This window comes from Marinobacter sp. (genome assembly GCF_048259445.1).
In the GTDB taxonomy this organism is placed as follows: domain Bacteria; phylum Pseudomonadota; class Gammaproteobacteria; order Pseudomonadales; family Oleiphilaceae; genus Marinobacter.
Genome location: NZ_JBLXHQ010000008.1, coordinates 56,160 through 113,830, shown reverse-complemented (window position 1 = coordinate 113,830; position 57,671 = coordinate 56,160). Strand labels below are relative to the sequence as shown.

52 protein-coding genes (2 of these 52 cut by a window edge) are annotated in these 57,671 nt (G+C 56.3%); 37 read left to right on the top strand and 15 right to left on the bottom strand.

Annotated features, from left to right (window positions below):
* The 5 genes from ACN0RL_RS08030 to ACN0RL_RS08010 all read left to right on the top strand — a co-directional run.
* On the top strand, positions 1-150 hold the 3' end of the coding sequence (locus tag ACN0RL_RS08030) for a hypothetical protein (RefSeq protein ID WP_417515488.1). Its footprint begins 183 nt before the window's first position; only the last 150 of its 333 coding nucleotides appear in the window; its start codon lies off the left edge, out of view; its stop codon occupies positions 148-150.
* Between the two features lie 105 nt (positions 151-255).
* Positions 256-945: a GMP/IMP nucleotidase gene (gene yrfG / locus ACN0RL_RS08025; RefSeq protein ID WP_417515486.1), complete on the top strand. Its 690-nt coding sequence runs from the start codon at positions 256-258 to the stop codon at positions 943-945.
* A 49-nt stretch (positions 946-994) separates the two neighbouring features.
* Positions 995-1,402 (top strand): ribosome-associated heat shock protein Hsp15, encoded by a 408-nt coding sequence (hslR, locus tag ACN0RL_RS08020; RefSeq protein ID WP_417515484.1) that lies wholly within the window; start codon positions 995-997, stop codon positions 1,400-1,402.
* A 57-nt stretch (positions 1,403-1,459) separates the two neighbouring features.
* Entirely contained in the window at positions 1,460-2,314 is an 855-nt protein-coding gene (gene hslO / locus ACN0RL_RS08015) for an Hsp33 family molecular chaperone HslO (RefSeq protein WP_417515482.1), read from the top strand.
* Positions 2,315-2,488: 174 nt separating this feature from the next.
* Positions 2,489-4,021, top strand: a complete 1,533-nt coding sequence (locus tag ACN0RL_RS08010) for a phosphoenolpyruvate carboxykinase (protein ID WP_417515480.1) — start codon at positions 2,489-2,491, stop codon at positions 4,019-4,021.
* Positions 4,022-4,152: 131 nt separating this feature from the next.
* Here the strand turns inward: ACN0RL_RS08010 and ACN0RL_RS08005 are convergent, their stop codons facing one another.
* Positions 4,153-6,216, bottom strand: coding sequence for a TRAP transporter large permease subunit (locus ACN0RL_RS08005; protein ID WP_417515478.1), 2,064 nt, complete (start codon positions 6,214-6,216; stop codon positions 4,153-4,155).
* Between the two features lie 40 nt (positions 6,217-6,256).
* Positions 6,257-7,204, bottom strand: coding sequence for a hypothetical protein (locus ACN0RL_RS08000; RefSeq protein WP_417515581.1), 948 nt, complete (start codon positions 7,202-7,204; stop codon positions 6,257-6,259).
* A 471-nt stretch (positions 7,205-7,675) separates the two neighbouring features.
* On the opposite strand from ACN0RL_RS08000, the gene ACN0RL_RS07995 reads away from it, so the two are divergent.
* Positions 7,676-7,948: an HU family DNA-binding protein gene (locus ACN0RL_RS07995; protein ID WP_417515476.1), complete on the top strand. Its 273-nt coding sequence runs from the start codon at positions 7,676-7,678 to the stop codon at positions 7,946-7,948.
* A gap of 54 nt (positions 7,949-8,002) precedes the next feature.
* Here the strand turns inward: ACN0RL_RS07995 and ACN0RL_RS07990 are convergent, their stop codons facing one another.
* The 8 genes from ACN0RL_RS07990 to gshB form a co-directional block, all read right to left on the bottom strand.
* Entirely contained in the window at positions 8,003-9,052 is a 1,050-nt protein-coding gene (locus ACN0RL_RS07990) for a putative solute-binding protein (protein ID WP_417515474.1), read from the bottom strand.
* 213 nt (positions 9,053-9,265) lie between these two features.
* Entirely contained in the window at positions 9,266-10,567 is a 1,302-nt protein-coding gene (locus ACN0RL_RS07985) for a dihydroorotase (protein ID WP_417515472.1), read from the bottom strand.
* Positions 10,564-11,586, bottom strand: coding sequence for an aspartate carbamoyltransferase catalytic subunit (locus ACN0RL_RS07980; protein ID WP_417515470.1), 1,023 nt, complete (start codon positions 11,584-11,586; stop codon positions 10,564-10,566). The genes ACN0RL_RS07985 and ACN0RL_RS07980 overlap by 4 nt, the downstream gene beginning before the upstream one ends.
* A 27-nt stretch (positions 11,587-11,613) precedes the next feature.
* A complete protein-coding gene (pyrR, locus tag ACN0RL_RS07975) occupies positions 11,614-12,123 on the bottom strand; it encodes a bifunctional pyr operon transcriptional regulator/uracil phosphoribosyltransferase PyrR (protein WP_417515468.1) in 510 nt (169 codons plus the stop codon).
* A 15-nt stretch (positions 12,124-12,138) separates the two neighbouring features.
* On the bottom strand, positions 12,139-12,570 hold the full coding sequence (ruvX, locus tag ACN0RL_RS07970) for a Holliday junction resolvase RuvX (protein ID WP_417515466.1): 432 nt from the start codon (positions 12,568-12,570) through the stop codon (positions 12,139-12,141).
* The gene (locus ACN0RL_RS07965) at positions 12,563-13,129 is read right to left on the bottom strand and encodes a YqgE/AlgH family protein (RefSeq protein WP_417515464.1); all 567 of its coding nucleotides are present in this window, start codon (positions 13,127-13,129) and stop codon (positions 12,563-12,565) included. The genes ruvX and ACN0RL_RS07965 overlap by 8 nt, the downstream gene beginning before the upstream one ends.
* A complete protein-coding gene (locus ACN0RL_RS07960) occupies positions 13,126-13,992 on the bottom strand; it encodes an energy transducer TonB (protein WP_417515462.1) in 867 nt (288 codons plus the stop codon). The genes ACN0RL_RS07965 and ACN0RL_RS07960 overlap by 4 nt, the downstream gene beginning before the upstream one ends.
* Before the next feature lie 45 nt (positions 13,993-14,037).
* A complete protein-coding gene (gene gshB / locus ACN0RL_RS07955; RefSeq protein ID WP_417515460.1) occupies positions 14,038-14,997 on the bottom strand; it encodes a glutathione synthase in 960 nt (319 codons plus the stop codon).
* A 299-nt stretch (positions 14,998-15,296) separates the two neighbouring features.
* Here gshB and pilG point away from each other — a divergent pair, with 299 nt between their 5' ends.
* The 11 genes from pilG (at position 15,297) to znuB (ending at position 30,974) form a co-directional block, all read left to right on the top strand.
* Positions 15,297-15,689 carry a twitching motility response regulator PilG gene (gene pilG / locus ACN0RL_RS07950; RefSeq protein ID WP_071268417.1) on the top strand — a complete coding sequence of 131 codons (393 nt, stop codon included), beginning with the start codon at positions 15,297-15,299 and terminating at the stop codon, positions 15,687-15,689.
* A gap of 32 nt (positions 15,690-15,721) precedes the next feature.
* Positions 15,722-16,084 carry a twitching motility response regulator PilH gene (gene pilH / locus ACN0RL_RS07945; protein WP_072795640.1) on the top strand — a complete coding sequence of 121 codons (363 nt, stop codon included), beginning with the start codon at positions 15,722-15,724 and terminating at the stop codon, positions 16,082-16,084.
* A gap of 20 nt (positions 16,085-16,104) precedes the next feature.
* Positions 16,105-16,650 carry a chemotaxis protein CheW gene (locus tag ACN0RL_RS07940; RefSeq protein ID WP_417515458.1) on the top strand — a complete coding sequence of 182 codons (546 nt, stop codon included), beginning with the start codon at positions 16,105-16,107 and terminating at the stop codon, positions 16,648-16,650.
* Between the two features lie 91 nt (positions 16,651-16,741).
* A complete protein-coding gene (locus ACN0RL_RS07935) occupies positions 16,742-18,817 on the top strand; it encodes a methyl-accepting chemotaxis protein (RefSeq protein WP_417515456.1) in 2,076 nt (691 codons plus the stop codon).
* Positions 18,818-18,844: 27 nt separating this feature from the next.
* Positions 18,845-19,744, top strand: coding sequence for a CheR family methyltransferase (locus ACN0RL_RS07930; protein ID WP_417515454.1), 900 nt, complete (start codon positions 18,845-18,847; stop codon positions 19,742-19,744).
* Positions 19,745-19,755: 11 nt separating this feature from the next.
* Positions 19,756-27,225: an Hpt domain-containing protein gene (locus ACN0RL_RS07925; protein WP_417515452.1), complete on the top strand. Its 7,470-nt coding sequence runs from the start codon at positions 19,756-19,758 to the stop codon at positions 27,223-27,225.
* Positions 27,225-28,277 carry a chemotaxis protein CheB gene (locus ACN0RL_RS07920; protein WP_417515450.1) on the top strand — a complete coding sequence of 351 codons (1,053 nt, stop codon included), beginning with the start codon at positions 27,225-27,227 and terminating at the stop codon, positions 28,275-28,277. The genes ACN0RL_RS07925 and ACN0RL_RS07920 overlap by 1 nt, the downstream gene beginning before the upstream one ends.
* Positions 28,278-28,288: 11 nt before the next feature.
* Positions 28,289-28,750: a chemotaxis protein CheW gene (locus ACN0RL_RS07915; RefSeq protein WP_417515448.1), complete on the top strand. Its 462-nt coding sequence runs from the start codon at positions 28,289-28,291 to the stop codon at positions 28,748-28,750.
* Positions 28,751-28,866: 116 nt separating this feature from the next.
* Positions 28,867-29,358: a Fur family transcriptional regulator gene (locus ACN0RL_RS07910; protein ID WP_417515446.1), complete on the top strand. Its 492-nt coding sequence runs from the start codon at positions 28,867-28,869 to the stop codon at positions 29,356-29,358.
* Positions 29,351-30,163, top strand: coding sequence for a zinc ABC transporter ATP-binding protein ZnuC (gene znuC / locus ACN0RL_RS07905; protein WP_417515444.1), 813 nt, complete (start codon positions 29,351-29,353; stop codon positions 30,161-30,163). Before ACN0RL_RS07910 ends, znuC begins: the two co-directional genes overlap by 8 nt.
* The gene (znuB, locus tag ACN0RL_RS07900; RefSeq protein ID WP_417515442.1) at positions 30,150-30,974 is read left to right on the top strand and encodes a zinc ABC transporter permease subunit ZnuB; all 825 of its coding nucleotides are present in this window, start codon (positions 30,150-30,152) and stop codon (positions 30,972-30,974) included. The genes znuC and znuB overlap by 14 nt, the downstream gene beginning before the upstream one ends.
* 20 nt (positions 30,975-30,994) lie before the next feature.
* On the opposite strand, the gene ACN0RL_RS07895 is transcribed toward znuB, so the two are convergent.
* On the bottom strand, positions 30,995-32,077 hold the full coding sequence (locus tag ACN0RL_RS07895) for a patatin-like phospholipase family protein (RefSeq protein WP_417515440.1): 1,083 nt from the start codon (positions 32,075-32,077) through the stop codon (positions 30,995-30,997).
* A gap of 212 nt (positions 32,078-32,289) precedes the next feature.
* Here ACN0RL_RS07895 and ACN0RL_RS07890 point away from each other — a divergent pair, with 212 nt between their 5' ends.
* Positions 32,290-33,357, top strand: coding sequence for a diguanylate cyclase (locus tag ACN0RL_RS07890; protein ID WP_417515438.1), 1,068 nt, complete (start codon positions 32,290-32,292; stop codon positions 33,355-33,357).
* 16 nt (positions 33,358-33,373) lie between these two features.
* On the opposite strand, the gene ACN0RL_RS07885 is transcribed toward ACN0RL_RS07890, so the two are convergent.
* Complete coding sequence (locus ACN0RL_RS07885; RefSeq protein WP_417515436.1) at positions 33,374-34,288, bottom strand: alpha/beta fold hydrolase; 915 nt, start codon at positions 34,286-34,288, stop codon at positions 33,374-33,376.
* A gap of 233 nt (positions 34,289-34,521) precedes the next feature.
* Between ACN0RL_RS07885 and folE the strand changes: the two genes are divergently transcribed.
* The 11 genes from folE to ACN0RL_RS07830 all read left to right on the top strand — a co-directional run bounded on the left by folE (position 34,522) and on the right by ACN0RL_RS07830 (position 46,716).
* Positions 34,522-35,091 carry a GTP cyclohydrolase I FolE gene (gene folE / locus ACN0RL_RS07880; RefSeq protein WP_417515434.1) on the top strand — a complete coding sequence of 190 codons (570 nt, stop codon included), beginning with the start codon at positions 34,522-34,524 and terminating at the stop codon, positions 35,089-35,091.
* 25 nt (positions 35,092-35,116) lie between these two features.
* Complete coding sequence (folX, locus tag ACN0RL_RS07875; RefSeq protein ID WP_417515432.1) at positions 35,117-35,491, top strand: dihydroneopterin triphosphate 2'-epimerase; 375 nt, start codon at positions 35,117-35,119, stop codon at positions 35,489-35,491.
* A gap of 24 nt (positions 35,492-35,515) precedes the next feature.
* Positions 35,516-35,953, top strand: a complete 438-nt coding sequence (locus ACN0RL_RS07870) for a CoA-binding protein (RefSeq protein WP_417515430.1) — start codon at positions 35,516-35,518, stop codon at positions 35,951-35,953.
* Positions 35,954-36,130: 177 nt separating this feature from the next.
* Entirely contained in the window at positions 36,131-38,302 is a 2,172-nt protein-coding gene (locus ACN0RL_RS07865) for an EAL domain-containing protein (protein WP_417515579.1), read from the top strand.
* Positions 38,303-38,373: 71 nt separating this feature from the next.
* On the top strand, positions 38,374-38,694 hold the full coding sequence (locus ACN0RL_RS07860) for a hypothetical protein (RefSeq protein WP_417515428.1): 321 nt from the start codon (positions 38,374-38,376) through the stop codon (positions 38,692-38,694).
* 223 nt (positions 38,695-38,917) lie between these two features.
* On the top strand, positions 38,918-39,349 hold the full coding sequence (locus ACN0RL_RS07855; RefSeq protein ID WP_417515426.1) for a MerR family transcriptional regulator: 432 nt from the start codon (positions 38,918-38,920) through the stop codon (positions 39,347-39,349).
* 6 nt (positions 39,350-39,355) lie between these two features.
* Positions 39,356-41,971, top strand: a complete 2,616-nt coding sequence (locus ACN0RL_RS07850; protein WP_417515424.1) for a heavy metal translocating P-type ATPase — start codon at positions 39,356-39,358, stop codon at positions 41,969-41,971.
* Positions 41,972-42,112: 141 nt separating this feature from the next.
* The gene (locus tag ACN0RL_RS07845; protein WP_417515422.1) at positions 42,113-42,562 is read left to right on the top strand and encodes a DUF411 domain-containing protein; all 450 of its coding nucleotides are present in this window, start codon (positions 42,113-42,115) and stop codon (positions 42,560-42,562) included.
* A gap of 94 nt (positions 42,563-42,656) precedes the next feature.
* Positions 42,657-44,375 carry a diguanylate cyclase domain-containing protein gene (locus ACN0RL_RS07840; protein ID WP_417515420.1) on the top strand — a complete coding sequence of 573 codons (1,719 nt, stop codon included), beginning with the start codon at positions 42,657-42,659 and terminating at the stop codon, positions 44,373-44,375.
* 70 nt (positions 44,376-44,445) lie between these two features.
* Positions 44,446-46,422 carry a ribonuclease R family protein gene (locus ACN0RL_RS07835; protein ID WP_417515417.1) on the top strand — a complete coding sequence of 659 codons (1,977 nt, stop codon included), beginning with the start codon at positions 44,446-44,448 and terminating at the stop codon, positions 46,420-46,422.
* A gap of 72 nt (positions 46,423-46,494) precedes the next feature.
* A complete protein-coding gene (locus tag ACN0RL_RS07830; protein WP_417515415.1) occupies positions 46,495-46,716 on the top strand; it encodes a hypothetical protein in 222 nt (73 codons plus the stop codon).
* 34 nt (positions 46,717-46,750) lie between these two features.
* On the opposite strand, the gene ACN0RL_RS07825 is transcribed toward ACN0RL_RS07830, so the two are convergent.
* Positions 46,751-47,644, bottom strand: a complete 894-nt coding sequence (locus tag ACN0RL_RS07825) for an acyltransferase (RefSeq protein WP_417515413.1) — start codon at positions 47,642-47,644, stop codon at positions 46,751-46,753.
* 167 nt (positions 47,645-47,811) lie between these two features.
* On the opposite strand from ACN0RL_RS07825, the gene ACN0RL_RS07820 reads away from it, so the two are divergent.
* The 5 genes from ACN0RL_RS07820 to ACN0RL_RS07800 all read left to right on the top strand — a co-directional run bounded on the left by ACN0RL_RS07820 (position 47,812) and on the right by ACN0RL_RS07800 (position 53,505).
* A complete protein-coding gene (locus tag ACN0RL_RS07820; protein WP_417515411.1) occupies positions 47,812-48,963 on the top strand; it encodes an alpha/beta fold hydrolase in 1,152 nt (383 codons plus the stop codon).
* Positions 48,964-49,015: 52 nt separating this feature from the next.
* On the top strand, positions 49,016-49,927 hold the full coding sequence (locus ACN0RL_RS07815; RefSeq protein WP_417515409.1) for a LysR family transcriptional regulator: 912 nt from the start codon (positions 49,016-49,018) through the stop codon (positions 49,925-49,927).
* A 211-nt stretch (positions 49,928-50,138) separates the two neighbouring features.
* Positions 50,139-51,350, top strand: a complete 1,212-nt coding sequence (locus tag ACN0RL_RS07810) for a Bcr/CflA family multidrug efflux MFS transporter (protein WP_417515407.1) — start codon at positions 50,139-50,141, stop codon at positions 51,348-51,350.
* An 85-nt stretch (positions 51,351-51,435) separates the two neighbouring features.
* Positions 51,436-51,933: a thiol peroxidase gene (tpx, locus tag ACN0RL_RS07805; RefSeq protein ID WP_417515405.1), complete on the top strand. Its 498-nt coding sequence runs from the start codon at positions 51,436-51,438 to the stop codon at positions 51,931-51,933.
* A gap of 279 nt (positions 51,934-52,212) precedes the next feature.
* On the top strand, positions 52,213-53,505 hold the full coding sequence (locus ACN0RL_RS07800) for an MATE family efflux transporter (protein WP_417515577.1): 1,293 nt from the start codon (positions 52,213-52,215) through the stop codon (positions 53,503-53,505).
* Here the strand turns inward: ACN0RL_RS07800 and ACN0RL_RS07795 are convergent.
* On the bottom strand, positions 53,491-53,916 hold the full coding sequence (locus ACN0RL_RS07795; RefSeq protein WP_417515575.1) for a thioesterase family protein: 426 nt from the start codon (positions 53,914-53,916) through the stop codon (positions 53,491-53,493). The genes ACN0RL_RS07800 and ACN0RL_RS07795 overlap by 15 nt on opposite strands.
* A 231-nt stretch (positions 53,917-54,147) precedes the next feature.
* Here ACN0RL_RS07795 and ACN0RL_RS07790 point away from each other — a divergent pair, with 231 nt between their 5' ends.
* The gene (locus ACN0RL_RS07790; protein ID WP_417515403.1) at positions 54,148-55,785 is read left to right on the top strand and encodes an MBL fold metallo-hydrolase; all 1,638 of its coding nucleotides are present in this window, start codon (positions 54,148-54,150) and stop codon (positions 55,783-55,785) included.
* A gap of 36 nt (positions 55,786-55,821) precedes the next feature.
* Here the strand turns inward: ACN0RL_RS07790 and ACN0RL_RS07785 are convergent, their stop codons facing one another.
* A complete protein-coding gene (locus ACN0RL_RS07785; RefSeq protein ID WP_048496762.1) occupies positions 55,822-55,980 on the bottom strand; it encodes a YqaE/Pmp3 family membrane protein in 159 nt (52 codons plus the stop codon).
* Between the two features lie 202 nt (positions 55,981-56,182).
* Between ACN0RL_RS07785 and ACN0RL_RS07780 the strand changes: the two genes are divergently transcribed.
* Positions 56,183-57,619, top strand: a complete 1,437-nt coding sequence (locus ACN0RL_RS07780) for a succinylglutamate desuccinylase/aspartoacylase domain-containing protein (protein WP_417515400.1) — start codon at positions 56,183-56,185, stop codon at positions 57,617-57,619.
* A gap of 46 nt (positions 57,620-57,665) precedes the next feature.
* On the top strand, positions 57,666-57,671 hold the start of the coding sequence (locus tag ACN0RL_RS07775; RefSeq protein WP_417515398.1) for a DMT family transporter. The gene runs 933 nt beyond the window's last position; the window shows 6 of its 939 coding nt (coding positions 1-6); the start codon lies at positions 57,666-57,668; its stop codon lies beyond the right edge, outside the window.

Here is a 57,671-nt window from a genome sequence, read left to right as displayed (position 1 = left end):
GTGTCGCTGCCGTTTTCACTGCTCGGCGGCAATGCGGAAGAAGCGGGCGACGTTCTGGTCGTCGGCCCGGCGAAAGCCACCTTCGTTCGTTGCCTGGGCTGCACCAAGTCCGGCCGGAAAGCAGAGCCCGTCGAACAGACTGGCAACTGATCCCCGCCTGCAACACCGCCTTTGCATAACATCGGTACGATTCCGGCTTGCCTCAGGCCGGAATCTGCGGCAGCCTGACGAAAATTCTTCAGGCTGTTTTTGTTTATGATCAACTGGACCTGCCTCGAAACTGTGTTCCTGGATATGGATGGAACACTGCTTGACCTGCATTTCGACAATCACTTCTGGCTTGAGCATCTGCCCAGGCGCTATGCCGAGCAATACGACCTGCACCCGGGTGAGGCAAAGGACCTGCTGATCAGCATGATCATGGCCGAGAGAGGCACTCTCAACTGGTATTGCACCGACTACTGGAGTGAACGGCTCGACATGGACATCACCGACCTGAAATCAGAGGTCGGCGACCGCATAGGCTATAGGCCTCATGTAGCAAGCTTTCTTCAGGCCCTTAAGAAAACCGGTCTACAGTCGGTAATCGTAACCAACTGCCACCCAGACCCACTGAAACTGAAGCTTCGGCATACCGGCCTGGAGAAATTCGTGGATGGCATTGTTTCCAGCCATCAGCTGGGCAGACCCAAGGAAGACATAGCTTTCTGGAAGGATCTGCAGAGATTGGCGCCGTACAGGGCCGCCACCACACTGATGGTGGATGACAGCTTCCCGGTACTGGAAAGTGCCCGATCTGCCGGAATTGCACAGTGCCTTGGCATTCTTGCCCCCGACAGCAAGCAGGCTGCCCGGGAAACACATCCCGAGATACCCTGTGTCCATCACTTTGATGAAATACTGACAGCTATTCACCAGCAACGGCCCCTGCCATCTATCGGCTGAGAGCGCTATAATTCAGCAATTCAGGCATATGCCAACCAGGTGAGGAGACATGGCGGCATCTACTTCGGACGATCAACGGGTAAGGCTCGACAAATGGCTATGGGCTGCGCGCTTCTACAAAACGCGCTCGCTTGCCAAAGAGGCGGTTGAAGGTGGCAAAGTCCATTACAACAGCCAGCGCTGCAAGCCGGGCCGTCTGGTGGAGCCTGGCGCAACGCTGACTTTACGCCTCGGCCTGCTGGAAAAAGTCGTGATTGTAGACGATGTAAGCGAGCGCAGACGCGGTGCGCCTGAAGCCCAGAAGCTTTACCACGAAACCGAAGACAGCGTGAAAAAACGGGAAGACCTCTCGTGGCAGCGCAAGACCATGCAGGCCGCCCAGTTGCCGCCAGCCCGGCGACCTTCCAAGAAAGATCGCAGGGACATTCAACGATTCCGTGACCATAACGGCATCTGACCTAGACCGCTCAGCCGTCACCATCGATTTAAGCACCCAGTTTTCAGGAGAACCAGCATGGCATCCCGCGATCAGTTCCAGCGTTTTATATTTGAGCATAGCCAGGTGCGCGGAGCCTGGGTACAACTTGGCAAAAGTTACAATGAGATCACCAGCCAGGCGCCCTACCCGGAATCTATCCGGGGCCTGCTTGGCGAAGCTCTTGTGGCCAGCATCGTTATGAGTAGCAGCCTTAAATTTGAAGGCACCCTGTCCATCCAGGCCCAGGGGGATGGTCCACTGAGAACCCTGATGGCGGAATGCAGCCATGACCGGAAAATCCGCGGCCTGGCCCGCTTTGACGAGCACGCGATAAGCGAGGAAAGCTTCCACAATCTGCTGGGCGACGGGCGCATGGCCATTACCATCACACCACAGCAGGGCAATCGCTATCAGGGCGTCGTTCCCCGGGAGCGCGACAGTCTCGCAGGGTGTCTGGAAGAGTATTTTGAGCGCTCAGAGCAGATTCCCACCAGCCTGTTCCTGTTTTCCAGCGAGAATGGCGCCGCCGGCCTGATGCTTCAGCGCCTTCCCGGGGCCACCGAGGAAGACGATACACTCTGGGAGCGGGTCAACCATCTCGCTCGCACTGTGGAGGCCAGCGAACTGCTGGAACTGGACAGCGAAACGCTTCTGCACCGTTTATTCCATGAAGAAACCGTGCGCCTTTTTGATCCGGAAACAGTCGCGTTTCACTGTAGCTGCTCCAGAGAACGAACCCTCGGAGCACTGGAAGGCATTGGTAAAGACGAATGCTACAGCATACTCGATGAGCAGGGAGCCATCGAGATGGATTGTCAGTTTTGCCACGCACACTATCGGTTCGATAGGAATGATATTGACCACCTTTTCTCTGGCCATACGCTACACTAGAGTTGGTTACAGATTCGCTTGGAAGCCAGCAAACGCGCGGCTTCCGGAGCATTCGTTTTTTACCGGCGCCTCTGGCATAATAGCGCGCCTGAATTGACCCGATTGTTCAGTTTTCCGTCAATTTCCGGGGGGCGGCCTGAGCAGTCACTAAGACATCCCGAGGGCGAGGTCGAAGTGAGCAACACTTATAATGATCTGAGTACAGCACAGCTGGTCGAGCAGGCACTGGCGCGTAACGAGGGCCAGCTGGCTTCCAACGGTTCACTGGTTGTAAAAACCGGTGAGCGTACCGGACGATCCCCTATGGATCGCTATATCGTTGAAGAGCCGAGCACCTCCGACGACATCCAATGGGGGCCGATCAACCGCCCGTTCGACGCTGATAAATTCGATGCTCTGTGGGATCGTGTAGAAGCCTACATTGCAGAAAAAGACAGCTTCGTGTCTTTGGTTCATGTGGGCTCTGACCCCGAGCATTACCTTCCGGTGAAGATGACCACCGAGACCGCCTGGCAAAACCTGTTTGGCCGCAACCTGTTCATTCGCCCGGACACATTCAACCAGGCCGACAAGCAGGAATGGCAGATTCTGAACGCCGCCAATTTTGAGTGCGTGCCCGCTCGCGACGGCACCAACAGCAATGGCTGTGTGATTATTAACTTTGCGCGCCGCAAAGTACTTCTGGCCGGCATGCATTACGCCGGTGAAATGAAAAAAGCGATGTTTTCTGTGCAGAATTTCCTGCTGCCGGAAAAGGACGTGCTTCCAATGCACTGCTCAGCCAACGTAGGGGAAGATGGCGAAACCTGCCTGTTCTTCGGCCTCTCTGGCACTGGTAAAACCACGCTTTCCGCAGACCCGCACCGCTTCCTGATTGGTGACGACGAGCACGGCTGGGGCCCGGGCACAGTCTTCAACATTGAAGGCGGCTGCTACGCAAAGTGCATCGATCTGAGCAAAAAGAACGAGCCGATCATCTGGGATGCCATCCGTTTTGGCGCCATTGTTGAAAACGTCACCATTGATCCGGAAACCCGCGAGCCGGACTACAACGACGTTTCACTGACTGAAAACTCCCGCTGCGCCTACCCACTTGAGCACGTAGAAAAGCGCGTACTTGAGAATCGCGCCGGTGAGCCGTCCCACATCGTATTCCTGACCTGCGATATGACAGGCGTGTTGCCACCGGTGTCCATACTGAGCCGTGAAGGCGCCGCCTATCACTTCCTGAGTGGCTACACAGCGCTGGTCGGCTCCACCGAGATGGGTTCATCCTCCAAGCTGAAGTCCACGTTCTCCACCTGCTTTGGTGCGCCCTTCTTCCCGCGTCCGGCAGGCGTATACGCCGAGCTGCTGATGAAGCGCATCGACGAGTACGGCAGCAAGGTCTTCCTGGTCAACACCGGCTGGACCGGCGGTCCGCACGGCGAAGGCACCCGTTTCAGTATCCCGACGACTCGCGCCATCATCAGTGCGATCCAGAACGGCGATCTGGATGATGTGGAAACCGAGCATCTGCCTGCCCTGAACGTCGACGTTCCCAAGCATATACCGGGCGTAGATACAGGCCTGCTGAACCCGCGTAATACCTGGACCAGCGCAGACTACTACGATGGTAAAGCTCAGGAGCTGATCGGGCAGTTTGTAGAGAACTTCAAGAAATTTGATGTTTCCGATGCAATTGTGGAGGCTGGACCCAAGCTCTGATTCTGCATCTCATGAAAAGCGCCCTGCGGAAGCACGGCGCTTTTTTTTGTGCCTCAATCCGTGCTTTTACCTCTCGACCGAGGCCGGGTAGGCCAATGATATCGACTTCCCGAAGGCCACATTAATTACGCTCAGGCGTAGAACAACAGCGGCACAAATGCCACCAGTACCAGCGAAATACCCATAGCAATCAGCGGCATAATGATGCGCTCATGGCGCTGATAAAAATTACCTGTTTCCTGCTGGGCGGCCAACACTTCAGCCTCTCCTACTACCTGCCTTGTCAGCAGGTGATTCAGGGCAACAGGCGGGCTCAGGTAGCCCAATTCAAAGGCCACCAGGGTTACCATCCAGAAATGGATGGGGTGAATACCGCTGGAATATGCAATCGTTGCCACTGTCGCTGTAACCAGAATAACAGCGCCAAAAGCATCCATGATCATCCCCAGAATGACCAGTATGACTACCATCAAGACCATGGCAGACCAGACACTGTCGAAGGACTGGGGGAAGCTCTGCATGATATGGGAGCGCTCAATCACACCGCCAATGCTCACCGACAGACCAAGTAGCAATAGCAGAGCACCAATCTCTGCCGTAGTGTCATTGGTAGCTCCGCGCAAGCTACGCTCCAGGCCTTGATGGTTTATCTCACCAGACGCCCTGCCTTTTCGGTTTTTCAGGCTTACATGCTCATACAGCAAGATGGCCAGCATGATGACCGGCAACAAACGAGGCGCCGAGAACTCGTCCATGCGCACGTCCAGCGCATAGCGGTAAAGGAGCACAACGGCAACAATTACCAATACATAAGGGACCAACGGCCTGAAGGCCTGAATCATGGCCGGCATAGCCTCGGAAGCCGGCGCCAGATCAAACTTGCTCTGGCGGTTTACGGCGAGCGCAACCAGGGTAAACATTGCGGCAGTCAACACGAACACCCAGATGCCCCATCCGAAAAGATCGTCGGTGGTGACTTCCCGGTTGAGGTAGGCAATAACGACAACCAAAAGGCAGGGCCGCAACACCACGCCGAGAGAGCCAGACATGGCAGTGGCCGCAAGCGCCAGTTGCCGGCGCGCTCCGGCCGCCCGCAGTTCGCTATAGATAACAGCACCGGCAGCAATTACGAAAATCCCTGAGGCTCCGGTATAGGCTGTTGGAATTGCCGCGACCAGTACCGCAACCACAGCCAGCATTTCCGGTGGCATGCGCCAGGGCCGGAACAGATTGAACACGAGTGTCGCCAGTCGGGTCTGCTTCAACATCATGCCAACCCAGACATACAGCCCCACATTCAGGAACATGTCTGCCAGCTCCATCATCTTGCCCAGATAAATGCCGATACCGGAGGCATGGCCGATCAGTGCAAAATAAGTACCGGAAATCAGACACATCACTGTATATAAGGGCACCGCCAGAAACGCTTTGTTCAGGCTCCCACCGGGAATCAGGTCTGATGGAGCCCGAATCAACCGATAGAGGCTGGCCAGGATAAGGCAGGCAAATCCGATTACCCAGAAGTTGTGAAGCAGGAGCTCTTCAGAGGAAATCGTTGTTTCAGTACCCAGGCTGGACTGCCGAAAAATCAGGCTTGAACCCAGCAACATGGCGTTGGCAAGGGTCTGCAATGTGTGGGAAACGGTGTAATCCAGACGGGTCTCCATGGCTCGCATGGCAATATGGTGGCGGGTAAGGGTTGCCGTTCCGGCACACAGCATAACCAGCAGCACCAGAGTATAACGCTGGGATTCGAGGCCAAAGGCAATCAGATCAGCAACAAATAACTCCACCGCGCGATAGGCTCTCACTCCCGGCGTAAGCTGTTCTCTCTGGCTGTCATAACTATGGTGCGCGGTTTTGCAGTCGGCTACCGAGCGCTCAATCGCCAACCGTACATCGGCGGGATCTTTCTCCTGAACACCCAGCAGTGCTGCCATGGGATCATCTTCAGCAGGCCCCCGGGCGAGCTCCTGCGCCACTGCTGCCTCAATATCCTGTTCGGGATTGCAGGTTGGTGCGACCGGGTCCATGCGAAGCTTGTAATAACCGCTCCAGAGCTGCTCTCCGCCGCGCAGCATCTGGTTATGGATATCGCTGCTTGTGGAGAAAAGAACCACAGACAACAACAACAGACAGACAGGCAGCGATGAAAACCACTCCAGACCGCTACGACGAAAACCACCCTTGAACATAACTGAATACTCTAATTAGATGCTCTGAAACCCTGACGTGTTAAAGCAGGTCGTCCAGATCCATGGTCTCGACTTCTTTCTGCCGGTCATCCCAGAAAATTCCCAGCTGACCCAAAGGTGTGCGGTGGCCGGTATTTTCCACCCACAGACGATCAGAGAGAGCAACCACCATGTTGGTCGCCATAGCATCTACAAAGGCCCAGTCTTCGTTTGCAGGTTGCGCGTCAAGAGACTCCGCGTGCTGACGGATCACCGCCTTCACTCCCGCTTCATCGCCTTTATTGGTGGCTGCAATGGCGTGAAAGACATGACTAAGACGAACACCCGCCTCCTCGCCCTTTCGGTCAGCCATAGCCAGTCGTTCAAAGGCGTTTTCACCTTCGGGCAGCGCACCCGGCATCATTGACCATACCGTTGCTTTGAGAGCCATAGGAGCGCCCCACCACTTGTCGTTTTCCAGGCAGTTTGTGGCTCGCGCCACAACTGAGCCCACGTTCTTGGGAACGCCGATAGACGAGGTAGACTGAATCTCCGAGTTGAGCGCCTGCAAGCCTGAGAGCAGGCCGGCCAGATATACGAACTCATCCATATCGTCGTCAAAATCCGGGCACTCGCCTGTGCCTGGCTCACCGTAAAAAGCGTTGTGGTGCTGCCAGGATTTCAGGTAGCGCCTTGATGCCAGAGCGTAGGCACGCTTCTGGCGGATCATCGCATCTTCAGCCGCATTGCCATTTCTTTCATACAAGGCTGTCAGGGCCGCCAACTCATGCTCACGCGCCTGCTCTTCGGCACACCCGCCGGCAGAAAGATAAAGCATTACGGCAAGTTGATCCGGCTCGCTGGTTACACGACCAAAGGACATCAGCAGCGGCGCAGTGGCCTCGCTCATGGCGCAACCCATGGCCAGATCACCGCTGGCCATCAGGTAAGGTATGGTGTGCTCACGAGAAAACCCCTGCATGACATCACCGGTGGTTTTGTAGACCATGTTGTTGACTGCGCCACACCCGGATAAAAATGAGCCGAGGGCAAGAACGACAAAAAAGCGCCTGAGCCGGAATACCGGTCGCAAAAACCCTTGCACAACAGACTGCGAGCGGCGGTGATCCCGGAGAGAACTCTCCGGAGGTGAATTCACGGAAGGCATCATGGTTTTTGCACCTTTTGAACGTTTTGTATTGTTGTTCTGACAGCGCTGTTATCGCGCCTGTATTCTCGGCTCAGGATTTACATCTGTGCGTTTTTATTTCGGCGCCCGACTTGTTACAGACTGTAACTAGAGCGGCATTATGGCCTACAGAGCCCGCGCTTTTTGAGACAGGCACCGCAAATGACGCCTGTGCACACAGTTTTTAACCTTTCCAGGGTTTGCACAAAGCGCTCCAAACCAGTATAGATTCAGACAGCCGCACGCCACTCAGGCTGCAGCACCCACAGACAAAAACAAAAAGGAATACCGATGCGCAAACCTGAACTTGCGGCGTCTATCGCCGAACACACTGGCCTTACCCGCGAAAAAGCCAGCGAGGTGATTAACGCCTTTACAGATCAGATCTCAGCGGCTGCTGCGAGGGGTGAGGATACTACCCTGATAGGATTCGGCACTTTCAACATTCGCGCACGAGAGGCGCGGGATGGCAGAAACCCTCAAACCGGAGCGTCTATCCGTATTCCGGCCAGCAAAACCGTGGGCTTCAAAGCCGGCAAGGCGTTCAAAGACGCGTTCCGCTGAGCAAACCCCCACCCGACCTTACGGGTGGGGGTTTTTGAACAGCATCACCGGGTATCAGTTGCCAGCCACAGAAGCGCACTCGGAACGAGCTGCGTCCACACGACAGCGAATAGCCTTCATAAGCTTGATCGCCCGTTCGTCGTAAATCCCGTCGTCGAGCAGTGACAAGCGCACCTTACGGAGCATCTTGTCGTACTCGGCCGTATCTTCCTGTGGCAATTTCATCCACACGGCTTCCGGTATCCCGGCTTCTGCCTGGGCAATAATGTCGTAGGCTTCGTCGAGACGCTTGATGGATTCATCACGCACCATCTGGCCCGCAGATTCCGGGAAACGGTCGCGGTGAATAATGACCTGGAAATTCATATACCCGAGCGCGTACTTCACAACAGCACCATCAGGCTGAACACCCTTGTAGAGCTCCAGAGGGGTGTAGGCAACGGCCGGCGCGTATGCGAGATCGACACTGCCGTTGTTGAACTTGCCGGCAAAGTTGGCGGAATTGGAACCAACCACCGATGCGCCCACATGGCGCACCATGCGCACCGAAGCCTGGTCGTAATCGAGCGTTGCGATGCGTTTGCCCTGAAGTTTCTCAACGGAATTGATGCTGCGATCACGGGTATGCAGGTAAATTGCGCCACCCGGAAATACACCGGCTACTTCGTATGGGCCATCAATCAGCAGAGGACGGGCTTTGGGCTGGCTGAGAGTGTTATAGAGCAAGCGCATTTCGTCTTCACCGGGTACGGCGCCCATGGCTTCCAGGCTACCGGTAAACTTGTTGAATTCGCGGGCACGAGTACCTGTAAGCAATACGGCATCGCACTGCCCGGCCTTGAAGTCTTCGGCGGCCACTTTTTCATCGGTGTAGGCGCTCAGGTTTAGCTTGATGCCACTTTTGAGTGCAACGGGTTGAAACGTTTTCGTGATCGCAAACAGCGGGCCGCTGGCCCCTACCGGATCAAACACACAAAAGCTTCGCTCCAGAATATCGGTGCTGGCTTCGGCATTTGTCTGAGTGTGCCCGAGCGCGGGCAAAGCAAGGCTGACGCAAAAAGTAGCCGCCAAGGCCACCCGATGCGAGAAGGTTACTGGTTTCACGGGATGACTCCTGAATTATTATTGTCTGGCCGCAGTGCGTATAATTTCGTCGGCGGTGTCACGTTTCGTTGTGCCAACGGTATGCCGGCAGGCATAAGAATACGTTGGCACAGGCGCCCTGTTTCAAGAGTTTTTAGGCAACATACGGGATTATGTGATGGCGTCGACAGAGGTTGAACCACCCCTGCCGCATTTTCTGTCGGAGTCAGAGCATCAGGCGCTAGCCCAGGCTTCCTGTCCCTCCACCAACGTGAGCCGTACCAACCCGGGCAGCGGATGGCCCAGTACCGGTGCGTGGTGGCCTGCAGAGATCAAAGACTGGCGATCCGGGGTCCATTGGGCTCGGGGATCAAACACACAGAGGTCCGCAATATCATCGTTGCTGATCGTTGCGGTTCGGCCGATCACCGATGCCGGGCCAGAAGTAAGGGCGCGCACCAGCTCCGTGAGCTTGAGCTCACCACGCTGAACCAGCAAAAGGCCCAGTGAAAGCACGCTCTCTATACTGGAAAGGCCCGGCTCAGTCGCCGGCAAAGGTGCCTGTTTCGCAGCGCTGTCATGGGGCAGATGCTGGCTTACGATCGCATCGATTACCCCCTCGCGAACACCGGCAAGCAGAGCCTTGCGATCCGATTCCGAGCGCAGCGGCGGGCGCAGATGAAAGCGACTGTCAAAGCCTGCAAGCGCGTCCTCTGTAAAGACAAGCTGGTGCATGGCCACGTCGGCTGTCACCGAAATTCCCCGGCGGCGCGCATCGGCAATCATTTCAACACTACGTCCGCAGGAAAGCTGACTCAAGTGCAGCCTTACGCCGGTTTCTTCCGCCAGCAGAAGCATTTCCATAACCGATGCAGTTTCTGCTACCTCCGGTATACCCAGAAGGCCGAGACGTGCGGTAACCAGCCCATCATGAGCGTAACCATCCGCTGCCAGCGACTGGTTTTCCGGGCGGAACATCACCGTCAAGCCAAAGGTCTGGGCATACGCCATGCAACGGCGGAGTATGCGCGCGTTGCGCACACCGCGGGATCCGTTTCCAACGGCAACACAGCCCGCAGCGGTAAGACCCGCCATATCGCTGAGCATCTCCCCTTCCAGCCCCCGGGTAACAGCCCCCACGGGTAACACCCGGATGGGTGAGCTGGTAGCCGCGCCATCCCGAATCAGATGGGTAACCGCCCTGGAGTCATTAATCGGGGAAGTTTCAGGTGAGGCACACACGGTAGTAAATCCGCCCCGTGCAGCAGCGCGGGTTTCCGAGGCAATGTTGCCCTTCTGGCCGTTGCCCGGCTCCCGCAGGTTGCAGTACAGATCCACAAAACCCGGGGTAATCACACAGCCATCAGCATAAAATATCTGATCGGCTTCGGCTTTTACTGCCGCATCACCTGTGGCCGCAATGCGTCCGTTACGTATTAGAAGAGCACTGTTCGGCGCTTCACTTCCATGGCCATCCAGTAGTTGGCCACCGGTAATTTTCAGGCTGGCGCCGGAGGATCCTTCGTTACCACTCATGCCTGGCCCCGCTCAGTCAGTTCAGTCAGTTTTTGCTGGCGCTCAGCCACCTGCCCGCCCATCGCCATGGACATCACAGCCATGCGGATGGCAATGCCATTGGTAACCTGGTTCAGGATGACCGATTGCGGGCCATCCGCGACCGCGGACTCGATTTCCACGCCGCGGTTAATCGGCCCCGGATGCATAACGATGCATTGCGGATGCGCCAGTGCGAGCTTCTCCTGGTTTAACCCGTAAAGCCTGTAGAACTCGCGCTCGCTCGGCAGCAGCGCGCCCTCCATACGTTCTTTCTGCAGGCGCAACATAATCACCACATCCAGATCCTTCATGCCTTTGGCCATGTCGTACTCAACCGTGCAACCAAGGCTCTCGACATCGCTTGGCAACAGTGTGCCGGGCGCAATAACACGAATCTGTTCAGCGCCCAGTTCATTCAGTGCACGAATCTGGGAACGCGCGACCCGCGAGTGCAGAACATCCCCCACTATGGCCACTTTAAGACCTTCAAATGTACCCTTGTGCTGGCGAATGGTCAGCATGTCCAGCATTGCCTGGGTGGGGTGAGCGTGGCGTCCGTCACCGGCGTTGATGATAGCCACCCCCGGGGTAACACTTTCAGCGATAAAGTGCGGTGCGCCGCTCTGGGCATGGCGCACCACAAACATATCGCTGGCCATGGCTTCAAGGTTCAAAAGGGTATCGGAGAGCGATTCGCCCTTGGACGTTGCGGAGGTGTTGATATCAAGGTTGAGTACATCTGCAGAAAGCCGTTTAGCGGCAAGCTCGAACGTGCTGCGAGTGCGGGTACTGGACTCGAAGAACAGGTTAACCACCGTTCGGCCCCTCAGCAGAGGGACCTTCTTGATGCTTCGCTCACCCACCTCGATAAACGAGTCTGCGGTATCGAGAATGTCGGTCAGCAGTTCCCGACCCAGACCGTCCAGAGTCAGAAAGTGCCGCAACTGGCCGTCCCGGGTTAGCTGCAAATGGTTAGGGGAAGCTGCGTTCGCGGTCATGATTTGCCTGCTATCGGGTTCGGGGATTTACTGTCCGGTTTCCTGGAGTTCGATGCGGAGTGGATCCGGGCCGCGAAGTTTCACGCGCTGCTGTGCCTCAAGCTCCAGTGCCTGCCCTGAGACATCAGGCTGAATGGGTAGTTCGCGCGCGCCAAGATCAATAAGGGTGGCGAGTATGATACTGGCTGGCCGACCATAATCGAACAGTTCATTCATGGCAGCACGAATAGTCCGACCACTCATGATGACATCATCGATCAGTATGATATCCCTGCCTTCCGTGTCAAAAGGCAGGCTCGAAGGTGTGACTTTCGGGTTCAGGCCAATACGGCTGAAGTCATCCCGATAGAACGAAATGTCCAGCTCACCGAACGGCTCTTCAATGCCGAGGCGCTTACCAAGTATATCCGCCACCCAGACGCCACCGGTGCGGATGCCGATAAGCACCGGCGACTCAATATTACGCTCTTTGAGCAGGCGGCCCAGCCCTGCTTCCAGCTTATCCATCAACTGGTCTATATCAAGCAATGCGCTCATCAGGTTCTCGCTTCTTTAATCTGTCTGCAGCCGACACCAGGATTCCAGTATCAGCACCGCTGCACGATCGTCCACTCCGTGGCGACCAAAATCCCGGCTACCACCTGCTGCTATGACGTCGCCCTTGGCCTCATAGCTGGTAAGGCGCTCATCTACCATTTCCACCGGAACATGGAAGCGCCCGTGTAAACGTTTGCCGAACTTGCGAGCGCGACCACACATGTCGTTCTCGCTGCTGTCCATGTTCAGGGGTAATCCCACCAGCACCAAGTCCGGCCGCCACTCCTCAAGCAATTTTTCCAGCTGGCTCCAGTCCGGTGTTCCGTTGTCGGCAGGAATCATCGCCAACGGCTGCCCCGTGCCAAGCATCTCCTGCCCGGTAGCGACGCCGATACGGCGAAGACCGAAATCAAATGCCACTACGCTGCGACGGCCGACTTCAGGCATGCCCCACCGTCTCGCTGAGCTGGTTCAGGTCAATCCCGATCAGCTTCAGGACGGCACTGTAACGATCCGCCCAGGGTGTTCGGAAAAGTATGTCCGTAGTTGCAGGGCAGGTCAGCCAGGCGTTACTTCCCAGCTCTTCCTCCAGCTGCCCCTCACCCCAACCGGAATAGCCCAGAGCCATCAGAAACTCTTCCGGGCCTTCGTTTTGTCCGATACCGGCGAGTATGTCACGGGAGGTCGTCAACATAACGTCGTCCGTAACTCGCGCGGTATTCTGCCAGCTTGCGCCGGGCACATGCAGAACAAATCCCCGCTCCGTCTCGACCGGACCACCGCTGAATACTGGCAGATCAAGCTCTCCACCCTGGAGGTCTAACTGCTCCAGGATTTCTCCCAGATGAATATCCAGAGGCTGGTTGATCATCAATCCGAGAGCACCGTCATCGGAATGTTCGCAGAGGTAGATAACAGCACCGTGGAAGCGCGGATCCGCAAGATAGGGTGAAGCCACCAGAAAATGATGCCGCAAACTGTGAGGAGAATGTTTTGATGCCGTCATCCGGATGTCAGCCCACGTTGCTGGAAGGACCAGGTGCGTATGATTTCGAGTTCGTCCACGTCTTTCCGCATTTCATCCGGGAAAGGGGCAAACGGCGCGGCCATTCTGACGATGCGAATTGCTGCGTCATCAAGCAGGGTGCTCCCGGACGATTGCAGAATAACGACTTCCTTGATTGTGCCATCTTTCTGCATGGATACCAGCATGCGCAGAGTGCCATAGACTCCGGCGCGGCGAGCCTCTGTGGGGTAGTTGATATTGCCAACCCGCGTCACCTTGCTCACCCAGTTCTGCACATACCAGGCGTTGCTGGACTTCAGAGTGGAAGCCGCCGTTACCCGCATCACTCTGGGTTTCCGGGCGTAAGCCTGCTGCTGGGCATCGAACCTGGCCTCCAGACTGGCTATCTCAAGGCTACGCTCCATCAGACTTTTCTTTTCTCTTACCGGCAAGGGTTCCTCTTCCGGCCTGGCGCGCTGTTCCGGTTTCTGAACCTGCCGACTCGACTGGCTCTCTGTCTGCACAACCGTTTGCTCCTGACGGCGAACCGGCTCGGTTTGTGCCTGCGGCTCCGGTTGCACCTGCGCCACTTCCGGCTGGCTGACTTCTGCCGGCTGCGTTGTGGTCATCTCCCGAACTTCTTCCTCGGTACCACTGCCCTGCTGGCTGGTCTGGGCCAGAAAATCGGCCTCCTCGGGCGCCTGCTCGTCATCAAACTGCGACAGCGTGATCTCCATGGTCTGGGCAGAAGAGCGCGGCGATTCCGGAGCAAACGTAATTCCCAGTACCACAACCGCATGCACGACAAGCGCCATGAACAGCGTGAAGGAAAACCTGTCGAAATCGCTGACCTGCACTGCCATGACTAAGCCTGTTCCTGTCGTTGGCCCTGATTCATGATGTCCCCGTCAGACCTGATTCTGCTTGAGACGTTTCTCGACAGCATCCATCAACATGCCGCCAATGTCTGTTCCAAAAGTGTCATCCAGTTCGCGGATACAGGTCGGGCTGGTCACGTTGATTTCCGTGAGGTAATCACCGATTACATCCAGCCCGACAAACATCAGACCTTTTTCTTTTATGACCGGCGCAACCCGTGCGCAGATCTCTCGGTCACGAGCTGTGAGCTCTCGCCCCTCACCCTTGCCACCGGCCGCCAGATTGCCGCGATTTTCGCCCTGCGAGGGAATCCGCGCAAGTGAGTAAGGCACAGCCTCACCCTCGATCATCAGGATACGCTTGTCGCCGTCGCTGATTTCCGGAATGAACTTCTGGGCCATGGCCTGATGAGCGCCATAGTTGGTCAGAGTTTCAATAATGACACCCAGATTGAAGTCATTTTCCTTTATACGAAAGATCGAGTGGCCGCCCATTCCATCAACCGGCTTCATGATGACGTCACCGTGCTCCGCGTAAAAGTCCCGGAAACGCTTCGCTGACCGGCTGACCAGTAAAGGCGGGGTAAGATCCTCAAACTGGGTCGCAAACAGTTTTTCATTACAGTCACGCAGTGTTGCCGCCGGATTAACCACCAGGGCGCCCTGTTGTTCTGCTGACTCAAGAATATAAGTAGCAATCAGGAACTCGCGATCTACAGGTGGATCCTTGCGCATCAGGATTACATCAAGATCGCCCAGCGCACGATCCCTGGCGGGGCCGAAGCTATACCAGTTCTCGGGATCCATGTGCACCGTAAGACTGCGGGTGTGGGCCATGGCTTTGCCACCATCCATAAACAGATCAGGCAACTCCATATACTCGATTTCCCAGCCGCGGTTTTGAGCTGCCAGCAACATCGCCAGTGAACTATCTTTTTTGAAATGGATATCCTCAATCGGATCCATCACGATCCCGAGTCGAACTGTCATAGTGCGTCCTGAGCTCCTGAGAGGTTAAAAACACGAACCGGTCTGCAGAGTGTACCGGGCAATAAGTGCTATGCTTCGAAATCAGATGGTATTGTACCCGAGCCTCGAATGCATCCGGAGAAATCCTTGATGAATTACGTGATGTTTCAGGCAGAAGTACATTTGGTCACAAAGTATTACTTTTTATCGGGCCATCAATAATCTATAAATGAGCGGGGTTTATAGAGCAACCTTAAGGTTTGTGCTAAAAACCCCTGTTTGAAAACAATGACAGTCGCTGAGCGCAAGGCACCTGGATAATGGATGACAACTTCGAGAACTTGAAGATCATGGTGATCGACGACAGTAAAACCATCCGTCGCACCGCAGAAACCCTCCTGAAAAAGGTTGGCTGTGAGGTTATCACCGCGACAGACGGTTTTGATGCCCTGGCCAAGATTGCCGACTCACAGCCGGACATCATTTTTGTGGATATCATGATGCCCCGCCTGGACGGTTATCAGACCTGCGCGCTCATCAAGAACAATTCCTCTTTCAAAAAGACGCCGGTCATCATGCTATCCAGCAAAGACGGGCTTTTCGACAAAGCGAAAGGCCGTATCGTCGGCTCGGACCAGTACCTGACGAAACCGTTCAGCAAGGATGAACTGCTCAATACCATCCGTCACTACATACCTGTGACGCCACAGTAAACCTGCTGACACAAAGAACCATCGAGGAACCCATGGCTCGCATTCTGATTGTTGATGACTCTCCTACCGAGGTTAAGAAAATCTCCACCATCCTGGAAAAGCACAAACACGACGTGCTTACCGCCGACAATGGCGCCGATGGTGTTGCCAAGGCTCGCGCCGAGACCCCGGATCTGGTGCTGATGGATGTGGTCATGCCAGGCCTCAACGGCTTCCAGGCAACCCGCCAGCTTACACGGGCCCCGGAAACGGCATCTATTCCCGTGATTATTGTCACGACCAAGGATCAGGAAACCGACCGCGTCTGGGGCACTCGCCAGGGCGCCAAAGGGTACCTGGTGAAGCCGGTTAACGAAGACGACCTGATCAAAACAATCAACAGTCTGATTGCCTGATCCCCAACCGTGGAGTAAGCATGTCCGCCCAGGCCGCCCCCTTTGCCGTTCTGACGGATATCGCCCAGCGCAGCCGGTCCATGGCCGCTGGCCTGCCGGAACAACAGGAAGCCGTAGAACTGTGGAACGGCATCGGTTTTGTTCTTGCAGGTGAACGCTATGTGGCTCCTATGGGTGAGGTCACCGAAATCCTGCACGTTCCCCGGTTTACGCACATTCCGGGGGTTCGGCCGTTTTTAATGGGTGCTGCCAACGTTCGAGGGCGCCTTCTCCCCCTGGTAGATCTTGCCGGATTCTTTGACATTCCCCGCTCATCCCGCAGTCAGCGGGAACGGCGGGTGCTTGTAATAGAGCAAGGCGATATTTTCAGCGGCCTGGTCGTCGATACCGTGCTGGGCATGCAGTACTTTGCAACCGACAGTTTCAAGGCAGCGCCCGCTGGCGTGCCTGAAAACGTTCAACCGTTTGTCGCAGGCGGTTATGAACGAAACGAAGAAGTCTGGAAAGTGTTTTCCGCCGTCGACCTGCTCGAAGACGAACGCTTTCTCGACGTCGCACAGTGGTAAGGGTGATGACTGTGGCAGGACAAACGCCCTGACTGCCTGAAGCCTGATTAAAACAACTGCCAAAATACTTGAAGAGGCCGGGAGCCAGAAAATGAAAAACAGAGCCGGAAGAATCGGTATGGGCCAGGGAGGCAACAAGCTCGTTGCCGGCCTGATCGCCTCGCTGATCGCACTCACCGTCCTGCTCGTTGTGGTCCTGTTTATCATTAACAGGGACAGCCAGAACGATCAGGAATACATCGCCAACACCGCTGAACTCAGGGTGCTTTCACAGGAAATCGCGAAAAACGCTACTGAAGCCGCCGGCGGTACCGCCGAAGCGTTCGATCAGTTGCGTCGCTCCCGTGATGAATTCCAGCAGCTCTGGGCCAACGTGACCGAAGGCAACCCGGCAACCGGCCTGCCCCCCAGCCAACTGGCCAGCGATAGCGGAGTTCAGCAACACTGGAACACCGTGCGCGAGAATGCTGACAGCATTCTGTCCACCCGGGACGCCGTGCTCGGCCTGCACGAAGTAGCGCGCACCCTGAACGAAACCATCCCCCAGCTCCAGGTTGAGTACGACGATATCGTACAGATCCTGCTGGACAACGATGCACCGGCTGAACAGATCGCGCTGGCACAGCGTCAGTCCCTGTTGGCAGAGCGGATTGTTCGTTCAGTAAACAACGTTCTTTCCGGTGACGAAGATGCCGTGATCGCCGCCGACCGTTTTGGTCGCGACGCCAGCCTGTTTGGCCGGGTACTCGAAGGCCAGCTGAACGGCAATCCAGCCATGGGAATCTCCCAGGTAAATGATGAAGACGCCATTTACGGCCTTGAAGCAGTTGATGAGCTGTTCGAATTCGTATCCCAGAACGTAGACGCGATCCTTGAAGCCTCTCCCGACCTCTTCAAGGTGCGCACGGCAGCCAGCGATATCTTCCAGAATTCCGAGATACTGCTCTCTGAGCTATCAGTTCTGGCTGAAAGTTTCCGGGGCGAAAGCGGCTCACGCCTTGTAAGCCCGACTCTGGCCTTTATCATCCTGGCCGCCATGGTTGCCATGGTTGTGTTCATCGGTCTCGCACTTTACCGCGAAGCTCAGGCACGTCTGGCAACGACTCAGGAGCAGAACGAGCAGAACCAGAATGCGATCCTGCGTCTGCTGGACGAACTGGCTGACCTGGCTGATGGTGACCTTACAGCAGAAGCAACGGTAACCGAGGATTTCACCGGTGCCATCGCTGACTCGATCAACTACGCAATCGACCAGATGCGCGGACTGGTTCAGGCGATTCGTGGCACTGCAGTTCGTGTGGCCTCTGCGGCCCAGGAAACCCAGTCTACCGCCATGCACCTTGCCGACGCTTCTGAGCATCAGGCCCAGGAAATTGCAGGCGCTTCTGCGGCGGTTAACGAAATGGCCGTATCCATCGACCAGGTATCGTCCAACGCTGCAGAATCTTCAGCGGTTGCGGAGCGCTCGGTTGCCATCGCCAAGAAAGGCGCCGAAGTTGTACAAAACACCATCCGCGGCATGGACAACATCCGCGAGCAGATCCAGGAAACCTCCAAGAGGATCAAGCGTCTGGGTGAATCTTCCCAGGAGATCGGTGACATCGTATCCCTGATCAACGACATTGCCGACCAAACCAACATCCTGTCTCTGAATGCTGCAATCCAGGCCTCCATGGCCGGTGATGCGGGCCGGGGCTTCGCGGTTGTTGCGGACGAAGTTCAGCGCCTTGCGGAACGTTCCTCGGCGGCAACCAAGCAGATTGAGGCGCTGGTCAAGACGATCCAGTCTGACACCAACGAAGCCGTTATCTCCATGGAACACACCACTGCCGAGGTGGTACGTGGTGCACGTCTGGCGCAGGACGCGGGTATCGCCCTCGAGGAAATCGAGAACGTATCCATGAGTCTTGCGGAGTTGATTCAGAACATCTCCAACGCAGCACGCCAGCAGTCGTCTTCTGCAGCACACATTTCCAACACCATGAACGTTATCCAGGAAATTACTTCCCAGACATCGTCCGGTACCAACGCGACCGCGAAATCTATCGGGAATCTGGCAGAAATGGCATCCGAGCTACGGTCTTCCGTTGCCGGCTTCACGCTGCCTGAAGAAGACCTGGCGGATCACGAGGAAGAGGAAGACAGCAACGTTCCGGTGGTGAGCTGATACACAGCCCGGGGCTAATGGCGGTTTATGTCTGAGCTTCACAACAGTCCGTCACCTGCTGAAAGCACCTGGTTTCTGCGCCGTCTCCCTGAAATGGACGAGGCGCAGTTCAACCAGTGGCAGAAACTGCTGGAGCATCGCACGGGCATGACGCTGTCTTCAGAGCGCCGCTCGTTTCTGGAGACCAACCTGGCCATCCGGATGCGGGAAATAGGCTACAGCAGTTATCAGGCTTACTACGAAGCGATCGTCCGGGGGCCAGATGCCATTCGGGAGTGGTCGACACTGGTTGATCGACTGACGGTGCAGGAAACCCGCTTTTTCCGCGACCCTGACGCCTTCCGACTGGTCGCCGACTATATTCTCACGCGGCCCAGAGAGCAGTTGCGAAAGCATGCCCTTGAAGCCTGGAGTGTCGGGTGTTCCACCGGTGAAGAGCCCTACACTCTTGCAATGGTGCTGAATGAGTGTATGGGCCAGCTGGCACTGCAGCCGCTGTATGGCGTAACCGGCTCGGATATCAGTTCGCCGGTGATCGAAAAGGCCCGAACTGGCCAGTTTAATGCCCGCAAACTGCTGGGCATGGAAGAGCACATGAAGACCCGGTATTTTCGCCCGGCCGAGCGCAATACCGTTGAAATTATCGATAGCATCCGGCAGCGGGTCTGCTTCACCAGACTGAATGTGTTGGATCTGGATAAAGCACCTATGCACGGGATGAACATTATTTTCTGCCAGAATCTGCTGATTTATTTCCGTCGCTGGCGCCGGCGGGACATTGTCAGGCGACTTGCAGAGCGGCTGGCGCCCGGGGGACTACTGGTTCTGGGCCAGGGAGAGCTGACCGATTGGCAGCCCCCCGGTCTGCAAAGAGTACCCTCGGAACATGTACTGGCGTGGATAAAGCGCCAGACTGACGAAGAATAACCGGAGAGGTTATGGGCAACCACCATGACAGCATCGCCCTCGACTGGGTTCGTGGCGAGATACAGGATACGCTGACTCAAGGTCAGCACGCTCTGGAAGCGTATGTCGAGAATCGTGACGACACCGCTCGCCTGCGCTTCTGCCTGAATTATCTCCATCAGGTGCATGGCACTCTGAAGATGGTCGAGCTTTACGGTGCAGCCTTGCTGACCGAAGAGATGGAAAAGCTCACCCAGGCGGTGCTGAATAACAGCGTCACCAGTGTGGACGAAGCTGTTAATGTCCTTATGCAGGCTATTCTTCAGCTCCCGCAGTACCTGGAACACCTGGGCAGCAGCGAGGATGACTTTCCGATGGTGCTGCTGCCTTTGCTGAACGATCTCCGCGCAGCTCGGGGCGATTCCCTGCTCTCTGACACCTCTTTGTTCAAGCCCGATCTGAGCCCATCGCGCATGTCAGTTGCAGGCAACGTTTCCCAGCGCCTGCAGGATCCAACAGTACTCGGTCATATCCGCAAGCTACGCCAGATGTATCAGTTTGCTCTTGCCGGCGTCATTCGCGAAGAAGACCTCAACGCACAGTTTGCCTACCTGCAAAAAGTGATTCATCGGTTGGTTCGCCTTTGCCAACAAACCCCGCGCGGGGAACTCTGGAAAGCAGCAGCCGCATTTGTAGAAACACTTCAGGCCAGGGCAAACCCTGTCAACGCGGCGGTTAAATCCCTGCTGCGGAACCTCGACACCGAGATCCGTCGCCTCATAGACGAACATGGCGATATCCTCGCGCAGCCGGTGCCCGACGCGCTGCTGAAACATCTGCTCTACTACGTTGCCCGAGCCCGTGACCTGGACTCCGAAAACGTTCGTGATCTGCGTAGCCGCTACCAACTTGAGCAGGCCCTGCCCTCCGAGGATGACGTGGATGCCGCCAGGAACCGCGTTTCCGGCCCCGGCCGTGAAGCCATTCACTCGGTAGTCAGCGCGCTCAACGAAGAACTTGCCAAGCTGAAAGACCAGCTGGACCTGTTTGTGCGTTCAGAAGTTCGACAGAACAGCGAACTTGAGGATCTTTTGCCCGGTTTGGTGCAGGTAGGCAACACCCTTGCGGTAATGAGCCTGGGAATTCCACGGAAAGTTATTACAGAGCAGATTGAGCTGGTTGAGAAACTCAGCGCCCAAAGCGAACTGGTCGACGATGGTACCTTGATGGACATCGCCGGAGCGCTGCTCTATGTCGAGGCCAGCCTCGCCGGCCTGGACAGCGATCGACAGCCCGAGCTCTCCGGAAACAGCCGCGACAACCTGCCGTCCAATCAAGGTTCCCGTGAACTTGGCGAAGCCAGCAGTGCTCTCCTGAGGGAATCGCGCAACACTCTGGAACAGGTCAAATCTGCTGTCATTAATTTTATAGCCTCCCAGTGGGACACCCGTGAAATTGAGCACGTCCCCGGCCTGCTCCACAGCATCCGCGGCGGTCTGAGCCTGGTTCCCCTGGACCGCGTGGCCAGCATGCTCGCCTCTGCAGAGCAATATATTTCAGACGTTCTGCTCAGCGACAGGCACGTGCCCGACTGGAAACAGCTGGACACTCTCGCCGACGCGATCACCAGTATTGAGTACTATCTGGAACGCCTTGCGGAGGGCATCAGCGATAACGAAGACATTCTGCGAATCGCTGAGGAAAGTCTCGCACGCCTTGGCTTCCCGGTAGGGAAAGAACCCACCTGGGGCAACGAACAGCCCGTCCATGATGACGCGCCCGTTAACCAACCGGCTCAGGATAGCGCCGCGGTTGCGGAGCAAACAGAGGTCAAAGCGGCGGATGGGGATCTTCTGGACGACGAGATTCTCGGAATCTTTGTGGAGGAAGCAGAGGAAGTCCTGCAGACCATTCACGAATTCTATCCACGTCTGCGGCAGAACCACGACGATCGGCCGGCGCTGACAGAAGTTCGCCGCGCCTTCCATACCCTCAAAGGCAGTGGTCGCCTGGTCGGCGCAAGCAGCCTTGCAGAGCTGGCATGGTCGGTGGAAGACCTGCTGAACCGGGTCATTGACCAGAGTATCAAACCGAATGACGACCTGTTCACTTTGCTGGACGAAGTCAACGCGCGCATCCCGTCATTGATTCAAGAATTCCGTGACGGCCTGGTAGCGGGTGATGTAGCCGGGCTGACCGGGCGTGCCGAGTCAATGACGACAACTCGCCGCAGCGACGGTGAGCCCATCGCTACGCCTGGCGAGGCGCTGGATGAACCCGCACCCGAGGAAATCCCGGAGTTGGAAGTAACGGTCAGCAACGACCAGCACGACGACCTGATTGACGATGAAATCCTCGAAATCTTTATCGAGGAAGCCGGCGAAGTTCTGGACACTATCCGTGAATACCTGCCCATGCTCCTCCGTCAGCACGATGACCGTAGCGCCCTGTCCGAAGTGCGCCGTGCTTTCCACACCCTTAAGGGCAGTGGTCGCATGGTCGGTGCCCTGGTCATAGGCGAGCTGGCCTGGTCTGTAGAAAACATGCTGAACCGCGTCATCGACGGCAGCATTTTCATGAACGACGATATTGCTAATCTGCTGAATGACGCCACCGGCATTCTTCCGGCTCTGGTGAGTGATTTTGAACGCCAACAACCACCTTCAGTCGATTCGGCGGGCCTTCAAGCCCGAGCCAAGGCACTGGCCAACGGCGAAATTCCCGATACCAGCACCATGCCAACGGCGGAGACCGAGGCCAGCACCGTTGCACCGGATCTGGCCGACTACGACGCAGATGACGGCGGCGTTGATCCGGTACTGCTTGATATTTTCGAGAGTGAAACCGAAACCCATTTGCAAACCCTGCATGAGTTTCTGGCCTCAGCCGGCGATAAGGTTAACGTATCCTATACCGACAACCTTTCCCGGGCTCTTCATACTCTCAAGGGCAGCGCCCATACGGCGGGGATCGCCCCGATTGCAGCCGTCATTGCACCGCTCGAGGGCTTCATTAAAGAATCTCGTGCCCAGAACCTGCGCGCCGATCGCGATGTGCTCTCGCTGATTGAAAGTACCTGTGATTTCCTGACACAGGGGTTGGCCCAGATTCGCAGAGAGCCTCAGGCTTCACTGCCCGGCACCGAGGCGTTCCTGGAAAAGCTGGAACACATTTCCAACGAAAGGCTCCGCACTTACAGCGAAGATCCGGGGCTTGACGGCCAGCAGCCGGCCCCGTCACAGCTCTTGCAGTTGTTCCTGAATGAAGGCCTCGACGTTGTTCTCGACGCTGACCTTATTCTCGATCAATGGGCGGATAATCCGCAGGATATCCGATCGCTCAACCGCCTCAATGCCGAGCTCGCGCAACTTACCGATGCCGCGACCGATGCTGGCCTGCCCGACGTTGCCGCTCTGGCTGAGGCGTTGCAGGAAGTCTATGAAGCGACCATCACCCGGAATGAAGCACCGGATGAACAGTTCCTGAAGACCGTTCGCAACGCGCATGAACACTTGATCAATATGATGGACCAGGTTGCAGCCGGCCTGGCAATTGAGTCAGGCGACGAGCTGGTTTCTGAACTTGAAGCCCTCGCCCACTCCCTGACCGGACAGGGCACCAGTGCCTTCGATCAGGAGTTCACCGAGGACCTGGAAGAAATCGATCTCAGCTTTGACATGGAAGAACTGGAATCGATCAAGGCTGAAACGTCTGACGCAGTTGAGCAATCATCAGACCTGCCTTTGCCGGAAACGTCTGAAAGCGAACTGGATGACGAGCTTGCCGAAATATTCCTCGATGAAGCCCGCGACCTTATCAACAGCACAGCCGATGCGCTGCAGAGCTGGAGCGAATCGACCGGTAATCAGGATATCCTGCGTCTCCTTCAGCGCGACCTGCATACTCTGAAAGGCGGCGCACGCCTGGCAGACATTCCTTCGGTAGGTGACCTGTCTCACGAGCTTGAAAACCTCTTCGAAGGTCTGACCGAACAGCGGCTGTCGGTTAACGACGAGCTGTCAGACCTGCTTTTCCGTTGCCATGACCGCCTGGCCGGCATGGTAGAAAACATGGAGGCGAAGGAGCTTCCACGACCGGCCCCGGATCTGATCAGCGAAATCCGCGCCTACATGGACAATACAAGCGACTCGCGGCCGGTCACCGATGTTGCTGTTTCAGACATCGTGCTCAGTGAAGCTCCATCCAATGAAGCAGCACTCCCGGAACCGGAAGCAGAAGAAGCCGACGAGGCCCCGAAGAGCGAGCACGAAACCTATCTTTCGCAGATGGATCCGGAGCTTACCGGCATCTTCCTGGAAGAAGCTTATGATCTGATTAACTCCACAGGCAGTGCGTTGCATACCTGGAGTGAGGATCCGTCCAACCGTTCAGTAGCCGCAGAGCTCCAGCGAGACGTTCACACCCTCAAGGGTGGCGCGCGCATGGCCGGTGTAGACGCCATTGGTGACCTGACCCACGTGCTTGAAGATCTCTTCGAGAAAGTGGCCGAGGGGCAGCTTGAAACCAGCAATGCCATGAACGATCTGCTGTTTGCCTGCCACGACCGGCTGGCGCAGATGGTCGAACAGGTAGCTACCCAGAAACCCTGTCCTCCCGCCAACGATCTGGTAGAGCAGGTTGAAACAATTCTCCGCGGTAAATCTGTGCCCGGGGAGGCTGAAGACAGAAGCTTTGCCGAGCCACTTCCCGAGGTCACTCACGCCGAAGTGCTGGCAGAAGACAGCGACGAAGAACTCACCAGTATTTTTCTGGATGAAGGTCACGAGATCCACGATGCTATCAGCGAGTGTCTCGACCAGTGGCGCGAAGATCCGGTGGCAATGGACGGTGTCGCACAATTGCAGCAGGAACTGCACACGCTCAAGGGCGGGGCGCGGCTATCTGATCTCGACCCCATTGCCGAACTGGCCGATGGCTGGCTGGGCGCACTCGATTCGCTGATTTCCAGCCCCGGCAACCAGAAGCTTCTTCTGGCGCTCAGCGACCGTGGCCTCGCTGATCTGACATCCATGCTCAGCGCGCTTGAGCACGGTATCGAACCGGCTGCCGATCTCGAACTTCTTGCCGCCTTCAACAGCATCCAGAACCCTGATGGGGCAAGCGAAGACGTTTCAGAGGAGCAGGCTGCGGCGGCAGATCAGGAAACGGTTGATCCGGAAATTCTGGAAATCTTCCTGGAAGAAGCCGTTGAAATCATGGATCAGCTTGAACAGATCCTTGATGACTGGCACAAAGAGCCCTCCAGCAACCATTTCAATCATGAAGCGCAGCGCGCTCTGCACACACTCAAGGGTGGTGCCCGTTTATCCCAGATCTCTGTGCTCGGCGATAGCGCCCACAGCTTTGAAACCCGCCTGATAGAACTGGACGGCAAAGCACCGGATGATAGCCAGTGGCAGGCAATTACCGAACACCATGACGGCATCATTGCGTTGGTGGCAGACGTACGTGAACGTTTCGAATCCGGCGCAGCGACACAAAAGCAGCTGAGCGAAGCTACGGCAGCAGCCGAGCTTCAGGCGCAACCGGAAGTATCAGCTGATCAGGACATATCCGTCACTCCGGCAGAGCCTGCGCCCAAGCCTGTACCGGCGAAAGCACCCGCAAAGACGCGGAAAAAAGCTGCAGAAGCACAGCGCACCGCCGCGCAGGAAACCATCCGGGTATCTGCACCTCTGCTGGATGATCTGGTCAACCTTGCAGGCGAAACCAGTATTACCCGTGGCCGGCTGGAGCAGCAAAGCAGTGATTTCGGCCACACACTGGATGAAATGGCCGCAACCATCGAGCGCTTACGCGAGCAGCTGCGCCGGATGGAAATTGAAACAGAGACACAAATTCTCTTCAGTGCTGAAAAGGAACACGGACCGGATTACGGTGACGACTTCGATCCGCTGGAAATGGACCGCTACTCATCCATACAGCAGCTGTCCCGGGCTTTGACCGAATCATCATCGGATCTTGCAGATCTGCGCGAAACACTGTCTGACCGGGTTCGGGATACCGAAACCCTGCTGGTCCAGCAATCCCGCATCAATACGGAACTTCAGGAAGGTCTCATGAAGACCCGAATGATTCCGTTTTCCTCCATGGTGCCGCGTTTACGCCGGATTGTTCGTCAGATCAGTGGCGAGCTGGGCAAAAAAGTAGAATTTGATGTGCGCAACGCTGAAGGCGAAATGGATCGCAACATCCTGGAGCGCATGATCGCGCCGCTGGAGCACATGTTGCGCAACGCCATCGACCACGGTATCGAAAGCCCGGGCGAGCGCAAGAATAACGGCAAGCCCGAGACAGGTGAAGTTACCCTGTCGCTTGTCCGCGAAGGCGGCGATGTGGTGCTTCGCATGATAGACGATGGCGCTGGCATTCCGTCTGCAATCATCCGGGAAAAGGCTATCCGTCAGGGTCTCTTGCGGGCAGACGAAGACCTGTCAGAACGGGAAATTCTCCAGTTCATTCTGCAACCAGGGTTCTCGACTGCGCAGAAGGTAACCCAGATTTCCGGCCGCGGCGTTGGCATGGATGTGGTGGCCAGCGAAATCAAACAGCTCGGCGGCAGCCTTGACATCGAATCGCAGCTTGGCCGGGGCACTGTGTTTACTGTACGCCTGCCGTTTACCGTATCGGTAAACCGTGCCCTGATGGTGTCGACGGGTGAAGATTTCTACGCAATTCCGCTAAACACCATTGAAGGTATTGTCCGGGTCAGCACCTACGAGCTGGAGGAATACTACAAACCAGACGCACCCATGTACGAATATGCAGGGCAGGAGTACCGCCTGCAGTATCTCGGCAGCCTGCTGAACAGTGATCATCATCCCAAACTTCAGGGCCAGGCCCTGCCATTACCCGTGATTCTGGTTCGCGGCGCAGAGCAGCCCATGGCGTTGCAAGTAGACAACCTGATGGGTAGCCGGGAAATCGTTGTTAAATCCCTTGGCCCACAGTTCAGCACTGTGCGCGGCGTATCCGGCGCCACCATTCTGGGCGATGGTAACGTCGTTGTGATTCTCGACCTGCCGGCCATGATCCGTTCCGACATATTGTCTGAACGCCAGCGCCTGGCCGATCTCGAAAAAGCGCGGGAATCTACCCGCTACGAAGAGCGCGCCACCGTTGTGATGGTGGTGGATGATTCAGTGACCGTCCGGAAAGTTACGTCTCGCCTGCTCGAGCGCAACGGCATGGAAGTTATCACAGCGAAAGATGGCCTGGATGCGGTTGCCCAACTGCAGGATCACAAGCCGGACATCATGTTGCTGGATATCGAAATGCCGCGCATGGATGGCTTTGAGGTAGCGAGCTTCGTGCGGCACGACGACAATCTGCGCGATATGCCTATTTGCATGATTACGTCACGAACCGGCGAAAAACACCGGGAGCGGGCACTGGCGATTGGCGTAAACGAATACCTCGGCAAACCGTTCCAGGAGACTGAATTGCTGACGACAATCGAACGGCTGACCGGTAAACACTGATGACCGGCCATAACGGTCGGGCTCAAGTCGGAATTGTCTCGGATGTTGTACTGCAGAGGCATCGCCTGCAGGCAGCAGCTGCGAAATTCGGCCTTGAGATCTGCTTCTCAGGCGACCCTGAAAGGCTTCAGGGGCAATCCGGTTTTCCAGATGCTGGTTTATGGCTGGTTACTCTGGAAGATGAGGCGGATCATCCTGCTCTGTTCGATTACCTGCTGGAAAATACCGAAGTACCGGTTCTTTTCGGTCTGGATCAGGCTCCCGCACCCGGCAGTACCGAGTATTTTCGCTGGGAGCGCAGGCTCCAGGGCAAGCTGGAGCAGCAACTGGGAGAGCTTGCACAGTTGGATTCCAGAGCCAGCCTGGAAGAGCTTGCTGAACAGGCTCCTGAAAGCGCAGCGTCGCCGGAGCTTCCGCAGTGGCTGACAGCTGCAGCACCCGGCTCTGTTGCAGAGGATGTCTGGGTATTATGCGCATCTCTGGGTGGGCCGGCAGCCGTGAAGGCATTTCTGGATAGCCTGCCACCGGGTTTGCCAGTGGGTTTTATCTACGCCCAGCACATTGATGGTCATTTTGCTGAGGTACTGACCCGCGTGCTTGGCCGCCATGCCCATTACCAGTTGCGGCATGCAGAAGAGAATTATCGGGTGAAAAACGGCGATGTGGTACTGATGCCGGTTGAGCACGAATGGAAATTTGAAAGTACCGGCGTTCTGGCCGAGCTGGATACACCCTGGCCAGGGCCTTATGGCCCTTCTATTGATCAGGTTTTGCTGAACGCAGCAGATTATTACGGCGCGCGCTGCCATGCAATCCTGTTTTCCGGTATGGGAGACGACGGTGTGACGGCTGCGCCTTTGCTCAAGGCCTATGGTAGCCGGATCTGGGTTCAGGAAAGCACCAGTTGTGGTAACAGCTCGATGCCCGATTCGGTCGCCGCTACAGGCTGCTCCAGTTTTTGCGGCACACCCGAGCAACTGGCCCGGGAACTGGTCAAAACCATCGAAAAATCCTGCCTGCTCAAAGGCCGGCAGAAGCGGAACACCGCCTGAGGACACAAGCAATGAAAGACAACAGCCAGACCCTCTCCTGCGTTATGATTCCCGTAAGCAGGCGGCAGCTTATTCTGCCCAACGTATCCATTGCCGAGGTGGTCGACTACGCCAGCACAGACGCAGGCATAGGTGCACCTGACTGGCTTGCCGGACAGCTGGAGTGGCGCGGACTGAACCTGCCAGTTATCTCTTACGATGCGGCTAACGGCGGTACCCTGTCAGTGCCCGGCGAAAACCGCGGCCGGATTGTCGTACTCAATACCATCAGCAACACCAACAAAAAACTGCGTTTCATGGCCCTGATTACCCAGGGCATCCCCAGCCAGGTCCGCATTACTGAAGACCAGCTCAAGCAGCTGGATGGCGAAAACGGCCCTGCTGATATCATGCAGGTGGACGTTGATGGTGAGATAGCCTGGATTCCTGATCTTGACTACCTTGAATCCCTCGCCAGCGAAACTCTGGCCTAAGCCGGGTTTCGGAAACCACGGAGCCGGCAGACATCCGGGTTATTCTAATAGCCGTGGCATGAAGATCCGTGCAAATGTTATAATATTGCGCTATTTGCAAACGCAGGATCCCGGCCATGTCTGCCCATGCGCTCCCGTATCGCCCCCACAACCATCAAGCCTGTGTCACCCAGGCGCTGGCCGATGCCAGGTCAATTTGTCAACGGCAGAATGTCCGCCTGACGCCCACCCGTGAACGGGTACTGGAGTTGATCTGGCAATCCCACAGGCCCCTTGGGGCCTATGATGTGCTCGCAAAACTGACCTCCGACGGCCACAACGCTGCACCACCAACGGTATATCGGGCTCTGGACTTTCTGCTGCAGCACGGGCTGGTACATCGCATAGCATCGCTTAATGCATTTACCGGCTGCGCTCATGCCGGCGAACACCATACGGGCATGTTTCTTATCTGCCGCGCCTGCGGCAATGTTCTTGAGCTGACAGACGCGTCGGTATCCGCCGCAATACATAATGCAGCTGACGCTGAAGCGTTCAAAGTCGAAACAATGACGCTCGAAGTGGCCGGTCTTTGCCCCGGATGTCATGCAGAGAAGCAGCATGAGTGAAGCGCTGGTCGCCACCGAAAATCTTACCGTCCAGTTTGACGATCGACCCGTTGTTGACCGGGTAAACCTGTCACTGCACCGTGGCGACATCATCACCATCATAGGGCCCAATGGCGCCGGAAAAACGACTCTGATCAAGGCGATTCTGGGCATTCAGCCCGCGACCAGCGGGCGTATAATGCGCGCCCGAAACCTGCTTATCGGGTACGTACCCCAGCACCTTAGCCTGGAATCGACACTGCCACTGAGCGTCAAACGCTTCATGTTGCTCAGCGGCCGGTCGTTGGCAGATTGCGAGTCTGCGCTGGCAAGAACCGGTGTCAGCCATCTGCTCAATGCCTCTGTGCACCATCTTTCCGGGGGCGAGCAACAACGGCTGCTGCTGGCCCGGGCTCTGGTACGAAAACCGGACCTTCTGGTGCTGGACGAACCAGCTCAGGGCGTTGATATCAACGGCCAGGCCGCACTTTATGATCTGATCCGCCAGCTACGGGACGAGCTGAATTGTGGCGTTATCATGATTTCCCATGACCTGCACCTGGTTATGGCCGCAACCGACAAGGTTATTTGCCTGAACCAGCATGTATGCTGCAGCGGATACCCTGCGGACATCTCTCACGATCCGGCTTTCATTGAAACCTTCGGCCGGCCGGTGGCGGAATCTCTGGCGGTGTATCACCACCACCATAACCACAGCCATGACCTGCACGGGAACGTGATTGGTCGCGACCAGGCAAGCCCGGGCTCGGGAAATGCAGGCAGTCATGGGGACGGCCATCAGGGGTGCCACCATGACCATCATTGACACCATACTGAATGATTTTTTCTGGCGCGCGCTCGTTGGCGGCTTTGGCGTGGCGCTGATCGCCGGCCCTCTGGGCTGTTTTGTGGTCTGGCGCAGGATGGCCTATTTCGGCGATACCCTGGCCCACTCAGCACTATTGGGCATAGCGCTCAGCTTTCTGATCAGTGTTCCGCTGAATCTCGGGGTTATCATAACCAGCGTTATTCTGGCGATGGCGTTGATGCTGTTTTCCCGCAATAAAACACTGGCCACCGATACGCTACTGGGCATTCTTGCTCACAGCGCCCTGGCCATCGGCCTGGTGGCGCTCAGCTTCATGCCGGATGTCCGGATCGATCTGACCGGATTGCTGTTCGGCGATCTGCTTGCGATGAACCGGAACGATTTGCTGTGGATCTACGGCGGTGCCATTGTCATTCTCACGCTTCTGGCGGCGCTCTGGCGCGGCCTGTTGATGAGTACCATCCATGAGGAGCTCGCACGGGTAGAAGGGGTGCCGGTTGAGCGCCTTCGCCTGCTGCTGATGCTGATGTTTGCTCTGGTGATTGCAATCGCCATGAAGATGGTGGGCGTTCTGCTGATTACCGCGCTGCTGATCATCCCGGCAGCTACAGCACGCAGGCTGGCCAGTACCCCGGAACAGATGGCCGCTCTTGCGGTGGCGTTCGGGTTTTTTGCGGTGGCAGGTGGCCTCAGCATGTCCTGGCATCTGGATACGCCGGCCGGTCCCTCTGTGGTGGTGACCGCGTTTGTCACATTCCTCGTTGTCTATGGTGTTGTTGGCCGTCTTTCAGCCCAACGCTCTGTGTGAGCCAGAGACAGGCGTCTCCATCACAAAGGCTGGAGAACATCCATCAGGCGCCCGGTTGCCAACAGTTCAAGGAACTCATCACCCATGCGCTCGCTCTCGGCTATGGCTTTTCGCCACGAGCGCTCCCGACCATCGTCATTCCCTGCATAGGTTTCAAAGTCCTTACGATCAGGAAGCTTGCCATCTGGCAGGCGCTCCAGGTAGTCCGGGGAAGGTGTCACCAGCAACACGTCCTGTAAGCGGGTCGCATCGCCACGCCGCCAGGGTAGCGTTTTATCGAACCAGCCGGGCACCACACGATCAGTGAAATGCGGGTACAAAATCACGCCCGGCTGCTCGTAGGGCAGGTCGAGATGGTAATCCAAAAGTCCGCCATCCCGGTATATACCTGTTGGCGCACCTGGAATATCCCGAACTCCGGACATAACCATAGGTATAGATGCCGAGGCGAGCAAAGCGGGCAGGAGATTTTCGCGGCTCAGCGGAATTTCATGGCTGGGAAAATCAGTCAACGGTGACAGCGGAGCTTTCAGCCGGGCATCGTGAAGAATACCCCGTTCCATGAAGCGGCCGAGGTGTCGCCGCCCAACCATATTTGCGCTTATGGCACTCATCAGACCCAAACCAAGGCGTGCTCTGGACTCAGGCTCAAGCATCCCGAAAGTACGAACTACAACCACGTTGAGCCGATACCATGGGTGCTGCAGGATATAATCTTCCCGGCCCCCTATCAGTTCTTCGAGAAACAAGATGCTTTGACGAGTAACTTCAGCAGCACTGACACCTTTCGAAAAACGCTGGGAGGTATACAGTTCAGCCAGTCGGGTAAGTTGAACCCGAGGATTATCCGAGGAGGCAATGGCTGCAAACCGCCAGCTGCCTATAGATGAACCAATCAGGGAGCGCTCCTGCTCAACCTGCGGCAGCCAGTCCCCGAAAATGGCCTTGTCCAGGCCACTGAGTCCAAGGGCTTTGGGGCCTCCTGCCGCACCGGGTATAACGTGAACATCATCCGGAGTCAGTGGCTTTTCCTGCAACCGCTGCAGGGTTCGCCGACCTGCCCGGATGGTGAGCGAGGGCGCGCGTGTGTGGATGGCGGTCATATCGGGTTTCCCGTCGGCGTTTCTTTTAAAGCGATCGTCAGATCAGATAGTGCACAAATTTTAACGAAGTGAACTTCTCGGGCCAACTGAATAAAGGTAATAGTGCCCATACACGAAAATCGAAACTCCACCAGGCGAGTGCCCATGCTAAACTCCAACTTACGCTTGACAGCCGAAACGGTTTGGCCAGATACAGACAGCCGGAGCATGCTGTGAACACGTCTACCTCTATCGGTTCCAGATCTACCAACCCGACCATTGCTGTGCTTGGCTTCAAGCGCCAACTGGTCTACCACCTTCACTTCTGGGCCTTTGTTGCTGTAGCCCCGCTTGTTATCGTGCAATGGCAGCACCATCACTTTCTTCTCTCGGCTTTGCTGATTCTTTTCGCTGTCAACGCTCTCCTGGTAATCGGCCTGTTGCGATTTCGCGACACCTATTTTTTAAAAGGTCGCCTGTTTCCTCTGCTCGCCGTGGTCTGCGCCGCTTATTCAACGGCCATCAACGGGCACGCGGGCCTGTACTGGGCCTACCCTGCCGCATCCGCGCTGTTTTTCCTGCTACCGCTGCGAGAAGCCGTTGCAAGCAACATCGTTTTCGTCAGCGTTATGGCGGTGGTTTCTTTCGTAAAATTTCCCGAAGCTGATTTCTGGCGCATTACCTTCTCACTGGGCCTTACCTGTCTGTTCTCCATGATTTTCGCGTGGCTGGTCGGCAAGCTTCAGAACGAACTCACCCGGCTTGCAACAACCGATCCGCTTACCGGCTGCCTTAACCGATCACAACTGGCAGACGTTCTGAACAGTCAGATCCAGATGCAGGAGCGCTATGGCCGGGTATCCAGCCTGGTTCTTCTGGATCTGGATTATTTCAAGATGATCAATGACCAATGGGGGCATCTTGCGGGCGACAAGGTGCTGAAAGAGATGACCCTGAGGTTGCGCAAGCGGCTGCGGGAAAGCGATCAGCTTTTCCGCATCGGCGGTGAGGAGTTCATGATCGTCCTGCCTGAGACCAGCACGCAAGAGGGCAACCTGCTGGCTCTCCAACTGCTGACCAGTATCAGCGCCCGGCCATTTCTCGACGATATCAAGGTAACGGCCAGCGCCAGTGTCGCCGAGGTCAGTAAGGGGGAAACCTGGTCTGTATGGCTGAATCGCGCCGACCAGGCGCTATACGATGCAAAATCCCGGGGACGCAATCAGGTCGTCAGTGCAGCCCGCCAACCGGCTCCGGAAAACCAGACCCCGGACGAATCTGCAACGCCCGTCGCCAGCTAGTATCCAGCCTTGCACCTCACAGGCGCTTACGAAACTCTCTGTAGGCGCCAAATACCTCCCAGGGGCTTTCAAAGTGCGGGTAATGACCGACATTTCTCAGCTGCACGACATCGAACCCAGGGATCATTTCCTGATAACGCTGCGCCATGGCCGCTCCCGATACAGGATCTGCAATTCCTGAAATGAGACGCATGGGCTGCCTGGCATTCTGCAGCGCGGACACCCAGCGATGACGGTGGCAACGGCGATCTTCCATAAACTGGATCAGGTGATGCAGGATTCCGCGGCCGTTGTTGTAGGTGATGAGGTGCCAGAAGTTATCCAACTCTCGCCGGCCCGGGGTGCTTTTACTGCCGAACAGCTTCAGAAAGCTGCGTTCGAAACTGCGCCGTGTAAGACCCCGGCTGATGAGCCCCCCCAACGGGCTTCGCAGTAGCCTCTGAATCAGCAAAGGGTTGTGTACTTCCGGAAACAGGGCTCCGTTCAGAAAACAGACACTGGCGATATCAAAGGGCAGCACCCCTTCCTGCTCCCTGGCCAGAAGTTCCTGGGCAACACTGCACCCATAGTCATGGGCAAAAAGATGCACCGACCCCAGGCCCAGGCCCTCCAAAAGCCCTTGCATCAGATCTGCCTGATCATCAATGCTGTACTCATGTTCTCTGGGCTTATCCGAAAAGCCGAACCCCAGCATGTCCACAGCCAGCACATTATTGCTCTGAATCAGCATGGGCCAGATACGGCTCCAGTCCCAGCTGGCTGTCGGAAATCCATGCAGGAGCACCAGCGGCTCACCCTGGCCTGCCATCCGGCTGAATATCGCATGGCCCTCATAGCTGAACCATTTGCCTCCCTGTTGCCATGCCTCGAGCGTCGCCTCTCCAGACCCGGCTGCCTTTGCACCCCCGATACCCGGTATCTGCTGTTCCATGCGTTGTCCCCGATAGGTCTTTCATAGCCTGCGACTGTAAGATAATCCCGGCCCTCCCGCCAGAGCCGCGCAGTTTGCTTTCACAAACTGAAAACGGGAACTGGTCTTTTCCGGGAGTGGCGTCGTAAACCGTAGAGATGACAGCCAAATTCACTTAAGCTTTGGCCCTCATACCATACCCCTTACCGTACCTTGAACCATAACCTGAACCATAAAGAGAACCGGAAGCGACTATGACCAAACTCCTTGACGACCTCGCGGGCCACTACCGCGCAATCATCAGCGGGCTGGGAGAAGATACCAACCGTGAAGGTCTGCAGGACACACCGATGCGTGCAGCCAAAGCCATGCAGTTCCTGACCCACGGCTATCAGCAGGATCTGGACGATCTCGTCAACAATGCGGTTTTTGAGTCCGCAATGGATGAGATGGTTGTGGTTCAGGACATTGAGCTGTACAGCATGTGCGAGCATCACGTGCTGCCTTTTATTGGCAAGTGTCACATCGCCTATCTACCCCAGGGCCGTGTTCTGGGCCTGTCCAAGTTTGCACGCATCGTGGACATGTATGCCCGGCGCCTGCAGATTCAGGAAAACCTCACACGCCAGATTGCGGAAGCCGTTGAGAACGTTACTAACGCCAAAGGTGTTGCAGTGGTCATCGAAGCTCAGCATATGTGCATGATGATGCGTGGCGTCGAGAAGCAGAACTCGAAAATGAAAACATCCATGATGCTTGGGCAGTTCCGCACATCCCAGGCAACACGCGCAGAGTTTCTCAATCTGATCAGCAACAATCGCTGATTGCAGCGATCCCAATGGAGGCGGTATGACAGACGTTACCTGCAACCACCAGGCAAGGATACAGATCAAGGACCTGCTGTTGCGTGCCTATATCGGCATCAAAGAAGAAGAAATCAACAATCAGCAGGACATAATGATTAATGTTTGCCTGACGTACGATGCGACTGAAGCGATCAACCAGAATGAAATTACGGCCGCGCTCAATTATCGCACCATTACCAAGCAGATTATCGGTCACGTAGATGGCAACCGCTTTGCCCTCCTGGAGCGCCTGACCCACGAAGTGCTCAATATTGTTATGGAGCATGGCGCCGTGCAGTGGGCGCAGGTAGAAATCGACAAGCCTCACGCGCTACGCTATGCGGAATCCGTGTCTGTTTGTCTTGAGGCACATCGTTAGTCTAACCCAGGTGGTCCGAAACCCATGCCAAGCAATCAACCCGATCAGATGCGTGCCATTCTTGAGCGTGTGCGCACTATCGCTCTCGTAGGCGCCAGCGAAAAAACCAATCGACCCTCCCACGAAGTCATGGAGTTTATGCAGGCGCATGGGTATCGGGTTATTCCGGTGAACCCTCGCCTTGCTGGCAAGAAAGTGCTCGGCGAGACCGTATACGCCGACATCGCCTCCCTGCCCGAATCCGTTGACATGGTCGAGGTGTTTCTGGCGCCAGAGCGCACAGATGCAATAATTGATGAGGCCATCGACCTGAAGGTTCCGGTGATCTGGTTGCAAATTGGTGTTATCAATGACGAAGGCGCTGCCAGGGCAGAGGCGGCGGGGCTGACCGTCGTTATGGATCGCTGCCCGAAGCAGGAAATTCCGCGCCAGGGCTTGACAAAGATCAACTCTATTAGCTGAAGCTCTCTAAACCACAAGAAGTCGCTCCGCAAAGAATGGTTTAATATTACCCGCATGCAGGCGTTACACTAGGCGGCTGGTCTTTGGTAAACGGAGCACTTCTTGGCACACTCATCCCTGAATGGCGGGCTTTTTCTGAGGCGACTGCTGCACCCTGCCTTTCCGGTCGTGATCTTCATGGTTTTTTTCGCCCTGGCGGCAGGTTTCCGCTTCGGCCTGACCGAGCAGTATACGGGCCAGATACAGTCAAACCTTGAAAATGAAACCCGGAGCATGGCCAACACCCTCGAACGGGAGTTCATGGTTCACGTTGATGCTGTCCGTCGCATGGCCAGCCGCCTGGCAACGGACCCGCAAACGCTGGAAAGCGAATGGCGTGAAGACTCATACAATTATCTTGCTGATTTCCGCATCTATCAGGCCATCGAGTGGATAGACCGCGACTTCATTATTCGCTGGCTGGAACCTGTTTCGTCCAACGAAGGTGTCGTTGGCTTCAACTCTGCGTTTAACAAGCAGCGCCGCAAAGCTCTTGAAGCTGCAGCTCAAACTGGAAACAGTGATATTTCCGGAGTGATCGAACTGCGCCAGGGGGGCAAAGGCATTGTTATTTACGCTCCGGTCGGCAGCGGGCCTGACAATAATGGTTTTGTTGCAGGTGTATTCAAAATGGAAACTTTGGCGCGACTGCTTATGGCCACCCGGGAACCCGCAATGTTCCGGGTTGAAATTCGCAGTAACGGTGCCACCGTGTATACCCTCAGTGATTTTGAGCCAACAGGCACCACCACATCCTATACCGTGCCGATCAAGCTTCCGACGCTGGACTGGCAACTGAATCTAGAGCCGTCGCCGCAGTGGTTCGAAAAACAAAGTAGCCCCTGGCCACGCTGGACGTTTATTACCCTTCTTGTCATGGGCTTGCTGACCAGCCTCACTACCCTCCTCCTGCAGCTTATTCTCAAGCGCAATCAGGCCCTGCTGTCAGCCCGACAGAAACTGGATGAAGAAATTGCGCAGCGCGAAACCATCCAGCAGGATCTAGTACGCCTGGAATCTACCGATGTCCTCACCGGCCTGGCGAATCGTCGCTTCTTTATGGAAGACCTTGCCCATACGCTTAATATCGCGAATCGTCAGTCGCACCAGGTGGCGCTGGTGATGCTGGATCTCGACCGCTTTCAGATGCTGAATGACTCTCTTGGGCATCAGTTTGGTGATGCCCTTCTGGTTAAGGTTGCGGGACGCCTGAACCAGCTCAGCAACGAGCGCATTACGGTAGCCTATTCCGGCGGCGACGAGTTCATGATCTGTCAGCAGCATGTGGAGGATATCGACGATGTCCTTTACCTGCTCGGCCGGATCAAGCAGTGTTTTGAAACGCCATTTGAGGTTCAGGGTGAAGCTCACAAATTAACAGCAACCCTCGGGGTTGCCGTTTACCCCCAGAGTGGCCTGGACGCGGACACCCTGCTGCGCAACGCTGACATAGCCCTTTACCGCGCAAAAGGTCAGGGCCGCAATACCTATCAGTTTTATACCGAAGGTATGCAGGAACGGGAGGTCATGCGCCTGGAGCTGGAAAAGGATCTCAGCCAGGCCCTGGTTGAAAATGAGTTTGTCCTGCATTATCAGCCTCAGCTGAATCTGGACAGCGGTGAAATCAACAGTGTCGAGGCGCTTATCCGCTGGCAACACCCCCGCAGAGGTCTGCTTGCCCCGGGAGAGTTCATCCCACTGGCGGAAGAAAGCGGCCGGATAACTGAGATCGGGCACTGGGTAATGATGGCGGCCTGCCAACAGTTGGCGGCCTGGAGAGGAACCCGCTTTGAACATCTCAGAGTAGCCGTGAACCTGTCCGGGCGGGAGCTGGATGATGACAGCCTGGTTGAACGGGTACGTAACACTCTGGCAGCCGAGGGTGTCCCCGCTGATCGACTTGAAGTGGAACTCACCGAAGAAATTTTCATTCAGAACATAGAGCACAACCTGGGCCAGCTGAAGCGCCTGCACGATCTTGGCGTACATCTGGCGATTGATGATTTCGGTGTCGGCTATTCGTCCCTGGCGTACCTGAGAAATTTTCCGGTAGACCTTCTGAAAATCGATCGCTCGTTCATTACGGAAGTGACTGAGCGCCATGATGATGCTGTGATCACCCGGGCGGTCATCAACCTGGCTCACAATCTTGGCTTACAGGTGGTGGCCGAGGGCGTGGAAACCCGGGCGCAGCTGGACTTACTCAAGAGCCAGGGCTGCAACCTGGCTCAGGGCTATCTCATAAGTCGCCCTGTTCCTGCGGCAGAGCTGGAAAAAGCACTGTCCAGTGGCGCTTTTGAAAAAGTGTAATGGCTATTCCCGGTTTGTAATCACGGTACATCAGCCCCAGAATTGCGGTTGAATTTTTCAGGTGAGATTTTATGGTCACGGGTTATCTGACGCCGGAACAGGACAGCAAGCTTCGCCGGTGGGAACACTGGAACCGGAATTATTTCATCTTTGCGTTCGTGGCTCTGGTGATTGTTCTGGTTTTCAGCAGCCAGCTCGGGCTTTCCAGTGGCGACGACTGGGGGCCTTTGGGCCTTCTGCTTGCTGCGCTGGTTACTCCGATTATCGTTTTGCAGCTGCGCCTTGCTTGCCCTGCCTGCGGTCATAAGCTTGGCTGGCAGGCCAAGTTAATGGCGCCTGATCAGTGCAAAAGTTGCGGTACCTTCCTTCGAGCGAAAAGCTCCTCTTCCTGAAAACCTTTGACCTGTGAGTAGGTCATAGGTTTTATTGTGTTCTCAAGTTTCTATATTGTCGGCTATCCCGCTTCGGTGATAGCCGCGGCGGTGTGGGAGGCTTGTCCGAAAACCGCTGTGAATACGTCCATGTACGCTTGCTCTCCGCCTTCCCTGGCTCCGAGCATTTTCGGACAAGCCTCCCACACCACCGCTCATTAACGTTTGGCGGATGCTGCTCGATATGAAAGTCAAGGAAATCGCTACGTCTGCCGGGGTGAACCCGGACACCGTCCGTTTTTACACTCGGGAAAAGCTGCTCAAGCCTTCCCGCAACCCGGACAACAACTACCAGCAATACGATGCTGAAGATCTCAGGCGCCTGCGCTTTGCTCGTAAGGCTCGCCAGCTTGGATTCTCACTGCCGGAGATCAAGCAGGTTCTGGACAAAGCAGACGACCATCACTCGCCCTGCCCTATGGTTCGGGATGTTTTTCAGCAGCGGCTGGCAGAGGTAGAGCGGGAGATTGGTGAGTTGCAACAGCTGCGCAAGCGCATGAAAACAGCGCTGGCCGCCTGGCAGGATATGCCGGACGGCACACCGGATGGACATACCATCTGCCGTTTGATTGAACATTGGGATGACAAGGCTCCCGAAAAGCAGGTTGAGGAGTAAATCACCATGAGCGACGCACCTGTGCTAAAGACCACTCTCAGCATTTCCGGCGCTACCTGTCAGGGATGCGCCAGGAAGATTCGTAATGCTCTGGAGCCGCTGACCGGCGATGCAGGCCTGGTAGAGGTTAACCTGGAGGATCAGACGGTTGCCTTACCAGAAGGTATGGATGCCTCGGAAGCCGCCAGAATTGTCACCGAGACGGGTTACCCGGCGAAACCATTGGAAGAGGCGGAGAAGCCTGCCAGTTGCTGCGCGTCCAGGTCTGAAAAAGCAGAAGCCACCGCTGACAAAACAGCGGATAAATCGGCGAGTGAGAGCGAACCGGAAAGGCAGGCAGCGCCTGTTCAAGGCGACGATCAGGTGCATCTGGCCGTGACCGGCGCTACCTGCGCTTCCTGCGTGAATACCATCGAGAAGGCACTGAAGTCGGTGCCGGGGGTTACCCATGCCCATATGAATCTTGCGGACAATACGGCCACGGCAACGGGCACGTCTGATCCGCAGGCTCTGATCAGGGCGGTGGAAAGTTCCGGTTACGGCGCAAGTGTGATCGAAGACGCCGATGCCGCAGATGACAAGAAGCAAGAAGAAGACAAAAAACGGTACAAAACCCTGCTGTTAAAAATGGCCATCAGTCTGGGCCTGGGTGTTGGCCTGATGATCTGGGGCATGGGATTCGGCTCCATGTCGGTAACCGACGCAAACCAGAGCACCTGGCTTGTTCTCGGCCTGATTACTCTGGCCGTCATGGCGGGTACCGGTGGGCATTTCTACACTGGCGCCTGGAAAGCCTTCCGGCACCACAACGCCAACATGGATACGCTGATTGCCCTGGGTACAGGCACTGCATGGCTGTACTCCATAACCGTGGTAAGCATTCCCGAAGCCTTGCCGGAGATGGCGCGGCACGTTTATTTTGAGGCCTCGGCCATGATCATCGGCCTGATCAACCTGGGTCAGGCTCTGGAGCTTCGCGCTAAAGGCAAAACATCGGAGGCGGTTCGCCGGTTGCTGGACTTGCGGGCGAAAACGGCACGGGTTATCCGTGACGGCCAGGAACAGGACATTCCCGTGGAAGATGTTCGCAAGGGCGATCATATCCGCGTTCGCCCCGGTGAGAACCTGCCAGTAGATGGTCGCGTTATTGAGGGCAGTACCCGTATCGACGAAAGCATGCTTACCGGCGAACCCATGCCCGTCAGTAAAGCGGTGGATGACGAGGTTTCTGCCGGTACGCTCAACACTCACGGCAGCATTATTTACGAAGCAACCCGGGTGGGCAGCGAAACTGCCCTGGCTCAGATTATCCATCTGGTAAAGAAAGCCCAGGGCTCAAAACCCGCCATCGGGCGCCTGGCGGACAAGATATCGTCGGTGTTTGTGCCCAGTGTCATGCTCATTGCGGTGGCCGCCGCGCTGACCTGGTACAACGTCGGGCCGGAGCCTGCGGTTGTGCATATGATGATCGCGGCAACCACAGTCCTGATCATTGCCTGTCCCTGCGCCCTGGGCCTGGCCACGCCTATGTCGGTGATGGTGGGTGTTGGCAAGGCGGCAGAATATGGCGCCTTGATTCGCCAGGGTGACGCCCTGCAAACCGCCGGCAAACTGGACCTGGTGATTCTCGACAAAACCGGCACTATAACCGAAGGCCATCCGGCAGTGACCAGCCTGCACGCGGTGAATGGCGATCAAAAGCAGCTGCTGGCACTGGCAGCCGGTCTTGAACAGCATTCCGAGCACCCACTCGCAGAAGCCATCGTTGACAAGGCCAAAGAGCAAAACGCGGAGCCCCTCAAGGTGACTGACTTTGAAGCGCTGAATGGCAAAGGTGTGTCGGGCCGGTTTGAGGGTGACATCATCCGGCTGGGCAACCGCCGCTGGCTGGAAGCCGAGGGTATTTCCCTGGAAGGCCTGGCCGATGTTGAAAAAACCATTACCGAGCAGGCCGGCACGCCACTGTTTCTCGCCAGCGGCACTGAGCTGCTGGGCGTTATGGGGGTTGCGGATGCCATCAAAGCAGATTCGGAGGCCGCCATTCAGCGCCTGCATGATGCCGGTATACGGGTCATGATGGTTACCGGTGATATAGACGCCACAGCCAAAGCCATTGCCGCAAAAACCGGCATCGACGATTACCGCGCCGAAGTCCTGCCAGAAGACAAAGCCGACGTCGTAAACGAAATGCGCGGCAAAGGCTACACCGTAGCCATGGTGGGTGATGGCATAAATGACGCACCCGCACTGGCCGCAGCCGACGTTGGTTTTGCCATAGGTACCGGCACCGACGTGGCCATCGAGAGCGCAGCCATCACCCTGATGCGCGGTTCTCTGCACGGTGTGCCGGATGCCATCGAAATCTCTCGGGCCACGGTGAAAAACATTCACCAGAACCTTTTTGGCGCCTTCATCTACAACAGCCTGGGAATTCCCATAGCCGCAGGCCTGCTGTATCCGGTCTGGGGCATATTGATGAGCCCGATTCTTGCCGGCGCAGCTATGTCACTGTCCTCCGTGACGGTGGTTACCAACGCCAACCGGCTGCGCCTGTTCAAAACCAGTCGCAGGCCTGCAAAAACCCAAAGCCCGGACGCAAACGTAAACGGAGAGCGGAACTGATGGAAACAATACTGGTCAATGCCGGTGGATTTGTTCTTATGACCGCCATCGTCTGGTGGTTCTGGCTTTCGTCAACGGACAGCAATGCCTCAGCACGGGATCAAAGCCATCACTGAACACAACACGAAAGAGAGCAAAACCATGAAAAAACAGATTCTGGGACTCGCCCTGACTGCCACCCTCGGCTTCAGCACGCCACTTTTGGCAGCGGGCGCCGCTCAAAGCATTCACGTTTACAAATCGCCCACATGCGGCTGCTGCACCGACTGGGTTGAGCACCTGGAAAGCAACGGTTTTGATGTGGAAGTCACCGACACCCACGACATGAACCGCGTCAAGATCGAAGCCGGCCTTACCCCGAATCTGGCCAGCTGCCACACCGCCTTCGTAGGTGACTACGTGATCGAAGGCCACGTACCCGCAGACGACATTCACCGGCTGATTGCCGATGCTCCGAAAGCCAGAGGCCTGGCAGTCCCTGGCATGCCGGCAGGCTCTCCGGGTATGGAAATGGGAGACCGTAAAGACCACTACCAGGTACTGATGTTCAACGAACAAGGCCAGACCAGGGTGTTTTCCGAGCACAACTAGCCCACGGCCCTTTTTCTGACATTCTTTTCTACACACGCGACAGCCTGTGCTCTATTATTGCTCCCGATCCCCCGGAAAACGGAGACGGAAATTTTTGAGCCTTAAAACCCGGTTTCTCAGCCTTGCCGCTGGCCTCATCATTATCGCTGCATGTGCCTCCTGGTTTGCCTACCGGGTGCTCTCTGCAGATTTGATCGAGCGCTGGGGGCGCCAGGTGGCGGAGATACAGGTACGCTATGACAGCGCCCGCCTTCTGCAGTCCCTCGAGCGTGAGATAGGTCTCGCCCGGCAAATGGCAGACTCCACCGCGCTGATCAACTGGGCTGCCGACCCCGGCAACCCAACCCTCGAACAGAGTGCTATTCGCGAGATGGAGAGTTTTCGCGCCAACTTTCGCGACAACAGCTATTTTGTCGCGCTCAGAGAGAGTGGTCGCTATTACTTCAACAACGAAAAAAATGAGTTTGACGGCAAACAGTTCCGTTATGTTCTGAATCCTGAAGAACCCAATGACGCCTGGTTTTACCAACTGATCGAAGAAGGGCGTGATTTCCATCTGAACGTAAACCCCGATACGGAACTGGGCGTTACCAAACTCTGGATCGATGTGCTGATGCGCGACTCTGCAAATCAGATCGTGGGCATGGTCGGCACGGGCATGAATCTCGACACCTTCTTGCAGGATATCGTTGATATCAACCAGGAAGGCATCACCACACTGTTTGTCGATTATACCGGTGCGATACAGCTATACCGGGATCGCAACTACATTGATTTTGCCAGCGTTATCAAGCCCGAAGGCCAGAAAAGCACCGTCGACTTGCTGTTTGATGCCCCCGAAGATAAACAGAAGATTCTCGGCATGCTGCAATTGCTGAAGCAAAGCTCCGGCAAGGCAGGCCACGTAGAAAGCGGTTTTGTCACCGTCGAGGGTCGCGAACACCTGGCCGGCGTGGCTTTTTTGCCTGCCATTGGCTGGTTTGAAATAACCCTGCTTGATCTGAACACACTGCTGCCCGAGAGCTACCTGTGGCCTCTGGTAGCTGTTTTTATCGCAAGCCTCCTCATCACCCTGATTGTGTTCAACCTCATCATCCAGTCACGCATCTTGAAGCCCATCGTAGGGTTGGAAGAGGCTGTGGAAAAGGTGCGCAGAGGCAGTTTTACGCTACCCCGCCTGGACAAACCGGATAACGAGATCGGCCGGCTCGTTGACCATTTTGAAAAAATGACTGATAGCCTGCGCGACTCCACCCGGGAGCTGGAAAACAAGGTTTCCCTGCGTACCGACGAACTGGCGCGCCTGGCTCGCATTGATCCGCTCACTAATCTGAAAAACCGTCGGGGGCTGGACGAAGTACTGGAAGAAGAAATTCAGCGGGCGGAACGGCTGGGCAACGGTTTTGGCTTGATCTGGCTGGATATTGATCACTTTAAATCGATCAACGATCAGCTCGGCCATCAGGCTGGCGACGAGATCCTGTGCCGTGTTGCTTTGTGGCTGAAAGCCGGTGTCCGCCCCTACGATCACCCGGGGCGATGGGGCGGCGATGAATTTGTTATTCTGCTCTCACCCTGTGATTCTGCAACGCTGGAACATATTGCCATGCGCATTTGCAAAACCGTTGAGCAGGAGAGCCAAAAGACCGGAACACCGGTAACGGTCAGCGTTGGCGGCTATTTTTCGAAGCCCGGGGACAACATCGATACCATACTGCGCAATGCCGACAGTGCGCTTTATCGCGCCAAGAATGACGGCCGCAACCGCGTCTGCATCACCCTCTCGGATAAAACCGAAATTAACGCCGTGTAACGGGTCTGACTCGTATCGCCATAACCGTTATACTCCGCCCCATCATTCATTTTTTCAGCCAGGTTAACCCATGTTCAACGCCGACGCTCTAAACCAGTTGCGCCAGCTAAAGTCTGATATTGAGGAAAGCAAAGTTGTTTTCCCCGGAACGGTTAAAGCCACCAATGGCCGCTTTGGATTCGTCGCTCTGGATGAAGGGCGGGATGTATTCCTGCCTCCCGAAGAGATGCAGAAGGTGCTTCCCGGTGACCGGATCAATGTCACCGAGCAGGAAGTCGATAAAGGCAAAATTCAGGGCGTAGTCGACGAACTTCTCGAAAGCCGGTTGAGCACCTTTGTCGGACGCTACCTTGTAAAAGGAAAAGGGCATTTTGTAGTGCCGGAAACGCCCGGCATCAATCGCTGGATTTTCATTCCTCCGAAAGAGCGCATGAACGCGCAACCAGACGATTATCTGTACTGCCGCATACACAAGCATCCGATCCATGACGGCAAGGGCCAGGCCAAAGTGCTACGGGTTATTGGCAAAGCCGGTGAGCCGGGTATTGAGCGCGCTCTTACCCTGGCCACCTTCGACCTTGCAGATGCCTGGCCCGATTCCGTCGTGCAGCAGGCAGAGAAGCTTGACGAAGCAGCCATCGAAGCAATGGCATCCGGCCGGGAAGACCGTACCGATCGTGCCTATGTCACTATCGATAGCCCCGCCACGCAAGACATGGACGACGCCCTGCTGGCAGAACCTAACGCCACAGGCTGGGCTGTATCCATTGCTATTGCCGATCCGGCCTCGGTCATAGGTATTGAAAGTGCGGCTGAACTCGAAGCCTTCAATCGGGCGACTGCAATCTATTTCCCGGGCGAACCCCTGCCTATGCTGCCCGACACCATCAGCACCCGGCTGTGCTCGCTGATGCCGGACGTTAAGCGGCTGGCCCTGGTGTGCGACCTGCAGGTCAATAACGACGGCAGCCTGGGCGACTACAGCTTTCATCAGGCTGTCATCCGTTCCCGGGGCAAGCTCAGTTATGATCTGGTCTCGAATCTGATTGAAGGTCGCGAAGACGAAGACATCAAAGCCCTGCCAGATGCAGTCGCCAACAGCCTCGACCAGCTTCACCAGGCCGCAACCGCATTGCGGAAATGGCGCGGCGAATATGCGCTGTTAAGCGGTGAACGACCTGAATTCCGGCTCAGACTGGACGAAAACCGGCGTATTCGCGCTATTGAACCGTCGGTACAGAACGAAGCACATCGTCTTGTGGAAGAATGCATGGTTGCAGCTAACCGCTGCGCTGCTGATTTTCTGGCGGGGCAACCATCGGGCCTGTTTATTCAGCATCCCGGATTGCGCAATGACCGCTCAGCCAACATCCGTACCTTGATAGAAGGCTACGCGCCACACCTGGCAGATATCGATGCTACAACGCCGGATGGTTTTCTGGCATTGATGAAACAGACTTCAGAGCTGGAAGCGGAAGTGCCGGTAAAAGCCATCATTTCGCGGCAGCTGGCCCGGGCGGAGCTGTCGTTCACGGCGGCCCCGCATCAGGGCATGGGTCTGAATGCATACACTACCTTCACATCGCCCCTGCGCAAATACTCCGATCTCTATGTGCACCGGCTTATCAAAGCGGCGCTTTGGGATACGCCAATGCAGATGCTGAGCAGCCAACAGCTGATGACGCTTCAGAACGCCCAGTTCAAAGCACGTCAGGCGGCCAATAGTCTGGAGACATGGCTCAAGAGCGACTTTGCCAGAACTCTGGGCGACGAACCCATGGCCGGCGTAATCAGCCGGACCATCCCCGCTGGCTTTTTTGTACGCCTGGAAAACAACGGGCTGGAAGGATTTGTCAGCTGCCGGGATCTCAATGGCAAGTACAGCTTTGATCCGGTTACTCTGCGCTTGGTACACAATAAGAACGGCCGTATATTCCAGCTTAATCAGGCAGTAAGAGTCAGTTTTTCGGGAGTAGAAGAGGAGCGCCGGCAGATCAATTTCAAGCTGGTGGACGCTGAAGAAATCCCTGTTACTCCCGGCTCCTGAGCCGGTTGAAAAACCATAGGGGCGGGTGCATCGTACCAACAGGAACACACCGATACCTCAAGGAAGTGCACCATGCCCATCAGCCCGGATGAATTTCTGAAAAAACACGGTTTCGACAAGGAAGAGGAAAGCCCCGATCACAGCCTTCGCCACAACGCGATAGAACACGCAAAACACCTGCGCCGGCCCCATGCCGGTACACCACACGACTGGGAAGACTGGGAAAGATACAAGCGGGAGCATCCTGATGAGGTTGAACCAGACGACAAGGCGAGCGACGACAGCGAAAGCTGAAGCCGCTCCAGGCTCGCAGATGCGGCAGAGAGGTCTAGGGGCGAAGCATTTCTTCCAGGCGGGCATCCTTCGCCTGCCATTGCTCTGCCAGCCAGTTTTTTACGTTACGCCGGTGCTCGGCATCGGTTGAGTAGTCCCGGCCTTTCAGGTGCTCCGGAATGGCAACCGTTTGAATGTCCATTTTCACCTCCCGCGACCGACCACAAATAAAATCCCAGAACGTGGGCGCGCCGCCAGGATAGGCAATGGTTACGTCTACAAGCGTCTCTATCGAATCGCCCATGGTATCCAGAACAAAGGCTGCGCCGCCGGCTTTTGGTGTCAGAAGATGGGTATAGCGTGATTTCTGCTTGTCGTGCTTGGCCTGGGTAAACCGCGTACCTTCCACAAAGTTCATTACACTCACTGGCGTATAACGAAACTTTTCGCAGGCACGGCGAGTGGCTTTCAGATCTTCCCCGCGCTTCTCCGGGTGCTTTAGCAGATATTCCCGCGAGTATCGTTTCATGAAGGGAAAATCCAGGCCCCACCATGCAAGCCCGATAACGGGTACCCAGATGAGCTGTTGTTTCAGAAAAAACTTCAGGAAAGGCGCACGACGATTGAACACCCGCTGCATGGCAAATATATCCACCCAGCTCTGGTGATTGCTGAGCACAAGGTACCAGCTTTCACGACGCAGATTTTCGGCGCCAGTCACGTGCCATTGCGTGCCGTGGGTCAGCTTCATCCAGCCCGTGTTGCAAGCCACCCAGGATTCCGAGATCCAGATGATGGCCCGGGTGCAAAGAACCCTGAAGCCTTTGTGGGGGATGATGAGTTTCAGCAGTGCCGGTATATAGAGTAACAGGCACCAGAAAAGTGTGTTGAGCGCCAGCAGAATGGAGTTGAGTACGCCGATAACGGGAGCGGGTAGGAAGCTGAGCATGCAATTCCTGTTTTGATTATTGGGCCAGTGATGGGCAATCATACCAATCACCACGGGCTATGGGCAGTGGCTGATTGTGACCACATTGCCAGCCGGAAGCGACAGTGTTGCCATAGCGCGGAGAGACACCGCAAGATAGCCTGCATCATTTACCATGGATTTTCCTGATGTCCGATTTTATCAAAGCCGCAACCGAAAAAGCCGCAGGGCTTGCGCGGCAGACAACTCTCTACGCAGGTAACGCGTTTGACCGGGTATTCCGCGCCGCCAGCCTGATACAGGGGGGGCTGACGGCCTTCGAAACACTTCATTCCGACGGGCTGGTCAGCCTGCGCTATTATCCGCCGCTACAGGAAGATTTCATCGAACTGGATGGCATCACCATTCCGGTCGAACGAAAAAGTCATCAAACACCTGTCGTGATTGTTCCGCCACTGGCCGTGAACATGCTGGTTTACGATCTGCTTCCCCAGCGAAGCCTCGTCAGATTCCTGCGTGCCAAGGGTTTTGAGGTGTATCTCATTGACTGGGGCATGCCCACCCGGGACCACAGCCACTATAACTTTCATACCTACCTGACTGAACTGTTACCCGCCTGCCTGAACAAGGTTCGGGAGCACAGCGGTGAGCAGGATCTGACGCTGCACGGCTGGAGTCTTGGGGGCATGTTCACCCTATTCTATTCCGGTTTGACCAAAGACCAGCACGTTCGTAACGCGATTGTTCTGGGGGCGCCCATTGACAGCCATGCGTCCGGCCTGCTCGGCCTTTTGAGCCAGCGCGTTGGCGCGGCTGCAGATTTTGTTCACAAGCATACAGGCAAGCGTGTGCACGATATCAAGCCGAACTGGCTCCATAGTCCCGGCTGGCTTAATACCATTGGCTTCAAACTGACCAACCCTTTAGGCAGCGTTATGGGTTACTGGGAGCTGATTATCCGCCTGGGCGACCGGGAGTTTGTCACCAACCATGCCTCCACCGCCGCCTTTCTTGACCACATGGTCGCCTACCCCGGCGGCATTGTGCAGGACACCGTGGTGCGGATATGGATGGATAATCAATTGTCCGAGGGTTCCGTGCAGATTGGTGACGATGAGGTAAAACTGAACAACATCAGCGCCAACCTGCTCGCTATCGCAGGCAGCGAAGACACCATGGTAACGCCGGATGCAGCAAAACGCCTGATGGACCATGTTACCTCGGCGGATAAAACCTTCCGCGTCACTCCGGGCGGACATATGGGTATTCTGGCCGGTAGCAAAGCACCCCGGGAAAGCTGGCTGGAAATGGCAGAGTGGCTGGCCGAGCGTTCGGATTAATGGTGGAAGGGGGCGGTTCCGGGAAGCGTGGTTGTGGATTACACTGCTACCCATGAACCTTATTGATACATTCAATCTTGATACCCGCGCACTCCAGACCTTTGTTGCTGTTCTGGACGAAGGCAGCGTGTCCCGTGCAGCCATCAAACTTGGAGTCAGCCAGTCAGCTGTCAGCCATACGCTGGACCGGCTGCGTAACGCCCTCGGCGACCCCCTTTTCGTCAAATCCGGGCGTGGCATAACGCCCACTCGCTACGCAGTGCAGGCGGGCCCACATATTCGCCAGATCCTCGATGACCTGCACTCGCTGGCCTCCGGCCCGCCCTTTACGCCGGAAACCACAGAATTCACCTTTACCGTTGCCGCCAACGATTACGAGCGCGACCTGCTTTTGCCACCGCTGATGCAGAGCCTGCGGCAACAGGCACCGGGCATCATGCTGCAAGTGATTGCATCGGGGATCCCCAACGCGGAAATGCTACGAAAGGACATCTGCGACCTGATCATCTCCCCCTACGCACCGGAAACCACCGACATTATGCAAAGAGGCCTGATGGGCGATCGCATGGTGGTTTTCTACGATCCAGAAAAACGCGAGGCGCCGGAGAACGTGACGGACTACGTTAAAGCCGACCATATCGCGCTGGTATTTGGCAGCGGCGAGAAGCCTGCCATCGAAGCCGGGCTTACAGCCCATGGACTAACCCGTCGCAACGTAGTTACCGTCTCCAACTTCTCCGGCCTGCCGGAGTTTCTTCGCGGCAGCGATATGCTGGTGACCGCGCCCGAGCGCATGAGCAAGCACTTACTTCGGGATTTTGCCTGGGTGCCTTTACCCTTCAGCTACAAGCCTTTTACGTTGCTGATGGTCTGGCATCGCCGCAACCAGAACGATCCGGCTCATCGTTGGTTACGAAACCAGGTGAACGCTGTGGCAGCCAAGATGAATGGCCTGAACGACTAACCTATCATTTTTGCTCATATATCCTATGAGCAGCACCCCTGTTATTTTTTAGCAAGGTACCCCCTAGAATCCACTCCAATGTCGATTGCAGGTGTGGGATGGGCTTTCCAAAACTGTGCGGAGCCCAAGCGCCACATGGATGTGCCGCAAGGAGCGTGTTTTGGAAAGCCCATCCCACACCTGCCTCCCTCAATGTTTGTATGGACAATAAATGCTAGCACTAACCAGTATATGGACAACCATACTGCTCGCCGCCGCCGTCGCCCTGGGGCCGCTGGCCACCGATATGTATCTGCCGGCACTGCCGCAGATTGGCAGCGATTTCGGCACCGGCACCAGCCAGGTTCAGCTAACCCTGAGCCTCTACATGGCTGGCTTTGCCATAGCGCAACTGGTATGCGGCCCGCTGGCTGACCGGTTTGGCCGAAAGCCGATCATGATTGGCGGTTTTGTGCTGTTTGCCATCGCCAGCATTGGTTGTGCTCTTGCCAGCAATATTGAAACCCTGATTCTATGCCGATTTTTACAGGCACTGGGCGGATCAGCCGGGCCAGTTCTTGGGCGCGCAGCCATCCGGGACATCTACACGCCCCGCGAAGCCGCGAAAATCATGGCGCTTCTTGCCAGCATCATGGCGCTTGCCCCAGCCGTTGCACCCACACTGGGCGGCCTGATGGTTGCAGGGCTGGGTTGGCACTCTATCTTTCTCGCGCTGGGCGGCTATGCCCTGATCATGGCTGTCGTGGTGGCATTCGGCATCCCCGAACCCATGCGGCCGGAATACCGCCAGCCGCTGAAACTCTGCAGCCTGCTGCGGAACTATCGCGCCATAGGTACCGACATCAGTTTTCTCGGCTATACCCTGACAAACGCTCTGATATTCTCCGGGCTGTTCGCGTTTCTCTCTGGCTCCTCATTCGTACTGATTGATTTTCTTGAAGTGCCACCACAACAGTTCGGCCTGTATTTTGCCGGCATCGTGGTGGGCTATGTAACCGGAAACCTTTCAGCGATTCGCTTGGGCAGCCGCCTGGTGCCGGATCAGATTCTCGTTCGCGGCCTGTTCATTGCAGTCGCAGCCGGTGGCCTTATGGTTGCGCTGGCACTCGCTGAAGTCTTCAGTGTCTGGGCCGTTATCCTGCCCCAGGCCTTGTTCATGGTCGGCACCGGCATGGTTCTGCCCCAGACCATGGCTGGCGCCATGGCCAACTTCCCGCGCATGGCAGGCTCCGCTTCGGCGCTGTTCGGCTTCGCCCAGATGTCCGTCGCAGCCTTCGCCGGCATGCTCGTGGGCTACCTGCACGACGGCACCTCTCTGGTAATGGCGACCATCATTGCCATCTGCGCCATTGCCTCTCTGACCAGCTACCGACTGCTGGTTCAGCGTCACCCTGCGCCGGGGTTCGAGCCACAGACAGGATGAAAACTCATCCAAAATGGTCTAAACAGAGTAAGCTGTTTCTGAATATTTCCGGATAGCTATTTCCGAGCAACGATAGGAGCAACTTATGAGCAAAGTAACTCTCGACGGCAACCCCATTGAACTGAGCGGCACGTTTCCACAGAACGGCGACACCGTACCGCCCTTCACGCTGACCAACAGCGGCCTGGAAGATGTAAAACTCGAAAATTGGGCGGGAAAGCGCAAGATCCTTAACATCATCCCCAGCATCGACACCGGCGTATGCGCCGCCTCCACTCGCAAGTTCAACGAGAAAGCCGGCGCTCTGGATAACACCGTGGTACTGGTTGTCTCCGCCGACCTGCCATTTGCTGCAGCCCGTTTTTGTGGCGCAGAAGGCCTGGAAAACGTCATCACCCTTTCATCCTTCCGCAACTACAGCTTCCAGCAAGACTACGGAGTCGGCATTCAGACCGGTCCGCTGGCCGGCCTTTGCGCCCGCGCCGTGGTGGTTCTGGATGAAGACAACAAGGTTATCCACAGCCAGCTCGTAGGCGAAATCAAAGACGAACCCGACTACGATGCAGCGCTGAAGGTTCTTTGATCAGGCTTTCAAAGCGACATTAAAACACCCCGGAGGGAGTCCACTCCGGCACAAAGCCTTTCGGGCGGACCGGCCTCCGCAGACTGTGCATTGCCAGGGATGGCAATGCCAAGCCCCCACGGACGGGTTCACGGCGTGTCTGCGGAGGCCGGTCCGTCCGAAAGGCTAACTCCAAAGTAAACCTGTTAGACTCCAGCACCCAAACCCAGACCAAGGCATCACCCCAACCCCGTGAGTAATACCACCCAAACCGCCAGCCTCTCCCGCCAGCTCTACACCATGACCTGGCCCATGCTGTTTGGCGTGCTCTCACTGATGACGTTCCAGCTTGCTGACAGTGCCTTCATCGGCCAGCTTGGCCGCGACCCACTGGCTGCCCTGGGCTTCACGCTGCCCATGCAGCAGCTCATCATCGGGCTACAGGTTGGCCTGGGCATCGCCACGACCGCCATCATTTCACGGACCCTGGGTGTAGGCGACGAACTCCGGGCCGTTCGCCTGGGCGGCCTGGTCATCACCGTAGGCAGTACGCTGGTGTTCCTACTCTGTGTCGTCCTGTGGCTTCTGCAAAGCCCGATCATGACCGCGCTAGGTGCAGAAGACGCCCTGCTGCCTCTGGTGCGAAGCTATTGGGTACCCTGGTTGCTCTCCGCCTGGATCGGAGCCTTTCTCTACTTCGGTTACAGTATTTGCCGCTCCCATGGCGATACAAAACTTCCCGGCTACATGATGGTCGCCACCAGCCTGGCCAACATCGGCCTGGACCCACTGTATATTTTTGTTTTCGATTGGGGTCTGCCCGGTGCTGCCTGGGCCACAGTCACCTCGTTCGGCATCGGCTGTCTGTTTATCTATCCAAAGCTACTGAAGCGTGGCTGGGCCCGATTCGACCTACGCGAACTCGCTTTAGGCCGCGCCCTGAAACAGCTCAACAGCATCATGGCGCCCGCCATGGTCAGCCAGCTCATGCCGCCAGCGTCCGCCATGCTGGCAACCGCCATGGTTGCGGGATTCGGGTCAGCCGCTGTTGCCGCTTGGGGTCTGGGTACGCGCCTTGAATTTTTTTCCATTGTGGTCGTACTCGCGCTCACCATGTCCATGCCACCGATGGTCGGGCGCATGCTGGGCGCCGGCGACATTGAACAGATCCGGAAACTGGTGCGGATTGCGGTGCGCTTTGTGGTGGGCTGGCAACTGGCTATCGGCCTTATCTGGCTGATCGCCTCCGGCCTTGTCTCCGAGTTATTCAGTAGCGACCAGCAAGTTCAGGACATTCTGGGGGCTTATCTTGTGCGAGTGCCACTCAGCTACAGCGGCCTTGGCGTGTGTATGCTGATGGTGTCTGTGTGCAACGCCCTTGGCCTGGCCATGAGGGCACTGCTGGTCTCAACATTGCGGTTGTTTCTGTGCTTTTTGCCACTCCTGTGGCTAGGCAGCCAGCTCAACGGCATTTACGGCCTGATGAGCGGTGCTCTGGTGGGCAACCTGTTCGCCGGCGTCATGGCATACAGTTTCTATCGCACCGGCATGAAGCAACTGCGTAAAAGCGTGAAAGGTTCAGGCGAAGCGTGACCGGAAACTCTCCGGTATGGGCACCACTTTCTTTTGAAGGTAATCAAAAAATACGAACCCGTATTTTGCCAGGGCAACGGCCTGGCCACTCCCGGCCTTGGTCACCCGGAACACGAAGTCGCCACCGTATTTATTGAAATCCATCACGCCGACTTCAAAGCGCAGCATTTCGGGAAAGAACGATTCCGACTGATACATGGTGGCCAGATCGGTCACGATAATGCCTCCACCGCCGCTGTCGCTCTCCGGGATATCATAACTTATCAGGAACTGGGCTCGCGCCTCGGAGAGCATCGATACCAGAGCATCGTTGCCCAGATGGTTGGCACCATTGATGTCGGTCGTCCGAACCTGCATGAGCGTTTCGAAACAGAATACATCGTCAGGGAAAGAAAGTTCGATTCGGGCCACTGTGGAAGGTACCTGTTTGGCAATGTGTCGGGGAATGTCGGAAAGTGTCGGGGTGCGGGACCGGATGATACTCTGTTCAGTTGAGGTGTTCATCTCAAGATCTTGTCGCAAAAATCGGTTATCTTCATTTTTGATCGTTTAGCGCTGAATTCAGCTTTTGCGTAACAAGCTCGGCTTGCGCGCTGGATGTAACGGCAAGCGGAGGTTACGACTTTGAATAATGGAAACTCTATGGACATTCGCCCTGCGGCCACTCTGGCACTGGTACGGGATACCCCGAACGGCATTGAAATACTGTTATTGCAGCGTACCTGGGACGCCGTATTTTTACCCGGTTATTACGTTTTCCCAGGCGGCGCAGTAGACCAGCAGGAATCCCATGGTCGTCAACATGCTGCTGGCCCGGAAGACACCGAAATCAGCCACACCATGAGCCTGAGTGACGGTGGTACAGATTATATGCTGGCCGCTGTCCGTGAGTGTTTTGAGGAGGCCGGAGTGTTGATGGCGGTCGACACAGATCGACGCACAATCAGCGGAGATCATGCCGCTCACAAGGATCGCAATGCCGTATTCAGGGGGGAATTATCCCTCGCCGAACTGTGCCAGCGACACAAGCTGACAATTCCCCTCGACAGGCTGGCCTATCTGAGCCACTGGATTACCCCGCCCGGCCCACCCAGGCGCTTTGATACCCGATTTTTTGTGACCGCAGCACCAGAGAACCAGCGCGTAAGCCATGATGGTGAAGAAACCATCAGTCACGTCTGGATCAGCCCGGCACAGGCGCTGGAAGAACACCGTGCCGGCCAACGCCTGATGACATTGCCCACCATCAGGACCCTGCGGGTTCTGAGGGATTTCGATAACGTCGAAACCTTGATGCGATACGCCTGGGCGAACCCGCCGGAACCCTTCCCGAGCGAGCCATGGCCGGCCATCCGGCGCGGCAAACCGGTGCTTCTGGAGCCCGGCGCACCAGCCTATGATGAAGCCGCCAAGCTGGATCCGGAAGCCGCAGGCACCACGAAATCGGAAATTATCCCCGGTGAGCCGGTTGAGATAGCAGCCGGTGTGGTTCGTCTCACGGCGCCCAACCCGGGCGTGATGACCGGGCCCGGTACCAATACCTATATCCTGGGCCACAAGCGCTTTACTGTGCTCGACCCCGGGCCCGATGACGCCGTGCATATTGAGCGGATTCTGGAGTTCACAGGAGGGGAAATCGAGTCTGTGATTGTTACCCACACCCACCTCGATCATTCCCCCGGCACCCGGGCTCTGAAGGAAAAAACCGGGTGTCGGGTTTTTGGTCGGCCAGCGCCGGCCGGGGCATCACAGGATGAGAAGTTCGTGCCAGATGAACAGCCTGAGCACGGCGACCTGATCAAAACTGATGCTGGCACGCTCAAGGTTCTGCATACACCGGGACACGCTTCCAATCACCTCTGTTTTCTGCTGAGAGAACAGGAACTGCTGTTCTCAGGGGATCACATCATGCAGGGCTCGACCGTGGTCATAAACCCGCCCGATGGCGATATGAAAGCCTATCTGGAGGCGCTCTACGATCTGCTGGCGGAGCCAGTACGTTACATCGCTCCTGCTCACGGCTTTGTGATGGGTCATCCTGAAGCGATTATCGACTTCCTGATCACCCATAGGCTGTCTCGGGAGCACAAAGTCGCAAAAGCGCTTGAAAAGCTTTCGCCCGTGGGCCTTAAAGCCCTGACCAGCAAAGCCTACGACGATGTGCCGGCCGCAATTCATGGTGTCGCCGCCCGATCCGCACTGGCCCATCTGCTGAAGCTGGAGGCCGATGGCCGAGCCCTTCAGGAAGACGGGCTCTGGCAGGCTACGCCAACAACCTGAGCAGTGGGCGCCGGCAGGTGCTGCACCTGCCGGTATCTATTTTTTTGCGATAATGTACACCGCGTGCACTATGCCGGGGATATAGCCCAGAATAGTGAGCAGTATGTTGATCCAGAAGTGCTTCCCTATGCCCACCTGCAGGAACACGCCCAGCGGCGGTAACAAAATTGCTATAAGAATTCGCAAAAGGTCCATATTGTTTACTCCCTCCGTCGGTTATAACTGACCTGCCCGCAACGATAATCCTTGCGGGCAGGGCAGACCGGTAATTTTACGCAAATTCGCCTGAAGTTCATGGCAACACTATGAAAATGGCATTAAACCTTTGTTATTGCCATTTCCATGAGCACCACTCGACCTTTACCCTTGAGCCCTTATTGATCACCCGTGAGGAATCATGCTGTTTTCCAGGCTGCAAACACTGACCCGACTTCAACCCGTGCTTTGTCTTCTGATGCTGGCTATGCCTGCCATAGTAATGGCAGACCCACCAGCCGACAGAAAACAGGTGAAGCCCGCCCGGGAGATTCTGCTGGCAGAACTGGCAGAAGACGAAAATGTTGAAGATGTGGAGCACTCAGAGCCCCGGAGAAATACCGGCAAGGCGCATGGGCCCGTTACAGACGTTGCGCCAGAAAACCCGACACCAAAACCAAAGCCGGCGATCAAGCCCAAAAAAGTAGCGCCCAACATTGATCTGAAAGATGTTGCACCTGCGCCAACTCCGGAGCCACCCCGGAATCCAGGCGAACAAGAGGGGCCAGACAGCGAAAAACCGAAGGTCAGCCAAGCATTGGAAGATGATGAACCCACCTCTGCGCCCGGGCCTCTGGAGCAAAAAACACCCGAACCAGAGAATAAAAAACCACAACGCGCCAACAATCTGGTTCTGCTTGGCAGTGAAGTCCTGCCGGGCACATCCACGCGCCTGGGCTGGTCATCCGGCATTCAGATTGCCGGTCTCTCGCAGCCTACGCCGGTACTGGTGGTTAACGGTGCCAATGCGGGCCCGACCCTGTGTCTGACAAGCACGATTCATGGCGACGAACTCAATGGCATCGAGATTATTCGCCAGACCATGTACGACCTTGATCCGGAAAAATTGAGCGGCAGCGTGGTAGGTATACCCATCGTAAACCTGCCCGGTTTCGAACAGGGCAGTCGCTATCTGCCGGATCGCCGGGATCTTAACCGGCACTTTCCCGGCAGCACGAATGGTAGCCTGGCCGATCGGATTGCGAACTCCCTGTTCGAGAACATTATTCGATACTGTGACATGCTGGTGGATATCCATACCGGCTCACTGAAGCGGACCAACCTGCCGCAGCTTCGTGCCGATATGAACAACCCCGCGGTTGCCGAATTTACCCGGGGCTTTGATCGAATGGCCGTGGTGCATAGCACCGGATCACCCGGAATGCTCCGTACCGCAGCGGTGAATGTCGGCATTCGCGCGGTCACGCTGGAGGCTGGCGAATCCCACCGCATTCAGGAACACCAGATTGATGCCGGCGTAAACAGCCTGGCCAGCCTGATGGAAAAACAGGGGATGATTTCCCGTATGTTTGTGTGGGGCGACCCGGAGCCGGTGTATTACGATTCGGCCTGGGTACGGGCAAACCATGGCGGCATTCTGTTCAGCAAGGTTGAACTGGGCGCCAAGGTTTCCAAAGGTCAGGTTCTTGGTTATATCGCAGATCCGATCACCAATGCCCAGTATCCCATCGCCTCCAACAGCGATGGACGCATAATTGGTATGGCCGTTGATCAGGTGGTTATGGCCGGTTTCGCTGCCTACCACATTGGTACCAAGGCAAAAGTTCCCGGAGAATAGTATCCTATCGTTTTTACGCGTTCGCGAATGACCGACAGGAGCTGATGTGCCT

Excerpts from the sequence above, each read along its gene's own strand:
- yrfG (WP_417515486.1), top strand. The coding sequence starts at position 256 with ATGATCAACTGGACCTGCCTCGAAACTGTGTTCCTGGATATGGATGGA.
- hslR (WP_417515484.1), top strand. The coding sequence starts at position 995 with ATGGCGGCATCTACTTCGGACGATCAACGGGTAAGGCTCGACAAATGG.
- hslO (WP_417515482.1), top strand. The coding sequence starts at position 1,460 with ATGGCATCCCGCGATCAGTTCCAGCGTTTTATATTTGAGCATAGCCAG.
- ACN0RL_RS08005 (WP_417515478.1), bottom strand. The coding sequence starts at position 6,216 with ATGTTCAAGGGTGGTTTTCGTCGTAGCGGTCTGGAGTGGTTTTCATCG.
- ACN0RL_RS08000 (WP_417515581.1), bottom strand. The coding sequence starts at position 7,204 with ATGGTCTACAAAACCACCGGTGATGTCATGCAGGGGTTTTCTCGTGAG.
- ACN0RL_RS07995 (WP_417515476.1), top strand. The coding sequence starts at position 7,676 with ATGCGCAAACCTGAACTTGCGGCGTCTATCGCCGAACACACTGGCCTT.
- ACN0RL_RS07985 (WP_417515472.1), bottom strand. The coding sequence starts at position 10,567 with ATGAGTGGTAACGAAGGATCCTCCGGCGCCAGCCTGAAAATTACCGGT.
- ACN0RL_RS07980 (WP_417515470.1), bottom strand. The coding sequence starts at position 11,586 with ATGACCGCGAACGCAGCTTCCCCTAACCATTTGCAGCTAACCCGGGAC.
- pyrR (WP_417515468.1), bottom strand. The coding sequence starts at position 12,123 with ATGAGCGCATTGCTTGATATAGACCAGTTGATGGATAAGCTGGAAGCA.
- ruvX (WP_417515466.1), bottom strand. The coding sequence starts at position 12,570 with ATGCCTGAAGTCGGCCGTCGCAGCGTAGTGGCATTTGATTTCGGTCTT.
- ACN0RL_RS07965 (WP_417515464.1), bottom strand. The coding sequence starts at position 13,129 with ATGACGGCATCAAAACATTCTCCTCACAGTTTGCGGCATCATTTTCTG.
- ACN0RL_RS07960 (WP_417515462.1), bottom strand. The coding sequence starts at position 13,992 with ATGGCAGTGCAGGTCAGCGATTTCGACAGGTTTTCCTTCACGCTGTTC.
- gshB (WP_417515460.1), bottom strand. The coding sequence starts at position 14,997 with ATGACAGTTCGACTCGGGATCGTGATGGATCCGATTGAGGATATCCAT.
- pilG (WP_071268417.1), top strand. The coding sequence starts at position 15,297 with ATGGATGACAACTTCGAGAACTTGAAGATCATGGTGATCGACGACAGT.
- pilH (WP_072795640.1), top strand. The coding sequence starts at position 15,722 with ATGGCTCGCATTCTGATTGTTGATGACTCTCCTACCGAGGTTAAGAAA.
- ACN0RL_RS07940 (WP_417515458.1), top strand. The coding sequence starts at position 16,105 with ATGTCCGCCCAGGCCGCCCCCTTTGCCGTTCTGACGGATATCGCCCAG.
- ACN0RL_RS07935 (WP_417515456.1), top strand. The coding sequence starts at position 16,742 with ATGAAAAACAGAGCCGGAAGAATCGGTATGGGCCAGGGAGGCAACAAG.
- ACN0RL_RS07930 (WP_417515454.1), top strand. The coding sequence starts at position 18,845 with ATGTCTGAGCTTCACAACAGTCCGTCACCTGCTGAAAGCACCTGGTTT.
- ACN0RL_RS07925 (WP_417515452.1), top strand. The coding sequence starts at position 19,756 with ATGGGCAACCACCATGACAGCATCGCCCTCGACTGGGTTCGTGGCGAG.
- ACN0RL_RS07920 (WP_417515450.1), top strand. The coding sequence starts at position 27,225 with ATGACCGGCCATAACGGTCGGGCTCAAGTCGGAATTGTCTCGGATGTT.
- ACN0RL_RS07915 (WP_417515448.1), top strand. The coding sequence starts at position 28,289 with ATGAAAGACAACAGCCAGACCCTCTCCTGCGTTATGATTCCCGTAAGC.
- ACN0RL_RS07910 (WP_417515446.1), top strand. The coding sequence starts at position 28,867 with ATGTCTGCCCATGCGCTCCCGTATCGCCCCCACAACCATCAAGCCTGT.
- znuC (WP_417515444.1), top strand. The coding sequence starts at position 29,351 with ATGAGTGAAGCGCTGGTCGCCACCGAAAATCTTACCGTCCAGTTTGAC.
- znuB (WP_417515442.1), top strand. The coding sequence starts at position 30,150 with ATGACCATCATTGACACCATACTGAATGATTTTTTCTGGCGCGCGCTC.
- ACN0RL_RS07895 (WP_417515440.1), bottom strand. The coding sequence starts at position 32,077 with ATGACCGCCATCCACACACGCGCGCCCTCGCTCACCATCCGGGCAGGT.
- ACN0RL_RS07885 (WP_417515436.1), bottom strand. The coding sequence starts at position 34,288 with ATGGAACAGCAGATACCGGGTATCGGGGGTGCAAAGGCAGCCGGGTCT.
- folE (WP_417515434.1), top strand. The coding sequence starts at position 34,522 with ATGACCAAACTCCTTGACGACCTCGCGGGCCACTACCGCGCAATCATC.
- folX (WP_417515432.1), top strand. The coding sequence starts at position 35,117 with ATGACAGACGTTACCTGCAACCACCAGGCAAGGATACAGATCAAGGAC.
- ACN0RL_RS07870 (WP_417515430.1), top strand. The coding sequence starts at position 35,516 with ATGCCAAGCAATCAACCCGATCAGATGCGTGCCATTCTTGAGCGTGTG.
- ACN0RL_RS07865 (WP_417515579.1), top strand. The coding sequence starts at position 36,131 with ATGGTTTTTTTCGCCCTGGCGGCAGGTTTCCGCTTCGGCCTGACCGAG.
- ACN0RL_RS07860 (WP_417515428.1), top strand. The coding sequence starts at position 38,374 with ATGGTCACGGGTTATCTGACGCCGGAACAGGACAGCAAGCTTCGCCGG.
- ACN0RL_RS07855 (WP_417515426.1), top strand. The coding sequence starts at position 38,918 with ATGAAAGTCAAGGAAATCGCTACGTCTGCCGGGGTGAACCCGGACACC.
- ACN0RL_RS07850 (WP_417515424.1), top strand. The coding sequence starts at position 39,356 with ATGAGCGACGCACCTGTGCTAAAGACCACTCTCAGCATTTCCGGCGCT.
- ACN0RL_RS07845 (WP_417515422.1), top strand. The coding sequence starts at position 42,113 with ATGAAAAAACAGATTCTGGGACTCGCCCTGACTGCCACCCTCGGCTTC.
- ACN0RL_RS07835 (WP_417515417.1), top strand. The coding sequence starts at position 44,446 with ATGTTCAACGCCGACGCTCTAAACCAGTTGCGCCAGCTAAAGTCTGAT.
- ACN0RL_RS07830 (WP_417515415.1), top strand. The coding sequence starts at position 46,495 with ATGCCCATCAGCCCGGATGAATTTCTGAAAAAACACGGTTTCGACAAG.
- ACN0RL_RS07825 (WP_417515413.1), bottom strand. The coding sequence starts at position 47,644 with ATGCTCAGCTTCCTACCCGCTCCCGTTATCGGCGTACTCAACTCCATT.
- ACN0RL_RS07820 (WP_417515411.1), top strand. The coding sequence starts at position 47,812 with ATGTCCGATTTTATCAAAGCCGCAACCGAAAAAGCCGCAGGGCTTGCG.
- ACN0RL_RS07815 (WP_417515409.1), top strand. The coding sequence starts at position 49,016 with ATGAACCTTATTGATACATTCAATCTTGATACCCGCGCACTCCAGACC.
- ACN0RL_RS07810 (WP_417515407.1), top strand. The coding sequence starts at position 50,139 with ATGCTAGCACTAACCAGTATATGGACAACCATACTGCTCGCCGCCGCC.
- tpx (WP_417515405.1), top strand. The coding sequence starts at position 51,436 with ATGAGCAAAGTAACTCTCGACGGCAACCCCATTGAACTGAGCGGCACG.
- ACN0RL_RS07800 (WP_417515577.1), top strand. The coding sequence starts at position 52,213 with ATGACCTGGCCCATGCTGTTTGGCGTGCTCTCACTGATGACGTTCCAG.
- ACN0RL_RS07790 (WP_417515403.1), top strand. The coding sequence starts at position 54,148 with ATGGACATTCGCCCTGCGGCCACTCTGGCACTGGTACGGGATACCCCG.
- ACN0RL_RS07785 (WP_048496762.1), bottom strand. The coding sequence starts at position 55,980 with ATGGACCTTTTGCGAATTCTTATAGCAATTTTGTTACCGCCGCTGGGC.
- ACN0RL_RS07780 (WP_417515400.1), top strand. The coding sequence starts at position 56,183 with ATGCTGTTTTCCAGGCTGCAAACACTGACCCGACTTCAACCCGTGCTT.